Raw genomic sequence first — 57,671 nt, forward strand, 5'->3', positions numbered from 1 at the left:
CGAAAAGCAACTTAAGCTTGCCTTGATGCACATCAACCGCGACATCGAGCCAACTCTTGTAAGCGATGCCCATGCCCGCTAGCGCCCACTCTCTGATCACCGCGCCATCATTGCACTGCCTGCTTCCGCGCACTTCAATATCAAACTCCTCGCCTTTATTGCTAAAGCGCCACTTGTGCCAAGGCTCTCCGCCACGGTTAAGAATAAGGAGCTTATGCTGACCCAACTCATGGGGATGTGTTGGCGTTCCATAGCGAGCCAGATAGTCAGGAGATGCGACAGCAACTCTGGGGGTGATGGCCAGTTGTCGTCGCATTAAGCTGGAATCTTCTAAGTGACCATAACGCAGCGCTAAATCGACATTTTGATCGATAAGATCGGTCATCTGGTCGCCAAAGTAGAGGGTGAGCATTAATTGAGGATGCTCTGCTGCAAATTCATCAAGCCAAGGCCGAATTAAGCTTCTGCCGATATCAGAAGGCAGGGCTATCCGTATTTCACCTTTTAATTCCCCTCGGTTATCTGCCAGCGCATTGCTTGCACCTTCAAGTAGAGCCAGTGCCTGACGTCCAGTTTCAATGAAATGTCGTCCCTCTTCGGTCAACTTCATCCTACGGGTAGAGCGGGCAAAGAGTTGGCACTCGAGCTTTTTTTCCAGTCTTTGAAGGGCAGCACTTGCCGCAGCTGGAGTCATACCCAGTTCGCGTCCTGCTGCTGAGATGCTGGCAAGCTCTGCGATTCTAATCGCGAGTTGTAGATCATTAAGGTGATACATATCAAAATTTTTTTGAAAATGATTTTAATATTAGCCCAATTATCAAAATTAGTTAACGGATTTACACTAGACCACTCTTTTCAATAGGCGAGTTTGTTTATGACGATGACATTTAATCATCTTAATTTGTTGGCATCAGCTGATAGCCAAGAGCTTAAGGTATTTGTGGATATCTTAGGGCTTAAAGAGGGAGAACGACCCTGTTTCCCATTTAAGGGAAGTTGGCTATATCAAGTTCCCATTTTTACTCAACACGAGGAGTTACTATGAGCCTTTTTACCCCTTATCAAAAGTCACATTTATCATTGAACAATCGCATGGTCATGGCACCTATGACTCGTTCGCGCACCACACAACCGGGAAATATTCCTAATGAGATGATGGCTCAATATTATGCCCAGCGGGCATCTACTGGACTTATTATCACTGAAGCCACTCAGATTTCAGATGAGAGCCAAGGTTACTCGTTTACGCCGGGTGTTTATACACCAGAGCAGATAGCAGGGTGGCAAATGGTGACGTCTGCGGTTCATCATTCTGGTGGCAAAATCTTTAATCAACTCTGGCATGTTGGTCGGGTTTCTCATTCGGTATTTCAACAGGGACTTGCCCCGATAGCCCCTTCAGCGATCAAGCCTACAGAGACCAAAGTTTGGATTGTTGATGCCAATCATCCCGATGGCCAGATGGTTGATTGTCCCGTGCCCAGAGAGATGAGCCATAAGGATATTAAGCGTGTGGTTAATGACTTTGCAGATGCTGCAGAAAATGCGATTGAAGCTGGATTTGACGGGATCGAGATCCATGGCGGTAACGGTTACTTGATCGATCAGTTTTTGAGAACCAACTCCAATCAGAGAGTCGACAGTTATGGTGGGAGTCGTGAAAATCGAATTCGTTTCTTGATGGAGGTGGTGCTTGGTGTTAGCCAAAGGATTGGGGCGGATAAAGTGGGCGTCAGGCTAGCCCCATTCGTCACCTTTAAAGATATGGATTGCCCGGATATCGTCAATGCTATTTTACTGGCCGCAGAGGAACTGTCGAAACTCGATATCGCATATTTGCATCTTTCAGAAGCTGATTGGGATGATGCACCGCAGATCCCCGATAATTTTAGAGCTAAATTTAGGGAGGCGTTTAAAGGTACCATCATTGTAGCTGGCCGCTACGATGTTGAGCGAGCCAGTGACATTATCGACAGTGGTTATGCAGATTTGGTTGCGTTTGGTCGCTCATTTATTGCTAATCCAGATTTACCTTTTCGTTTACAGGCAGGTAAACCTTTAGCAGCCTTCGATAAAGGCCCGTTATTTGGTGGTGGGGCTGCGGGCTATATTGATTATCCTAGTTATCAAGCAAGTTAAGAGGGGGATGATGAGGATACAAGGAACAGTCATCTTGTTAGTTACTGAAACGTAAGCTTCTCAAAAAAAATCCCAGAGTGTTCCGGTTAGAAGGAAGCACTCGGGGTGGGGAAACGCAGTGAATCAATCCCAAAATAACGCGCTAAATTTACTGACTTAAATAGGATCCCGAAACCTGTTCAGGATCCCGTTTTATGCAGAGTTCAGGTTGATTAGAATCGGTATTCTCCGGTCACCCAAGCGCTCATTCCCATGCCTGGCCTGCGTTCGCCTGGGGCGATATCAGCCCCCATGACTCGGTTATATCCTGCTAAATGGTCCTCGTATTCGGTGTCGAACAGGTTATTGACTCCGGCCTTGACCAACCAGCTATCGGCGTCATAACCCACAGAGATATTCATTAGGGCGTAACCCGCAGTGGTCTGTTCCTGTTGAGTCTCAGAAACCTTGTTTTGGGCTGATACTGCCACGCCTTCAATGCGTCCTTGCCAGTGACCACTTTGGTAATTAAGTCCAAGGTTGACCTTAGGCGGCGCGATTCGATAGAGGTTATCTTGGATATCACGTCGCTCACCGCTTATATAGCTGGCATTCATATCTAGCTTCCAGTTGTCAGCCAGCTGATAGATGGCAGTGACATCCATTCCAAGCAGTTGAGCGTCGACATTGGCAAACTGCATCGGGTTACTATCCCCCATCATTTGTGCCGCCATGACCACCGCTGGGTCGGTCGCTTTAACCCCTTGAATATAATTATTGATACGGTTGAGGAAGATACGTGGACTGATAGACAAAGTGTCGGTGGCAAAGTCAGCACCGAGCTCTAACTGATAGGCGGTTTCAAGCTCAAGATCCACCTGACCCACATAGGTGCGGCCATCGGCGAGTCCGCCGGTAGATTGCATGGGGACCCACAAATATCTTTGCTGATAACTAGCGCTGTCCTGTTTGCGCGCCAAGCCTAAGATCCAACTGAGTTCGTCATTGACCTGATAACGACCATTGAGAACAAGATCTAAGCCTGTTTGTGATTGAGAGCGATCGGCGTCATTGAATCTGTCCATCAATATTTTTATAGCAGGCATGCTGCCAGACATAGAGTGCTCAACTTCATCGGCATCGGTTTGGTAATGCTTAACCCGTGCGCCCAGTTGCCAGTTCCACTGGTCGATATCTTGTTGCCATTGCGCAAAGGCACTGTAGGTATTGTCTGTCACACCATTGAAATTATCGACGTGAAACATAGGTTTGGTTGGATCGGATATCACAGAGTTATGCTCACTCAGCTGTGTATTCAAACCAAACAGCCACGCGTCTTTACCTATCGATAATGTGCCATCAAAACCTGTGCTGTCAGCATTGTTATATCGAGCATTCATACTGGGCATCTTCATGCGTTCGCTGAAGTTATCCATTCCATGTTTGGCATCGCTGTAGGCTAAGTGCCAATTCATATCCCAATCCTTGATGTCATGCTGACCTTCAATTTTGATGCGATCGCTGCGAATAAAATCAATATCCATTGGCAGGGCGGGGGTGCCCGCATCTTTGGTCTCTAGGTGCTGATAGCCGATAGCAATAGACTCATCTGCGCCGTTATCATCACTTAAATTAAAACGATATTGACCGCCCACCATGTTTTTATCATAGGTGGTAGGTTTAACCTCTTTGTTGTCACCTGTGGTGATATTGTCCTGACCTTTTAAGATGTCAGCGTAGACAAGAAGCGCATGGTCCTGCCCGCCTAAGTTGGCTTTAGCACCCAAATGACTACGCTGGCCATTATCTTGATATTGACCCGCAAGTTTTCCGCTGGTTTCATCAAAGCTGGCCTGTGACTCTATCACCTTGATACTGCCGCCGAGGGTGTCAGTGCCAGCGGATACTGGCGCGATACCCCGTGTAACCTCAAGACGTTCTGAATTCACTAAGCTGGCGTAGCTAAGAGGCGTGTCCATGGCGTTGGGGCCTGCGCCAGCAAGTGAGATCCCGTTGATCTGTGTATTGACGCGATCGCCAAACAAACCACGGTATTGTGCGATGCCAGTGAGGGGGCCATTACCATTGACTGCCGCGCCGGGGATACTGTCAAGTAGACCACTGATGTCTGTTTGGGGTGAGCTTGATTCTGTGTTTACGGCACTGTAACTGCCTTCATGATGGCCTGTGACTTCAATGATCTCAAAGCCACTGTCATCGGCAAGGGCTGATGATACTGGCAGTAGCGCTGCTAGTATTGAGAGTGAAACTATCGAAAGTGGAAAAAGGGATAAGGGCATTTTCATCATAATATAATCGACTGTCGTTATTTTAGTAGTGGCGCCGATGGTGACAGCGGAAGGTAAAAGTGACAAAGGCTAATGCACTAACTGCGACACCTTGTCGCAGCCAGTTTTACTTTCTACTAGAATCGCTTAGGTGATTATACCCAAACCACTTCAAGATGCAGGATTCAGCATGTCGAGAAGTGACGGAGTTCAAGGTAGTTAATTGCTCCTGCATTAACGACATTCCCGCCATCCATGGCGGTCTTCATGAAATAGTTGGACTAGTTATTCTAATTCACTTTTTCATAACGAAGAAACACGTTGCTTCACGCCGTGCCCTTCGGGAGTTCCCGTAGAATATCTGCACTGTGTTAGTGATATCAATAAGGGAATAACCATTATCCTCATCACTGCCTTGTTCAGCTATCCTACGGGAGCTCTGAAACGACCATCTTGAGGTAGCTTGGGTATATAATGGGAGGAGACTTGATAAAAGCTGAGATGCAAAGCAAAGGATGGTTAAATATTTTGAAACATCACCTCGACTCTAAAGGTGATGACGACTTGATCTAGCCTCTCTTCATCGACCTCTTTGGTCCAGCTGTATTCAGGGGTTATCTCGAAAAATAACCATTCACGAGCAATGTTCTGTCGATAGGTGACCGCTATTCTGGCATTTTCTACGTAATGATAAGGGGCATCGACACCATAAATACTGGCAATATAGTTGAGCGCCTGTTTACTACTGATGTAATGGTAGAGATTCACACTGCTACCAAACTCCCAACCATTATCACGGTTTTCATATTGAGCAACGGCGCTCCAGCGCAATAAAAAATCTTCATCGAAAGAGTGTTCAATATCAAATTCGGTCGACTCCCCAGTCACTTTTTTCTCTTGGTACACTTTCTGAGTCAATCGCGCGATAGTGCTTTGTGAAATCGGGTAAGCATAGCGCCACCTTGCTTCTAACTTAGGTTTGAAATTGGCTTTAATATTAAAACTGACCCGATCTTTAGCATACCAGTCATACCTGAGTCCGATATCCCGCTCCCCATCATTATTTGGGCCTTTGAGGAAAGCGAAGGGATCATCTTCACCTTGTGAATCAATGATGACTTTCACTTTTTTGTTTACACCTGGAAGGTTGAATCGAGCATTGAGGTTTATTTTATATTTGAAGCCTTCCTTTTGATAATTGGAAAAATCATTAGTCCAACGCACTAGCGTACCCGCCCGTGCATCATCTTGAGTTCGCTCATCAACAAAGAAGCTATCAAACCACAGCGCGGGCTGACAAAACTTAGTATTGAGATAATCAAAAGCGTTGTCGAAAGCGGTATCGTTAGCAGACTGAGTTAAGCAGGGATCTTCCTCCTCGCCAACTTGCTTGTCGAGATGGGCATCGAAGGCCGCTGGCTCTGTTTGTCCAGCAGACGTTGGCTCCGTTTTTATGACCTCAATAGGCTGCCCAACCTCTTTGGCTTGGACTGAGACAAGCGTCATAAAGAAGATAGAGGTCGAAAAAATAAGTGAGCTTATAACCTGCAACAGCTAACATCCAATGTCATTGCAATATTGAGAGCTAAGATAGTAACACTAGTAAGGTAATCTTGTTAACTATCAGAGTATTGAATCTAAATAGCATTGAAGGGATAACTTAGGTTTAGGGGAAAGGGGATCACTTTAAACCTTCAAATGAAGGCTGATTACATTTTCTTAGTGTTAGCTTCTGGCAGGATGGTATTGGGGGATGTGTTTGAAGGTCTCACCTTATTGCTGTTTAATGCTTGCCGCAGGCTTATGTGCAGCTACTTCTGCGAGACGCCTTAAACACATCCGTGTGGGCTCTACGATTTCCAATAACCTCCCTGTTAAACGGCCAGTTCGGTGTCCTTACCTCCCGCTCAAAGAGTTTCACTGTGTGAAACTTCGCCCTGAAGTCGAAGCCGCACCTACACCTGTTCAAAAGTCTCTTCGATTTAGCCTTACTTGGATTTCGAAACTCATTTCTGCCCCAAAATTGGCTAGCCTTCAAATGAAGGCTGATTACATTTGCTATCCATTAGCTGTCATCCTGAACTAGTTTCAGGATCCAGCTTGTTAGCCTTTGAATGAAGACTGATTACATTTTTTATTTTAGCTTCTGGCAGGATGGTATTGGGGGATGAGTTTGAAGGTCATCCTTCATGGCTGTTTATTGCCTCCAGCAGGGTATGTGCAGCTACTTCAGTGACACGACACGAGTATATCCCTATAGTCTCGGCCGTGACGTCCATGTCACGGACGGTCACTGCCGCATCTACACCTGATCATCTATCTCTTCGATTTAGCTTTACTTGTTGGGATTTGAAACTGATTTTTGCCCCAAAACGACCTAGAAGCCATTTTTAGCCATGCGCACACCCTATCCATTTCCCCTATTTTTTCTTATCCGTTACATCTCGATTTATCAGATGCTGAGTGTAAGTTAATCAAAATAAAATCACACTCAGCTTACCACCAGTATAGTTACCTGTATAATTGGCGCCGATAGGAGTTACATTTGCATTGAAGTATTGCGTATCTAAATGATTGTCAAAGGAGTATGAGGTAGTTATGCCAGAAATTACAGGTATGTTTGGGTGGAAACAATTCGACCGAAATCGTAAAGACATTCTTGCCGAATTTGACCGAGCAATCGAGCTAATTGAGGATCGCCCGGTAAAAACAGAACATGGTGATGCTCTTGAAGCTATTGTCCGAAAATGGCTTCAAGAGTTTCTTCCTGAAAAATATGCAGTTACTTCAGGGTTTGTTATTCCTAATATATACAATCCAGGAATGAAACTTTATCACTCAGACATCATTATTTATAATCGTTTAGAAGCTCCAGTACTTTGGACTCAAGATAATGCTGATCAAAGTGAACAAGGTAAATATCGAGCTATACCCGCTAAGCATATTGTTGCCCTGTATGAAGTTAAAGCACAAATTACGGAAAGATCTATAGGTGATGCGATAGATAAATTATGTGAAATAAATGATTTTTCTAGCGAATTTCCTAGCAATTTTCATAGTGGTATTATTTTCGGGTACTTGAAGTACGAAAACCGTTATAAGCATAAATTTCTAGAAAAACTAGCGGGTACCAATAATGCCTTCGGTTTTAAAAATGGCATGATTCTACGTTATGAAGGTGATGAAAGTATTTGTGGTCATATTTCTATTCGGCGAGACATTCCAGAAGATAGTCGTACCAACTATTCAACTAGACCTATTGTTTGCCCTATGAATGAGCTCGGTGAAATAATGCAAAATGAAGATGGTAGCGTAACTATTCAAAACACCGATGAGAACAAAATTGCATCAGCCAGTATTGTTAGCCTCGGCGATGGAGGTTATGGTGTCACGCGTAATTACTCTCGATTTTTTAATGTAGATGACTATGGATTAAATTTAACTTGGACGATTGATAATTTTTCAGAATTTGCTATTAAACTGCTTATTAATCTAGACGGCAATGATCAACCAGTACAGAACTTTTCTTTTGGAAAAATGTTTGAAAAAACTGTTTAGATTAGGTGAAAGGTAAGTGCTACCTTGATGGTGTTCTTACCTAGTTATCAGCCACCAACATAACAAGCTGCTAAATTCAGGTTTACCAAGGCTGTCATGCCATTTGCTGAGCAAATCGCCCGCCAGCACAGGTTCACTTATTAGCAGGGCGTTAGGCTACAAGGAGTATGCAGTGCCATTTGAGAAGCCTCAGAAAGGTAATCCCCACCAATTCGTAATCCAGCAACACTTTCATACAGCACACTGTATTGGTAAATTTAATGATGCTGATGAAAAAGTAGAAGTTAAATTTGTAGAAACTGGTGATATTGAAAAGAAAGGGAAAAGATCAAAAATATTTTGCGCTAAAAGAAACTGGGATGAAAAAGCAGAAAGAGGACTAATGGGCGACATTGAGGATGACTTCCACGAAGAAATTAATAATATGAAGTCCTTTGAAAATCGTAATCATAGTGCCATATCAGAGTATTTTTTACTATGGCGTATAAGACATCAATTTTATAAATCCCCTATGCAAGATATTACTCTAAATGGTATTTCTGGCTCTGGTGTAACGACAGAGGAAGAAGAAATATTAGAAAGCAAGGGGGCTATGTTCGTTAGAGATGGTGGTAAAGTGCCATCTCGCTTTATGACTGGAATGCAGGTTTTGATGCAATTAGATCAGCAAAGATCTGGAGTAAAGGATTTAAAATGGGGACTGCTAGAAGCAAAAGAAGGTGAGTTTATTGTTGCTGATTGCTATCAGGATTTAACACTTATGCCTATATCACCCAAACTAGCTTTTTGTGCAGATTATAAAGACTCAACCATTAGCAAGGCTGATGTTTCAGAAATAAACAAGCAAAGTATCAGTAAGGCAACAGACTACTATTTTGCTAAAAATATGGCTTTGTGCCCAGTAGCCTAATCGGGTAGCCGAGGGTATCTAACCCTCTGCCCCCACACCACCCTGCATGCGGCTCCGCACAGGGCGGTTCATTTAGAACGCCTAACCTAGACTTTCTGGTTAGTTTCTTTATTTTGAGAGAGAACTGCGATCCATCTCTTAGTGAACATAAACCCGCTTTCTTAAGATAATCATTACTAAAGTTAATGCGAGCCGCGCACTTTAAAGTTTTAGCTCTAAAACGTTTCTGTCCAAAAATGAGCTAGCTACTAGAAAAACCTAAATCGAAGAAATAAAGAATCAGGTGTGAATGCGGCTGAGGGCGTTGGTGGCAAGGCCGTTCTATGACATCCATGTCACCACGGCATTTCCTATATCCATATAGGTCAGATGCCACCGTCGAGCGTATAGGGACATATTTATAGCGTCCCGCAGAAGTATTTACACATTGGGTCGCTCCTTGGCATCCTGCCACTGCGACATTGGTGCATCCCTGCACGGCACATTCTGCAAGCAATAGACATCAATGAAGTCATGCTCACCTAAAAATAATTAAGCACCAAACCTGCCCAATGAACCAAACCCCAAAAAATATTTGAAACTTGTTATTCGACAAGTCAATCAAACTTGTTGTCCGACAAGTTCAATCCATTCTAGTGTCTCAAATGTGTGACCTGTTTCCACTGTCGACGGCCCATCTCTAATATCACCCCAACGGCTAATCCTGCTGCGGTGTTGACGATTAAGCAGATGGCGGCGGTTGAGAGAATGACGAAGATACAAAAAGGTTTGCCGTCGATAAAGCGCTTCGACCAAGCCAGTTGAGTCCCCGCGATGGCTAACAAGCTACCGAGCAGGGCAAGTGGTATCAGTGAGAGTATGCTGGCAATCCCGTCGCCCCAGAGTAATGCAATCAACAGACAAGCGGTGCCGAAGATGGTGGTGGCGACCCAGGTTCTGGCACCGAAGTGATATTGCACGGCGAGCCCGCCTGCTCCGTGACACATGGCGGTTGCGCCAAAAGGCGCTAACAGTAAGTTGGCTAATCCTGAGCTGGTGGCCAGACGTTTTGGAGTGAACTTTTCCTTATCTTCTGGGAATTTTTCAGAGGCCATGGCTGAAATGGCGATCACCGCGTTAGTTAAGGTGAGCGCGAGTTGAGGCAGTACCAGTAGGCCTGCCGCAGAGGTCCATTCATCGATGCTTGGCCAGCTTAGGTGCCAGCTGGTGTCACCACTGAGATCAAAACTTGGAGCCATGCCGCTGTTTATTTGCCAAACAATACCAAGGGCTAATACCAGTGGCATAGCCAGATACCTTAAGGGAAGAAAGTTGCTGGCAAAGAGGATAATGAAAGCACTTATGCCGATGAGCCACGTTTCACTCATCATCTGTCCACCCATCCAGATCAGCTGTAAACCAATAGCCAGCTGGATACCGATACTGACTGCGGGAGAGAGCTGTTTTGCCATCCAAGTAATGGCGCCACTATAGGCGAGGACGAGCAAGATAATGCCCATCATCATGCCGCTGGCCTGAAGCATCCCAGGTGTTAAACCTTGGGCGATAACCAGTGCCGCGATGACTTTCATGGGTTGAATAGGGATGGGTCTGCGATAATAAAAAGCAGTGAATAGCGCAAATAGACCGAAACCTAAAAAGATCCCTTGAGGGGAAAAATGGTTGAGCGCAATGAGGCCCAGTACTAAAGGCAAAAACGTACCAAGATCTGCGAATGCTCCACTGAGTTCGCCAGAGAGTTGATCACATCTGTTTAGAAATGTGCTTTTACATGTCATATAACTTGCCGTGGGAAATAACCATCAGGACTAATACAAGTTTAGTGCCAATTTGTAGGGTTATTTTTATTGGCTTGAGGGAGTAATTTACCGCTATTTTAACAAGTGAACAGACAAGTTGGCTAGATTACCGCGCAGTGTAAGGCAAAATGTAACTTATTAGAAATTCGAATATTAGCAGCTTGAATTTAAGGGGTGCGTATGAGCACCCCTTAATTATATATTAATTAAGGCTGTTGACGAGTTGCTGCAAGTACGATTTCACGTACACAAACGCTTTGTGGCTGTTCATAAGCAAACAGTGCCGCTTCAGCGATGGTTTCTGGTGCAACAACACCGCCCATGTGCTCTTTCCAGTCAGCATAACCCGCTTTTATTTCGTCACTGGTGGTATGGCTGAGCAGTTCTGTTTCTACTGCGCCTGGTGCGATAGTGACTAAGCGTACATCATCCATGGCAACTTCTTCACGGATGTTTTCAGTCAATGCATGCACGGCAAATTTAGTGGCACAGTAAGCAGCGTGATTTGGGAAAGTCTTACGACCAGCGACAGAGCTGACGTTGATGATCGTCCCTGTTTTACGTGCTTTCATGTCGGCAAGTACTGCATGAATACCGTTAAGAACACCCATCACATTGATATTGAGCATGCTTGCCCATTCAGCTGGATCTTGCACGTCAGCCTGACCCAGTAGCATGACACCTGCGTTATTGATGAGTCCGCCAACAGGACCAAACTGCTCTACAGCCACTGCGATAGCGCTCTTGATCGCTTCGCCATTTGTGACATCAACACTTATGCAGAGGCAATTTTCTAATGCTAATGCTTGCATCGGTTCTACACGACGAGCCAGTAACAATAGTGGGTGGCCTTTGGCGCTAAATGCTTTCGCCATTGCAGCGCCAATTCCTGAAGATGCACCTGTTATTACGATAAGTTCTTTCATGATTTTTCCTCTGTCATCAAGCTAACACTTAGCTGAATGAGATAATTAAATGAATCAATTCGTATCTGTTGCGGCCATTATAGTGGTGGGTTCATTGTTGATATATAATCTATAGAGAACATAATTGTTTACGTATGGCGTATAATATTGGCAGTGAACTAACACTCTACATACGTGATTGAAAGCGGGTAAAAAATGAATAAAGATCTAAATTTGGCTGATATCCGAGCCTTTACAGTGATTGCAGAACAGGGCAGTTTTACCTTGGCGGCTGAAGTGTTGGGTTGTTCCCGCTCACACCTTTCAAAACAGTTGCTACAACTCGAAGTTTTGCTTGGGGTGACCTTGATTGCCCGTACAACTCGAGCTCAAAGGTTAACTGAGCAAGGAGCGGCATTTTTTAACTCCTGTCAGAGTGCGCTTGAAAGCATAGATCAAGCGGTTGCTATGACGGTAGACAGTGCTCAGCGATTACAAGGCAATATCAACATCAACTGTGTCGGCGGCATTATAGGTGAAGAGATCGTCACTGCATTGGTGAATGATTTCATCACTGAATACCCGGATATCAGTGTTAATTTGGACTTTAGTAGTTCGAGAGTCGATCTTGTGGTCGATGAGTTTGATCTGGTGTTTCGCATGGGAGAGCTGGAAGATTCGAGCATTGTCGCGCGTAAGCTAATGAGTATTGAGAACATGACGATGGCCTCGCCAATTTATCTTGAACGACACGGTTACCCAGTGAACCCTAAAGAGCTTAAGGAACATTTGTGTATAACGGGTTCCATCGACCGTTGGTTATTTGAGAGCAAAGAGGATGCAAAGCATAAAGTCGAAGTTGATATTAAAGGCAGCTTTAAATGTAAAAATGGTCGAGTGATGAAGAGTGCGGCTATTGCAGGTAACGGAATCGTTAGGTTGCCTAAGCTATATTGCCCTAATGAGCTCGCCAGTGGTGAATTGGTTTCTGTTTTTGAACATTGGAGAGTGGCCGATACACCTTTTTATCTACTCTATTGTAAAGACAGATTCCAACCTGCAAGACTCAGAGCTTTTGTCTCATTTACCACTCAGAATTTTATGAAATATGTCACTGGAATAAGAATAATATAAATATCCCCATATACAAAAGAACTTATATTTAACATTTGCGGTACTGTTTGAATCATTTTTCGCTACATGTGGTCTGTTATCCGTCGTAGATAATATTCCCTCGTAGCTCTTATCATTGAGTGTGTTTTATTTTAAGTGGCTATCTTTGTTTGTGATACATCTTGTTAACTAATGATGTTTGTTATTAATTAATAGCATTCTAAAAGTATTGCCATTGATACAATATGACACAAATGTTTGGTTGTGTAGTTAATGTTTACGCAGTTATTCTTCGCGGCAATATAATATATGGGAATATGTTATTTGCGATTTGAGAATGTTCGTCTAATTCAGTCTAGACCTCATAAATACTCGGTTTTACGCTGACTTTATACATTTTTAAACAAAATCACTGGCATGGAAGTTAACAGTAACCCCACGACTTCAAAAAAAAAATTATTAGTCATGAAAATTCAACTCGAAAGCCTTAGCTCCTTTATTGCTGCAGCTGATACAGGCTCCTTTAGTGCAGCGGGTAGAAAGTTAAAAAAGTCTCAGGCCGCCATCAGTTTATCGATTCAAAATCTAGAGATAGATTTAGGTTTTTCATTATTTGACAGGGACGGTAAATATCCGCAGCTGACTCAACAAGGAGAGCTATTTTTGAAGGATACGAGGCAGCTTATGTCTCAATATACTGCCTTTATCGAACGTTCTAAATCGATCTCAAATGTGGAGCAAATTAAACTGTGCATTGGTATCGACCCTTTGGTGTGTTGCCATAAGATAAATAAAATTATCCTAGATTTTTCAATTGCTTTCCCGTTAGTTGAGTTGAAGATAGTTCAACAGAATAGCGAGTCATTAGCACAAAAACTTACTGATAAAACGTTAGATTTTGCACTCGGAGTATTCAGTCAAAATGTTAAGAAGCATTTTGAACATATCGCAGCATTTCATCTTATTGGAAGCTGGATTGTGTCGCCAAGCTATGTTGAAAGTAACAATTTGCATCTCGACAATGGAGTGGTAAAGATCGAAAAGTCACTGTTCAATCAATCGCGGATTTTACTGTCTTCAGAGATCCCTTTAACCGATATGGATGAGTCAACTCTGACTAAGCAGATTTGGTATGTTGAAGATATTCATACCCTGCTATCTTTTTGTCGTAATGGATTGGGCATTGCTTATCTGCCAAATTTTGTCGTTGCTCATGATCTGGAGAAAGGCAGTTTAAATAAATTGGTATTTGACTTAGAACAAGTTGAATCCAGTTCCAGTCGAGTGTCATTAATATATAACCTTGGTTATCAAAAATCCCCCGCTGTAGAGTGGTTAACGAACAATTTTTCAAACTTTAAGTTATGTGACCCCATGAGCGTGTAATGCTAATGTTGTGTTTTTGTTTTAAACTATACCGATTTAAGTGTTATTTGAGTTGTTTTTAAGCTTTATTTAATGACCTATAACATAACCTCATAGAACCTATTTTTATTTAATTTATTGTTGCGATTAGAATCCGCTCGCTGATTATTCAACTCTCTGGATTTTCTGTAATTTAAATAAAATAGGATTCTATTATGAATAAGTTCTACTGCAATACTATAGCCTTTCTAGCGACCTACAAAAAAGATGAGCGCGGTGTGACAGCGATTGAATATGGTTTGATCGGTGTTGCTATGGCCGTTGCTTTGACAGCAGCTTTCGCATCAGACGGTAGCTTGATGACAGCATTAAATTTAGCATTCACAAAAATCACAGATAGCTTAACTAAGATCACTACAGGCTAAGCGACTTTTAAGCACATCTTTTATGCTGGCGATCATCTCCCTATTACTCGTTTTAGTGACTATTTCTATTAGTGACATACGTAAACGACGCATCTCGAATGTAGGGTGTTTCGCCGCATTGATTATTTGTGTGTGGCTGGCCGCTAGTCAGCAACGGATCATTGAAGGTCTTATTAACGGATGTTCAATCTTCTTGCTTAGTCTAGTACTTTTCAGATTTAGGTGGCTTGGCGCCGGAGATGGAAAGTTAGCCAGTGCCCTAGCCGTTGCTTTGCCGTTATCGCAATTGCCTTTGGCATTAATGCTTACGTTAATGTGTGGTGGCGTGCTTGCTGTGGTTTACCTGATTAAATATAGAGTAATACAGAGGCTCTCCCGTGGTGAAGACGCAGGTTTACCCTATGGCATTGCTATCTCTCTGGGGTTTTACATCCCTATTCTTGCTTTTTATTTGGGTGAATTAGAGGGCGCGAGTAGCACCTCACTTTTCGCTATCGCAGCCGTCAATCGGCTCTAACAGAACAGTTGAATAATGCTTAATTCAAAATTGATTTTCATTATCGCATTTATTGCGGTATTGACCGGCTTGTATGGGGTGGCAGATAAACTGCTCTCTACTCCAGAGTCAGTGACTAAGCCTGTTAAAGATGATGGCATAGCTGAAACGTTTACTCTGTGGCAGGCCAAAGTGCCTCTGCTGCAAGGAAATCATCTGACCTTGGCGGATCTCAAAAGGGTTCAGCTAGGTAGAGACGCTTCTTTGGCATTGGGAATAAACGCAGATGTTGAGCTTAAGCTTGACCCACAAACTTTGCTTAATTCATCTGTAGAAGAGGGTCAGTATCTGTTTCCTGAACAGCTTTCTCATCCGGGAGAAGCGGGTTACCTGAATTTAATCACCCATGAGGGGATGACCCTTTATCCTCTGACGGTGGCTACGAACAATATGATCCAAGATTATATTCTTCCCGGCGATGAAATAGACATTATGACCGTCAGTTCACCGCAACATAATTTAGCGAATGATATCAGCCGCATTGACGATTTCATTGGCATACGGGCATCACTCTTGATGAAGAAAGTAAGAGTGATCTCTATAGCTGAACCTGATGCTGACAGTCAAACAGGCAAGATCACCCCAAGCGTAAAAAGTTCAGATAAAGCACTGACGCGCATTGTTATCGAGGTGCACCCCGAGGATCTTCCCCGTCTAACCTTGGCCCAGAGAACCATGCATATTGAGGTGTTTCACAGTCAAGACTATAACGCTAAATCCGAGGCTGATGTGAGTGATGTTATTAAGAATTACACCGGTGTGGTTGAGTTACGTGGCGCATCTGAAAATACTGTCGGTGGAATATTCTAATCATGAAAAGTCGAATTAATCTCTGGGTTATCGTGTTATTTGTGAACGTGTTTTTCTGTGGTGGTGTCATCGCAGACGATAGGTTTGTCACCCTCAATGATGCATCGAGTATTGAGCTAGCACAGGCGATAGGCACCGTTTTTATCAGCCAACCAGAGATCGTGGATTATAAAATCACCGGCAGTAATAAGTTGGTTATTTATGGGCGTCAATTAGGCCAGTCGAGATTGTTTGTTTATAACAAGGCTAATGAGGTGATTTTATCTCAGTTGCTTCATGTGGATATTAATCTATCTCAGATCCGCCGTCAGCTAACACTTTTCTATCCCGATCTTGAGCTTACGCTTACCTCTGTGGGCGATAAGGTGGCTGTTCGTGGGATCGTCTATAGCGAGGAGCAACGTAATGATATCTATCGCCTGGTGGCTAAGTTTTTAGGACGTGAAAAAGTAGAGCGCTTTGACGAATCGGAACTGGTGGAATTTAAGGACTCCTTTACTGAAGCAAACTGGCTGGCATATGAGCGTAATTTTAGCTGGCAAGGGATTATCGAAGGGCTGACCCTATCTCAAACTCAGCAGGTAAATGTCAAAATCTCTGTTGCTCAGGTCACTAAGGAGTTCAATGAAACCTTAGGGGTTAACTGGTCGACAATGGGTCGTAGTGTTGGAGAGTTCTCTTTTCTCGATTTTAAAGCCAATGATTTAACGACTGTTATTAATGCCTTGGGCAACGACAGTATTGCTGAAGTGTTGGCTGAACCAAATCTCTCTGTGATGTCTGGTGAGTCGGCAAGTTTTCTGGTTGGGGGGGAGATCCCAGTGATATTCACCAACAATAACACCACCAATATTACGTACAAAGAGTTTGGTATTCGATTAGATTTGTCTGCAAAAGTTCAGAATAACAACAAGATAAAATTGCAGATGATGCCAGAGGTGAGTGCGATTGAAGGTTTTGTTGAGGCTGCGGGGATTAAGATCCCTCAACTGACCACCAGAAGGGCGATGACCACCATAGAGTTGGGTGACGGTGAAAGCTTTTTGCTGGGTGGTTTGATGAGCAGTGATGAGCTTGAGAATGTAAGTAAGATCCCGCTATTAGGTGATATTCCGGTTTTTGGTGCGCTGTTTAGGCAAGCAGGAACGACCCGTAAAAAAACAGAGTTGGTGATTGTGGCAACGGTGAACTTGGTGAAGCCAATCTCCCCCACAGAGGTTCGCCTGCCTAAGATCACCCCAACTAAGTCACTGGCACGCTTCTTTAATGTTGTGCCTGAAGCGGGGGAAGATAAAAACGTCAATGTGTTACAGATGCTCAATCAGGGAGGGTTTATTCAGTGAGAATCTTAATCACCATTAGCCTATTCGTGTTGAGTTTAACGGGCTGCGCCGATAGGGCTCTCACGCAAATGGGCAGTGAGGCCATTGTTTATCAAGAGCTACATCATTTCGTTATCGAGCCTAAAAAGGCAGGAGATAAGGCGGAGATAGAGGCTCAGCTTGATCGCATTATTGACCGTTTTACTCATGGACTTGAGCAGACTCTTTGGACATTAAGTTATCGCACCGAAATCGATAAATCATGGGTTACTTTAACTAAGAGAAAGTTACTCAGTTTAGGGCTTAGCCCAGACAGAGTCAGTGTTGAACCCTTGCCATTAGGTCACAGTGTGATTGATATTCGTGTCGGGCAATACAAGCTTAAAACCCAAGAGTGTCAACGCGGTATCTATGGAAAGATGGGCAGTGATATCGGTTGTTATGTCGACTCTATGAGACTGAAACAGGTACGAGATCCGCAAACCTTAACCGTAAAGGGAGGCGTGTAAGATGTTTGATCTGGCCAAAGCGATCACTAAAAACAGTGAACAGACTAGAGAGCAAGCGGGACCTGCTAGCTGCTCTTTTTATTATCAAACTTCTGTATGCCTCGAATTAATAGAGCAAGTCTTTCGTTTCGAAGGCTGGAATATCCCTGATTGCGTTAAAAATACAAATCCTGGTGAGCTGCAGCTCAATGCGCTGAGAGATATCGTGATCTTAGAGCTTAATGAGTCTAAGAATGTGGTCAAAGATGCGCGGGAATTTGCGGCTAAGTTGCCTAATCAGAAGGGCGTTATTGTCATTGGGAAAGAGGATACCATCACGACTCTTCGCGAGCTTAAAGATATGGGGATTTACTATCTTTTCTGGCCGCTGAATCAGGAAGAGTTAAGTGAGTTTCTGCGTCATGTGCATAATAACTTGCAACAACTTTCAGGCGTCAATAAAAACCGAAAGGCGAAGCGAGTCGCGGTCGTGGGCACTAAAGGTGGGATTGGTAACACGATGATCACCTGTGAACTGGCGGCGACCTTGGCGTATCAGGGCGTTGAAACCATTCAGGTCGATCATCAGTATTTCAACAGCAACACAGATATCCTGTTAGGGCTTAAGAAATTTGAGCGTCAAGATACAGATAATCTGTCGCTGCAGCTTCGTGATATGGATGAGGTCAGTGCAAGTAACTACTTGAGTAAGGTTGATGAGCATTGGCGATTGCTGGCATTTGGTGGTTCGCAATCGGCAGACGCTCTTTATAACGACAGCCAGAATATTGCTGATTTACTCAGTCGTCAGGCTAACTTCATCATTGAAGATTTCTCCAGCTCTAACGATTTTGTGATGGATCCAGCGTTATTGTCAGATCGAGTGGATCTGTTTGTCGTCGTCCTCGATGCCACAGTCTCTTCGGTGCGTAACGCGTCTCAGATAATTGAAAAAATAGAGTTGCATAATCTGTCGGGAACGGCAGATATCCGTATCTTAACCTTCTTGAATATCCATCGTCCTGAAGGCGGTTTTCCACTTAAAAAAGATGAGGTTGAACGATATCTGGCTAGGCCAATTGATGTTCATCTGGGTTATGCCGTTAATTTTTCAGCTCTGATGTTGTCAGGTAAGCGTCTGCACCGTTTGGAGAAGCAAAATGGTGCCTTCAATAAACTCGCGCAGCTCATTCAGGGTAAACAGCCTGATGCTATTCATTCTCCTTTGAATCGAATTATGGCGTTGGTTAAGCGATGAATAATAAAGAGATCTACCTTAGTTTTCGCTCTCAAATCTTTGAAGCCCTTGATGCTCAGATGATTGCCAATATGCCGCGAGAGGAGCTGTTGAGACAGATCCAAAGTGCGGTTGAGGTATTGGCCAGTAACTTCAATCAACCTATCTCTACTGCTGTACGCAGCATGACGGTAAAGAATTTAGTTGATGAACTGCTGGGGTTAGGACCACTACAGCCCTTGCTAGAAGATGACAGTATTAATGACATTATGGTCAATGGACCCGATCAGATCTTCTATGAGCGTCATGGCAAAATTCACAGTTCAGAAGTAGTGTTTGTTAACGAAGCACAACTGCTTGAGATAGCACAGCGTATCGCGGCCAGAGTAGGACGTCGTGTGGATGAGTCCTCGCCAATGGTCGATGCGCGCCTCAATGACGGTAGCCGAGTGAATATTGTCATTAAACCTATCGCAATTGATGGCACAACGATCTCTATTCGTAAGTTCAGAGAGCAGAAGATTGGTTTGGAGGAGTTAGTTGGCTTTGGCTCCCTTTCGGCTGAGATGGCAAGGGTGTTAATGATTGCGGCCCGTTGTCGCTTGAATATTCTTATCTCTGGTGGCACAGGATCGGGTAAGACTACGTTGCTAAATGCACTCTCTAGTTATATTGCCGAAGATGAGCGGATCATCACCATTGAGGATGCGGCAGAGTTGAACTTGCAACAGCCTCATGTGGTTAGGCTTGAAACCCGTCCTGCCAGTATCGAAAACAGCGGTAAGGTGGATCAAAGGGATCTGATCATTAACTCTCTGCGTATGCGGCCGGATCGGATCATCCTTGGTGAGTGTCGTGGCGCCGAAGCATTTGAGATGTTGCAGGCAATGAACACTGGTCATGATGGCTCCATGTCAACGCTACACGCCAATACCCCAAGAGATGCGATTTCACGGGTTGAATCTATGGTGATGATGGCATCGCTTAATCAACCTTTAGACGCGATTCGCAGAACCATAGTGGGTGCGGTGCACCTTGTGGTTCAAGTAAATCGACAAAGAGATGGTTCCCGTAAGATAACCAGTATCTCAGAGGTGGTGGGTCTTGAGGGAGAAAATGTGGTGATGGAGGAGCTATTTAAGTTTCAACCTGCTGAGGGGCAGAGTATGGAGAAAGTGTTGGGTGAATATATCTCTCCTGGGATCATGCAACGCTCTATCTTGATGCAGCGAGCGGCCTATTTTGGTTTGCAGGATGAGTTGATGTTGGCTTTCAGAGGATTGAAATGATCTTGCCGATTTCCTTAATATTGCTCGGCATTGCAGCCCTATTGTGGGGAATGAGAAGCCAAGACATTAAGCGTCAGTTTTTGGTTGATAAAGTGGAGATGGCTGAAGCGGATGAGATCCGTTCGGCGGTGAAGCTGGACTCGCTACAACATAGAGTTTGGCTGGTTAAAATTAAGATGTTGCTTCGGCCCGCTTTTGTCGCTCTGGGTGATAAGGCTTGGTTAAAGTTAACGGTTTTTTTGGTGCTGCTGAGCAGTGCGGGCATCTATATCAATGGCTTTCTACAGCTTAATAGCATTTGGTTACCGATAATGTTGCCCATACTTGGCTTTTTTTGGGGCTGGAATTGGTTGATGCGAAAGCGGAAAAAAGTCTTTGATGAGACCTTCCCTGATGCCCTGAATATTATGATGAGTGCGGTCTCCTCCGGTGAAAGTATCATGCAAGCGATCTCCTATGTGGGTAAATCCTTGGATAATCAAATTGGATCAGAGTTCAGAGACATGGGGGATCGCCTCAAGTTAGGTGAGCCTCCAGAGCAAGTATTTAAACGTGCATGTAAACGTTTTCCCTACCCAACTTTTCTATTTTTTATTGTGACGATTCGCGCCAACATGGCCAGAGGTGGTCAGCTGAAATCAGTGATGGCTCGGTTAATCCGGGTATTGATGGACGCGAGGACGTTAGACAAGAAGAAAGCTGCGATGACATCTGAGGCGCGATTGTCGGCAAAAATCGTCGCGTCCCTGCCTTTCTTCTTTATGATTTTGCTGAGTTATCTCAGCCCCCAGAACCTAGATTTTGTCTTAACGGATGAATCTGGGAGGTACATTTTGTACTACGTAGTCGGAAGTGAAGCGCTGGGGATGTTTATTATTTGGTTACTTATCAGAGGGGTGCGTTAGTGGTTGTATTAGTTTTATTGGTCATCTCCTCAATAGCCCTGTTTATCTCGGGTTGTTTCCTCTGGTCATGTATTCGAGAGAACGGATGATGTTTGTTTTAATATCGGTACTTGTCGTGATCAGTGGATTAGTGGCGCTTGGCTTGGCTTTATGGCATCAGGAGAAGCAACGCCAATGGCATATTCAGCGTTATCTTGAGACCTCCCAAGAGTCGGGAATGGAGAAGTTAAGCAAGCTAGTTGTGCGTATTGGTCAGGAAAAACGAGAAGAGTTGGAGCAGCAATTTATTGAAGCAGGTTTCTATGACACTCGATTTGCCCGCTTCTATGTGCCGGCGAAAATAGCGTTAGCCTTGATGATTATTTTGCTGATTGTCATCTCAGATATGGCTCTGTCAAATAAGGTCATGATTGGGGCTATTGCTATGGTGATGACCTTGATATTGCCGGACGCTATTTTAGCTATGCGTAAAAAGATGCTAGTGAACAAAACATCACGTCAGCTTCCCTACATGCTCGATATGATGTCTGTCTGTGTGCAAACCGGAATGACCGTTGAAGCTGCACTGGCCTATCTTGCTGAGGAGCTAAAAGCGTTCGATAAGGATCTCTGTTTCCATATAAAAAAAACCGCAGACACTTCGCGAGTCACGGGCTTAGAGAAGGCATTGTTAGAGTTGAGTGAGCGGATCCCGACTCCTGAAGTTCGCAGTTTTTCGCTCACCCTGATCCAGAATATTCAGTACGGAACCTCGATTGCGAATGTACTGGCGGATTTGGCCGAAGATATGCGCCAGATGCAGGTACTGACCATGGAGGAAAGTATCGGTAAATTGGCTGCGAAAATGAGTGTTCCTCTGATCCTTTTTATCATGTTTCCCATCGTAGTGCTGATTTTAGCGCCCGGATTTATGCAACTCTCCATAGGGTAAACCATGCACAGATTTTACTTCGTTTTACCACTGCTATTGTGCTCATTAGCAGGTTGCAGCACTGCGCCGCTTTCTCAAGAGGTAACCGCAAAAGATCTATTAACTGTCGGCAATCATGCGGGATTGGTTGCCCACTATAAGCTTGAGCTTGCCAAGCAACCTGATTCAACTGAAGTGATGCTCAGTTTAGCCCAATCCTATTATGATTATGGTGATGTTGAGTCTGCTGATTTTTACGTTAAGCAGCTTAAGTCACTGGTGGCGAAGCAACCCGAACTTTACTTTCTTTCCGGCAATATTGCGTCGGACTCCGGCCTATTCGAACTGGCTGTGTCTGAGTATAAATCAGCGATATCAAAAGGCTATAAGGGTTCAGAGCTGTATATCAATTCAGGGATCGCTTTGACCAATGCTGGCCATTATCAAGCCGCATTAGAGGCTTTCAATCAAGCTCGCTTAATGGGTCATGATGATATTACGGTTAAGAATAATTTGGCGGTGTTGTATCTGGCTCAGGGAGAGTTCCTACAAGCGGTTGAGTTGCTGACTCCGGTTTATCGCCAACATCCTGATGAGAAAAGGTTGGGCTTTAATCTTGCGATTTCGTTATTCAAAGTGGGGGACTATCGCGAGGCTCACCGTTTATTAAGCGAAGACTATTCAGATGAGCAGATCTCTGCACTGTTTTATAGTTTACGTGAAGAAGAGGAGAGCTAGTGGCATTTAAAGGTCTTAAGCGGCGACAGCGAGGTGCTTTCTCTGTTGAGTTTGCGATCGGCGCCATCGTGATGTTCTTTGTTACATTCGGAATTGTTGAAGTCAGTCGGCTTATCTATGTGATTAATTTAGCTGAATCTTCACTGCGCGAATCATCCAGAGATACTCGGGTGTGGGAAGCTCAGAGAAATGGCGATCTGTATGATCAGAGGTTAACGCAAGTGTTTGAGAAAAAAGGAGAGATCTGGCACCTCTTAGTCGACCCTAAACGCTACCAGCTCTCAATCTCTTATTTTGAAAACCTGCCAAACCTCATTGGTAACAAGCCGAGCTTATCTCAAGCGAGACAACAGAGGTGTCCATTGGCTATCTATGAGATCTCCTATCGCTATACGCCGATGTTTTTCTTGGCTGGTGTGTTTGAAAAGAAAATAAGTAGACGGATTTTAGTGACCATGGAGCATGAGGGGTGGCCAATTGATGAAGAGTAAACAAGGTGGCGTGTTTACGATAGAGCTGGCTTTTGTACTCTTGTTTACGTCTGCTCTGCTGGTTTTTACGGGAGATATCGCTTTTCAGTTACTTAGTCGGGTGAGCCTGGACAGGGTGAGCTATTCGCTCGTGAATGTATTAAAAGAGCGTACTCGTTTCTATGATGATCATTTATCGATGACATCTGCAGAAGTCGATGAGCTGGATACATTAGCTGCCAGATTACTCGGTTATGCACAGACATCTGAAACCGCCCCCTATGGAATGCGTGTTGAGTGGATGGTGGATGAACGTTACTCATTTTTCGATAGAGGGATTGAGGGTGGTGCGCCCTGTATTCCCGATGACTCGCTTAAAAATAGGGCTCATTTAGCGCCGAAAACTTCATCAGATAAGCGATTTCCTCTCTATCAAGTGACCCTCTGTTTAAAGGCGGATTCCTGGTTTAATCAATTTTTGGGTAAAGGTGCTCAGCACTATATCCATTCAAGTTCAGTGATGCCGGGAAGGTAGCGATGATAAACAATGAGAGCGTGACGTTTATTCGTCAGCGAGGCGCGGCTGCCATCTATTTAGTTTTATTATTGATTCCGCTCTTTGGCATGGTGTTTTTGGCGTTAGAAGGAACGCGTTATATTCAGAAGAAAAACCGCCTTGGGGATGCCACTGAAGCGGCGAGTTTGGCAGTCTCAATGGCTAATCGGAATGACAAGGGATATGAAACTCAACTTGCCAAAGATTATATCTCCAGCTATTTGCGGAATATAAAAGAGATTAGTCAGGTAAGAATTGAGCGAAAAGAGGATATTGATCATTATCCTATGGCGGATGGTTCGTTTGAGGATAGGGAGTATACCCAGTATCGGGTGACGGCTAATACGGAGCATACCTCTTGGCTACATAGCGATTTGATCCCTAGTTTTAAAGCGACTGAAACCCTTGGAAACCGAGCCTTAGCCCGTGCTTATCCTGAATATTTGGGAGACCGTGATGTCGATATCGTGTTTGTCTCAGATTTTTCCGGTTCGATGGACGGCTACAGAATTAACAGCCTTAAAAATGCCATTACTCAAATATCGAATGAGATCCTCATTCCTAGGGAAGGAGAGACTGAGATCCGTAATCGTATCGCGTTAGTGCCTTACAACATGCGGGTGGTGGAGGGCGGTGATGATAGAAATACCTGCATGACTCAGCTGAAGTATCGAAATCCAAGTGGTAAAACCGGCAGCAACTATACCAATTATGAATCGATCAATTGGCGAGAGTGGGCCAACAAAAGCTATAACCAAGTTTCTAGTTGTGTGAGTAACAGCCGTAAATGCAATGGATTACCGGGACCAAGAGCGGATGCGCGCACGATTAAATCCGTAGTGAATGATAGCTCTCAAAGATGGCCGGATAGTAGTAACTGGATAGATTACAGCCGCAGTGTCGAACAGGTCTTTAGTGAGAGCCCCACTAATGTTCAACATCATCCCAGTTATCAAAGGCTTTATAATAGCTCAATGTGTAATGGCAGTTTCTGGACCATTCCTCTCACTAACCAAAAGTCTGAGATCATGAGGGTGAATCAAATGTCACCTAATGGGGGGACTTCTGTGTATCAAGGCCTGTTAAGAGGAGCACAGATCTTAGATAAAGGACGACCAACTAATCCCGATGAAGAGGAGACAAAAGAGTATAACAAGCGCCTTAAAATGATCTTAATCATCAGTGACGGTAAGGAAGACCCTTATCGAAATACCTTTTCGAATCTGGTTAATGCTGGGGTGTGTAACAAGATTAGGTCGGGGTTTAACGATGGCGATCTCCCCCTGCACATGGGAGTGATAGGTGTTCAGTTCAGTGCGTCAGGGCAAAATGCGTTTAAAAAGTGTGTTGGAGAAGAGAATATTATTGATGTGGGTAATTTAGATGATTTGATTGAGGATATTTTAGATTTGATTAAAAAGGGAGCCAAGAGTGATGGCATCTCTAAACTTTATTACCGGCATACTGAGAACTAAATAATGATAAAAAAAATATGTATTACCTTCGTCAGCATCCTAATCCTGAGCTGGTTTTTAAGCGGATGCGCACAAGATTTACCGTCAGCGCAAACGGAGCATCAAGTGGCAGAACAACGTCAATACGAATTAGAGTCATATTGCTCAACTAAGGGGTATAACATCAGTCAGCAGGTGACAATTTCTGATGTTACTGGAGTGGCAAATCATCGAGATGGTCAGTTGATGATTAGACAAGATTCAGAACAATCAGAGATGAGGGAAGCGTTATTAACGTTGGCGAACAACCGTGATGTTTCGTTAACTTGTATGGAGTATTTGTCTAGCAATGGATTGATTGAGTTTGATTCTGGAAAAGAGATGCTCGCGCGGATCTACTTTGATTTCGACAGTAACACCTTGACGCCAGAGTCTCGTTTAATTTTAGATAAAGTGGCAAAAAGGCTAATTCAAACTCCGGAGTTGATTAAGCTAGTTGGCCATACTGATGCGAAGGGGAGTGAAGCTTATAATGATCATCTGGGCTTGCGTCGAGCAGTGAATACCCAAACATATTTAAATGAGCAGGGGATGGCTGCTACTCAGATAAAGAGCCAAGGCGAAACAAGACCTATTGCCACTAATGAAACCTTTGATGGCAGAGCATTGAATCGAAGAGTTGAACTGCTACAAGTTATGCCTTATTAGCCACAAGCTGCTTATAAGTAACCGAGCAAGCTTAACTTGTTGAGAGGGGAGTCTTGCTCTCCTTATACTGGTTATTCTGTGGTCAGAAACTCTTCGACACCAGTGATCCCAAAGTATTGTACTGAGCATTTTATTGTTATTCTTTTGGCGATTAACCCTCCATCTTTAAAGATCTTAACCACTTTCTTCCCACCTCTGTCATTAGTGGAATATTCATGTTCATCGTTAAGCCTAAGGTTGTCGAATTGAGTTTTCATTATTAGGTGCATAAATTCTCCATCGATTGTTTGAATTCAGTCTCTATCTAACTATTCTCTATACCTATTTAACTTTAGCACCGACAATAATCTGGTGCCACATCAAATAAGAAAAGTTAATGGATCTTTAGATTTTCCCCCTTTATTTTTTCATCGATTATGCTCAAATTCTCACAGAAAACTAATAGCTACACTTGGCTTGGTTTAGAGATTTATTCTTAAAACCGACTACTATTTAATCTGAGAAGATAATTTGTGTCATTTCATCAAAGCGTTTTATGACGGGAGATCTAATCGCTTCAGTAGACGAGTGATGAGTTAACCTTTTAACGGTATTGAATATGAGCGATCTACCTATATTGTCCGAAGAGAAGTTTAAAGAGCAGTTTCCTGACATTCATCAGCAGGTATGTAAAGAGTTAGGAATGGGGTTTGTGCCCGCTATATTTCGCTGTGTGGTCGTTTTAAATCAAGATTTAGCAATGTCTTCTTGGAATATGGTACGCAAGAATCTGTGTTCAGGTGATCTACCAAGAATTACGAAGGAGTTAATGTTCTCCTATATTGCCAATAAAAAAGAGTGTAGTTACTGCATGATTGCACATCATGCATTAGCTTTACATCATGGATTTACTGGTGATGACATGAGCATTATTCTTAATGATATTGAACAGATTAAAAATCCCGCATTAAAATTGGTGATCAAGTTAGCTGATGCGTCAGTGGATAATAACTTTGAATTAGTGGCGAGTGTAGATAAAGAGTTATGTGAGCTAGGCTTTGCCAGAGATGAGATTACTGAGCTTATTGGTATGATCTGCTGCGCACTCTATATGGTCAATCTTGCCGATAGTATTGGTGTTGGTATTGATCAAGAGTTTATTAATACCATCGCTGAGGCCAGTTAGTTCTATGTCCAAAAACAATAATTTAAAGAGCAATAACATCAGTAAAGTAAGTGGAGAACAGAAGATTGAGACATCACTTTTCTATAGTGACTCAACATCGATTAAACAAACTCTTGAAGCCTCTTTAAGGTCGGCAAGCTTACTGGAGTTAAGTAGTACTATCAGTGTCGATTCCAATTTCATTCGAGATTTAAAAAGTATCTATCAGAAGACACGTTTCTCAGTCGATATTGATACTTGCGTGCTATTTCGTTTTGTTAATGGCTTATGGTGGGAGGTTATGCCCGTCATTGAAGCGCATAAGTTCATTGATGATTGTCGTTGGACGAAAGTGCCTAAAAACCAAGTTAACTCCATAGAACCCTTGTTCGAAATTCGTGATGAAGTGGTGAGTCATAGAGAGTCAATGGGGTCTAATTCCGATATTTATCACCTGCTTTCTCAGGGAAATGTTCACTTTGAACGCTTTAAAACAGAGCATGGCGGGGTGGCTTTTAAACCTTCTGATAGTAAGGTTTTCTCCCAGTATGACAGTGCTTTTTTAGCTTATATCGCAGCAATAATTTCTTTATGTGTCGATAAAGATGTTTCGAGCCACTATTTAAAAGATGTTTATGATTCCTTGCAAAATATTGCAGATAAACTGAATGATGATAACCAAGATGAAAATACCATTTCAGCCATACTTTTGGATCCTGTGACAGGTCTACATAATAAGCTAGGTTTTTTAAGGGTTATTCAGTTCCTTGTGGACAAAAAACAAAGTAACAGTTTTGTAATTGTTCTATCACTTGAGATGTCAGGTGGTTCAATAAACCTATTAGATGAAGAGGTCAAAAGTGTTTTCTTAAAAATGGCGATAGTGCGCCTAAAAGGAATTATTCCCGACAATAATACTCTTTCGATTTTAAACAGCAGTGAATTTGCGTTTATTATGATCGACTCTACTCAGGAGGAGGTGATTCAAACCCTCTCTGATGTTATGGACTCATTTCTTAACTATTTACTGGTCGACGGTCATCCCATGGCCTGTGAGTTAAGAGCGGGTTATAGCTGTTATCCCAGTTGTGAGTCGGAGCCAAATGAGCTGTTGAGAATGGCATATATCGCTCTTTATCAAGCTAAAAATACTCCCTCGAGAAGGGCGGTTGGCTATCAAGATGAAATCGTACAGGAGTTAAGGCTGCACTTGGAGTTGGCACATTGCCTGCCTAGAGCCATTGAGGATCAAGAGTTTATTCTCTATTTTCAACCTATCGTTAAAACAACAAAACTAGATGAAGAGATCCATCACTACGAAGCTTTGATCCGCTGGAAACATCCTATTAAAGGGATGATCCCGCCAGATCGCTTTATTGAAATTGCTGAAAAGAGTGGCGATATAATCGCAATCGGTTATTGGGTTATCCATGAGGTGTGTCGCTGCTTGTCTCTACCCACGGTATCTGATGATGTCGGTGTATCAATCAACTTATCTCCGGTTCAGTTTAAAGAGGAGCGATTGGTGCAAAATATTACCAGTATCGTCAATGAGTATGGTATTTCGCCGGAAAGAATCACCATTGAAATTACCGAAACTTCAGCGATGCAAGACAATGAGTTAACAAAAGAGAAGTTCTCTGAATTCCATGAAGAGGGCTTTAAATTATCCATGGATGATTTTGGTACTGGTTACTCATCCTTAAGTTACCTGCTGAACTTTCACTTTGATATTATCAAAATAGATAAAAGCTTTATCGACAATACGTTAGTGGATGTTCAATATGAGATTATTGCTCAGACTGTTGTGAAGCTTGCCCATGATTTATCGCTGGTTGTTGTTTGTGAAGGAATTGAAACGGATGAACAATTTAAAATGGTCAGTGAATGGAAAACGGATATGATTCAAGGTTACTTAATCAGTAAGCCAAAACCATGGAGTGAGTTTTACAGTAACTAGCCTAATACTGTTTAGGCCGTGCTATACAACAACGTCATGATAACCCTTATCTGCGTGGATTTTTTGTTAATGCATTCCCATTAAGTCATCGATATTCAGTATGGAATTGCTCCAGCCCTATTTTCACCTCTTTTCTTATTTAGCTTTTGACGAGTTAAATCACTATTTAGTCATGAACAAATTGAGCATGACGACTTGATGAGCTTTAAAAACAATAGCTAACCATGCGGGCAAAAATTTACTGCGACAATAACTAATTGTTAGGCTGTATTTTATCTATTTTTGAGAGGATATTGATCTAATAAATTACGTCATATTGACTGAATTTATCGTCCAAGTGTGTCTAGTTTGAACTATCTTTTAATCTCACGATAAGAAGTACAAAATAAGAATGATATAAAAGGGGCTGAATGGATGAAGTTGCTTAAAACAGCGTTATGCAGTGTTGTATTTCTCTCCTCCTCAGTATGTGCTGGGCAAGCGTATTACGAGGCGCGCAGTGATGCAATGGGCGGCGCTGGTGTGGCATCTTCTAACCGAGAGGGAGCCGCTTTTATTAATCCCGCTCTTCTGGCTTTACATGCGCCTAAATTCAATGATTTTGCTCTTTTGCTGCCTGTACTAGGTGCTGATGGATCTGATAAAGATCAGATGGCCGATAAGTTTGATGCGCTGGAAGGTTCATATGATGGCCTAGAGGCAGCAATCAATGCATCAGATGCAGTAGAAATCGAGCGCTTTCGTGTTGATCTGATTGCTGATCTCGAGTCCTTAAAAGGTAACACTGCCTATGTCAGTGCAGGTATTGGTTTCTCACTTGTGATCCCAAGCGACAAGATGGCAATGGCTGTGTTCTATAAGAGTTATATCGATGCTGTCGGCGTCACTGCGATTGAGCAATCTGACATCGATGATTTAACCGCTCTGAACCCGAATAGTCCTCCTGAAGTTTCAGATCTTGATTCGCAAGGTGCAGTTGTCGCTGGCGCAGTTTCTGATTTTGGAGTGGCAATAAGCTTGCCTTTATCAATCGTTAATATGCCCATTTCTGTGGGGATATCGCCTAAGTTTCAACGTATAGATACTTACAACTATGTGGTTAGCGCGAACAATTTTGATTCCAGTGATGCTAATGATGCCAAGTACCGTAATGATGAGGCGACATTTAATCTGGATGTCGGTGTGGCGATGGAGCCTATTGGTGGGCTTGTTGTGGGAGTTTCTGGTCGTAACTTAATCAGCAAAGATGTGGAGACGGTTGAAACTCAAGGGCGCAAGTTTACCTATCAAGTAGAGCCATTATATACCGCAGGTGTTGCCTATGATTGGGATAGTCTCACACTGACATCGGATATTGATCTTAACGCTCATCAGCGTTTCGATGAGATTGACGGCACTCAGTACTGGCGCTTAGGTGGTGAAGTGAGGGCGACAGATTGGTTGGCTCTGCGTCTGGGTTATCGACATGACATGAAAAATAGCACTTCTGATATCTATTCGTTAGGCACTGGCTTGGCATTTGGGCAAGCATTTTATCTGGATTTTACCGGTATGCTGGGCAGCGATGATGCCATCGGCGGTGTGCTGCAAACTTCCTATCATTTTTAATGACGTTTCGAGAGTGTTCGCGAACTCGCTTCGAGATAGGCTGACAGGTGCCTACGAGAGCACCTGACAACGTCTGCTGTTTAGGACGCCATTACATGGCTACGAGAACAAGCGATACTTCATCGGTCTGTGTCACTTCTCTTTCTCGAAGACCGAAGGTCGCTCTCGAAGCATCGTAGATGCGTACTCGCAGTGGCGAAGTCACGTTCTCGGAGCGAAGCACCTCGCTTTTACAATTCTATTAACGATTTAATCGTCAGTACCAGTGCACTGAATGAACATAAAATCAGTGTCATGCTTCTGGTTTTATTCTTATCAACTTTTCCCACTAGCCTACCAGCGACTATATACCCTAATAGTACCGATGGGAGTAACATCAGTGATAGCCACAGATGTTTAAGCTCTAATAATCCTGTTATGGCTAAAATGGCTAATGCGATGGTGGAGCTAAAGATAAAGAAGGCTGAAAGCGCCGCTCTAAACTGGCGTGCATCTTTACCCGATAACAAAATCGCCAGTGGTGGGCCACCTATGGCTGCTATGTTGCCAAAAACCCCTGATATCACGCCTGCTGCAAACAAACTCTTGCGATTAACTGCTAAATTGAATTTAAGTAAACTCAGGATCACTGCTGCAGCGACGATTCCAGCTATGGCCAATCCAAGAATGGGCTGAGGGGCAAATATTAACAGAGCAGCACCGAGAAACCCGCCGGGAATTCGACCGAGTAATGCATACTGCAGACCATTAAACTCCAGCGCTCCTCGTTCTCGATAGAGAGTCAGCAGAGAAATGAAGAAGCCCATAACAATGACGGGTGCCGGAACCAGATCAGGATCAACAAGGTAAAGAAGTGGAGAGGCAACCACCGCAAGACCGAAACCTATCAAGCTTTGAGTGATGGCACCAAAGAAGATAATAACGGATGCCAACAGTAAGGTGGTCGGTGCGATCAACTCAAACACATTCATGTCCATAAATAGTATACCCAAGTGAGCTGGATATATGCGGCAATAAAGAACAATAAAAACAAACAGGGATCGCATAGCGATCCCTGGAGCAGAGTAATTTCTATACCTAACGCCATTTGGGAATGCAGGATCCAGTGGCAATAGAATATGCCTAGAATGACACTCGCATGAAGCCGCTGAAACGAGCCTTTTTAGACCGTTTAGGTATTAAATAAGATTACTCGACGTCTTCCCACTCAATGCCCATCTCATCCATCAGGCGTTTTACTTCTACTGGAATACTGTCAGGTTTATCTTTCGACAGATCGCCATCATTAGGCAGTGGTTGGCCAGTATAGGCATGCAAAAAAGCTTCACAAAGCAGTTCGCTGTTGGTGGCGTGGCGTAGGTTATTTACCTGACGGCGTGTACGCTCGTCAGTCAGTACCTTAAGCACTTTTAAGGGAATAGAAACAGTAATTTTCTTTACTTGTTCATTCTTCTTGCCGTGTTCAGCATATGGGCTGATGTAATCGCCATTCCACTCAGTCATTGACTCACCTGTAAATTCAAAATTCGGGGCAGATTTTAACCCTTTAATTTGTACAGTCAAATTATTGCCTCTTATTTCCCTCAAATGCAAATAGATTTCTATATGTTCAGACGTCTAAACGTCTAATCGGTTGACTAGGGGGTAACTCTTAGGTACATTTAGACGTCCAGACATCTATTTGTTAGAAACGATATAAAGTATGATGTCAGTAATTGGTATGATGTTCAGTAGTGAATCTTAGGAGCTGTAGATGACCGAACGTAAGTTAGCCACGATTGCCGTGCGTCAGGGGATTGAGTCCGATACCCAACATGGTGCCGTTGTGCCGCCGATCTATCTTTCCACTAATTATTCCTTTGATGGACATAAAAATCCAAGAGATTTTGATTACAGCCGCTCGGGCAATCCTACGCGCTCTATTCTTGGTGATGCTATTGCAGGCCTTGAGAAAGGAGCCACTGGTGTGGTGACGTGTACGGGAATGGCTGCCATTACCTTAATCACGAGCTTGCTAGGCCCTGATGACCTTTTACTGGTTCCCCACGATTGCTATGGCGGCAGTTATCGCCTATTCACCAACTTGGCCAAAAAGGGTCAGTTTAAGTTGGTAGTAGTCGATCAAACCGACAGCCAAGCCTTAAGTGAGGCAATTGCATTAAAACCTAAGATGGTGTGGCTTGAAACCCCATCAAACCCATTGCTTAGAGTTGTCGATATTGCGGCTATTTCAGCTGCAAGCCATGACGTTGATGCGCTCGTGGTCGTCGACAATACCTTTTTGACCCCATTTTTACAGCAGCCACTTTTATTAGGCGCTGATATTGTGATGCATTCAACGACTAAGTACATCAACGGTCACAGTGATGTTGTTGGTGGTGCCGTGGTTGCGAAAGATCCTGAATTGGGTGAGTTACTGCATTGGTGGTCAAACACGTTAGGACTGACCGGATCTGCATTTGATAGTTATTTAGCGCTACGTGGCCTTCGAACTCTGCCTATTCGTATCAGGGAGCATCAAGCTAATGCTCAGCGAGTATTAGAAGTGCTGACTAATAGTAGCGCGGTAGATAAAGTTTATTACCCAGGGCTTAAAAATCATCCTGGACATGACATCGCCGCTAAACAGCAAAAAGGCTTCGGTGCGATGCTAAGTTTCGAGCTAAAGGGTGGCGAAGCGGAGTTAGTTGCCTTTTTAGCGAAACTTTCTGTGTTTTCTATCGCAGAAAGTTTAGGTGGGGTAGAGAGTTTAGTCGCCGTTCCTGCGACAATGACCCATAGAGCGATGGAACCTGAGGCGCGAGCCGAAGCTGGGGTTAAAGAGACCTTAATTCGCCTTTCTGTTGGTATTGAAGATGCTGAAGATTTAGTTGCTGATATTAAAGCCGGACTTGCAGCAGCATCTGCTATTAGCAGTTAACTGGTTTATAAGAGTTAAAAATGACGCGTGGTCATTTAGTCGTAGATAGTCAAGCTGGCCTCACTGCACCGTAGTACGTGCAGCCAGCTGTTAATTGGTTTATAGGAGTTAGAGATGGCGCGTGGTCATTTACATAAATTTGGTGGTTCTAGTCTAGCGGATGCAGATTGTTATCGCCGTGTGGCTCATATCCTTCTCACTCATGGCAATAGCGACGATCTTGTCGTTGTCTCTGCCGCAGGTAAGAGCACCAATTTTCTTTATAAGTTACTAGCGTTAAAAGATTCGTCTCAGCTGTGGCAAGAAGAACTACAAGTACTGATTAGTTTTCAGCAGAATTTGATTGAGCAATTGCTATCAAATGAGCAAGCCAGAAGCTTGCGCGAGCGGCTATCTATCGACAAGTATCAATTGATCAGTTTGTTTTCTCTTGATGAACTCAATGAATATAAGCGCAGCGAAGTCGTGAGCTTTGGTGAGCGTTGGTCTGCCCGTTTGCTGGCGGCTCTTTTAAGGGAGTCTGGCGTGGCGGCGAGTGATGTCGATGCCAGAAGCCTGCTGATTGCCGATGAGGGAGCGATTCCTCAGATCAGGCTTGATGAATCACGTACTCGTGTGCAGAAGCGTGTTGAAGATAGCCCTAATGAGCGTTTGATTATTACTGGTTTTATCTGCGCGAACAGCCAAGGTGAAACCCTATTGCTTGGGCGCAATGGCTCTGATTACAGCGCCACGCTAATTGCCAGCCTTGCAGATATCGGTCGTGTGACAATTTGGACCGATGTTGAGGGGGTGTTTAATGCCGACCCTAACAAAATTAACGATGCTAAGTTGCTCAAGAGCCTCTCTTTAGATGAAGCGAATCGTCTTGCTCATCTAGGTTCTCCAGTGCTGCATAATCGCTCGTTACAGCCACTGTTTGATACTGATGTGAGCTTGGCTGTGCGTTCAAGCTACGCCTCTCACACAGACTTTACCTTGATTGCGCCTAAGAGTTCATCAGCCAGTGCGCCGGTTGTGACTAACCTTGCTTCGGTTTCACTGTTTAATTTAAGGTTAACAGCAGGTTTGCATAGCGTCCTAGCACTGTTAGCTGAGTCTGGACTTATTCCGCTAGCTCATTGGAAATTAGCGCAAAACCGAGTTGAGTTAGCTTTTACCAATGAAAACAGTAAACAGGTTCATGCTCTGCTTGAACTTGAAGCTGAGTCATTGGGGATCGCTGATATTAAAGTGCGCGAAGATCTTGGTTTAGTCGCGCTAGTCAGTGCTGATTCAAGTCTTTATCGCCGTGGTTTCGCCCGCTTGTTAAGCCGCGACGCCAGACCCTTGTTTAACGACGGTTTAAGTTTAGTGACTTTGGTTCCCTATGGACAGGTCAACCTACTGACTCAAAAGGTGCATCGTCGATGTGCTGGACCTCGTAAACGTATTGGTGTGTTGCTACTTGGTGTTGGCAATATCGGTGAAGCTTGGATAGAGCTATTTACCCGAGCGCGTGCGTCATTGAATAAAGAGTTAGAAGCTAGTGTAGAGCTGGTGGGTCTGTTGAGTTCAAAGAAAGCCTTGCTAAAAGAGGAGGGCATTAGCCTCGCTTCATGGAAAGAGGAGTTTGAACAGCAAGCTACACCTTGGTTGTATGACCACCTGTTTGAGCAGCTTCAGGCGCTAGAATGTGATGAGATCATTGCCTTAGATATTAGTGCCAGTGCAGATTTGACCTTACAATACCCAGAGTTCTTTGCGCGTGGTATTCATGTCGTGAGTGCTAACAAACTAGCGGGTTCTGGTCCATTAGCTTTCTATAATGAGCTCAAGCAGCAGTTGGATAATCGCAGATTGTTTTGGCGATACAATGCCAGCTGTGGTGCTGGATTACCGGTACAACATGCACTGAACGATCTCCACAACAGTGGCGATATTATTGAAGCGGTAGGCGGCATTTTCTCCGGCACGCTGTGTTGGTTATTCGAGAACTATGATGCTGAAAAACCGTTTTCACAACTGGTACTAGAAGCGAGAGGCTTAGGGATCACAGAGCCCGATCCTCGTGACGATCTTTCCGGCCGTGATATGCAGCGTAAGCTGTTAATCCTAGCTCGTGAGATTGGTCATGATATTGAGCTAGAGGACATTACATTAAACTCGCTTGTTCCTGCGACGTTAGCGGATATATCACTTGAGCAATTTTTAGTGAGAATTGCAGAGCTTGATGATGGGATGTTGCAGCAATTTAGTGCGGCAGCAGAACAGAATAAGGTTTTGCGGTATGTCGCAGGCTTAGATTTAGTTGATGGCAGCTTGAAGGCTGAAGTGGGCATAGAGTGGGTCGACAGAGACCATGCTTATGCTAATTTAACTCCTGGTGACAATGTGTTTGTTATCCGTAGCTCGTTCTATCAAGACAACCCATTAATTATTCGTGGACCTGGTGCTGGCCGCGAAGTTACCGCCGCCGCTGTTCAATCAGATCTCGCACAGATTTGTCGAGATTTGGTTCAAGAATAAATATCGCAAAGAAGGGCGCTTCGCGTCGAGAGCGCCTTCGCTACGAGAACGGGAACAAGTTCCCTTCGAGTTCGCCAACAAGTTGGCTTCGAGTAAGAGCAAAAGCTTTTCATCTTCTGGCTTTTTTGTCTCGAAGGCGCTTTCTAGCCGCTCTCGCAGTGACGAAGTCACGTTCTCGTTGCACCCCGTTATATCTTATTTGAAATTACTCCTCTTTTAGCTATTGACTTCAATCTCAGCTTCTTTAATATGGATGTATAGACGTCCAAACGTCTAAATGAGTTCTGCAACTTAAACAGGTTATGAAAACAGGTTAAGAAAACAGATTATAGATAGTCGAGCAGTAGAGGGAATTGAAATGAGTTTTAATCATGCACAACATTCAACATCACTAAACCAGAGCTTAGCTGAGCTGAATGGCGATATTAACGTTTCTTTTGAATTTTTCCCTCCCGCATCACCAGAGATGGAACAGATCCTCTGGAATTCAATTCGTCGTCTAGAGCCATTGAATCCTAAATTTGTATCTGTGACCTATGGCGCTAACTCAGGTGTTCGTGACCGTACCCATGGTGTGATTGAGCGTATTCAAAAAGAGACTAACCTTGTTGCAGCACCGCACTTGACCTTAGTTGACGCCAGTGACGAAGAACTTAAAGAGTTGGCTAAGCACTACTGGAACTCAGGCATTAAAGACATTGTAGCCCTACGTGGTGATTTGCCAGATGGCAGTCCAAAGCCGACCCGTTTTGCTAACGACTTGGTTCGCTTACTTCGCTCTGTTGCAGACTTTGATATCTCAGTCGCTGCCTACCCTGAAGTTCACCCTGATGCACGTAATGCGCAGGCAGACCTTATTAATTTAAAGAAGAAGATCGATGCGGGTGCTAACCGTGCAATAACGCAGTTTTTCTTCGATGTTGAATCCTATCTTCGATTCCGCGATCGTTGTGTTGCAGCGGGAATTGATGTTGAAATCGTGCCGGGCATACTGCCAGTGACGAACTTTAAGCAACTAAAGCGTTTCGCTGGCATGACCAATGTCGGCATTCCAGGCTGGTTACATAAGCAGTTTGAAGGCTTAGATGATGATCCTGTTACTCGTCAGATGGTGGGTGCTAATGTGGCGATTGATATGGTTAAAGTCCTCTCTCGCGAAGGCGTGAAAGATTTCCATTTTTACACATTGAACCGAGCTGAATTGACTTACGCTATTTGTCATACGTTAGGTGTTCGACCAGGTAAGTAAGAGATACAAGCTACCGTTCACCGGACTTAGCTAGAGTTTGTTATGATGCTCTACCTTTAATGGGTGGAGCATTTTTGTTTCTAGCTTATATTTGTTATAAGGTACTAAAAAATATATTAAGGATAGCTAATGAAAACATGGAAAGTTGGTTTGATAATATCTTGCTTAGCATTACTGACTGCATGCAGTAATGTCTCGTTTAGAACTCATATGAGTCCCGATATTGCAGAAAATGTCGGTAGGTCTTTAGCGGCTTCTGATGTAAAAGAGTTTACGGTTGAAGAGATTTCACGTCGTGATAAGGAGATGCTTGGAGAGATAAGGGCATCATATTGCCAAAAAGACTTCAATAAACCAGCACCATCACGTTCTTTATTGGCAACAGATATGCGCTACAAAACGGCAAAGCTTGGTGGAAACGGGTATGCGGTTATGGAGTGCTTTGATTCACCTTTTGCAAATTGCCATGGGTACATGGAATGCCGTGCATTAGCGTATGTTGTCAAAGATGGCTCACTTTGAAGATTATTCTGGTAACCGATATATTTGGTCTAACCGAGCCTATTTTGTCGCTGCAAAACATGATTCAACAAACAAGCTTTGAATGTGTCGTTATCGACCCCTTTAATGGGGTAAATCGATATTTTAACCGTGAGCCGTTAGCGTATCAGGCCTTTATGGCTGAATGTGGTCATGAGCATTATTGTGATTTGGTTAAAAGCAAAGTTGAAGCTGCTAATAATCCGAGTGTAGTAATAGGCTTCAGCGCCGGAGCTTCTGCAACTTGGAAGGCGCTTGAGAAGCTTAATTCCGAGGCTGTATTACATTTCATTGGATTCTATCCAAGTCAAATTCGTCATCACTTGAGCATCACCCCATCTTGTCCTGTGAGCTTTGTTTTCCCAGTCCTTGAAACTCATTTTGACGTTAATGAGGTGATTGCTGGCTTGGCGAAGAAACCGTTTGTGATGGCTGTGCAGACTCGATATGCCCACGGTTTCATTAATTTTTATTCATCAGCTTATAATGAATTAGCTTCATCACAGTACATCAACCTTCTCTGTAGCGTAGAGCTGTTAAGCAATCCAGCATTAATGCAGGCAGAGCTTACTCAACTTTCTATTGCATAATAATCCATTAAATTAGTATTAAAACCTCCCCTTTTGAGCCTAAAATACACAACTTCTACAAGGGGAATATGATGAAACTTAAAATAATAACATTGGCGAGTTTAGTATTAAGCTTTTCAGTGCTTGCAGATGTTCCACCATCGGCAGCAGTGTGTGCGGGGTGTCACGGTCAACAAGGGCAAGGTGTTGAGCCGCTAGGCCCAAGGTTAGCAGGCCTACCAGCGAGTTATATTGAGAAGCAAATTAACTTGTTCCAGACTGGTCAACGTCAAAACCCAACCATGCAATCAATGTCTATGATGGTACAAGGTGATGCGATAAACCAAGTGGCAGAGTATTTTGCTGCGATGGATGTGCCGCTTGTTAAGCCCCATTTTAGAGGCGAAAAAGCAGATTACCCTGATGCCACAGAGCGCCTAGTATATCAAGGTGATTGGGACCGGGTGATCCCTGCATGTGTCACTTGTCACGGCCCTTCAGGATTAGGCGTTGGCGAATTTCCTCGTTTAGCAGGACAACAAGCTTCCTATATAAAAAGTCAGCTGTTAGCTTGGCAATCAGGCACGAGAAAAGGTGATCTAGATGGAGTCATGCATAATATTGCGACTAAATTGACCCCATCAGAGATTGATGCTCTATCTCAATATTTTGCCACGTTAAAGTAGGAACTCATTATGAAAAAAATACCCTTAATTTTACTTAGCTTAATAATGATCCCTGCAGTTCAGGCTGATGAACTACCCGACACACAAACTGAACTAGTATCTGTCCCTAAGTTGGCAAGTCAAACCTACCTTAAGCCAAGACCTTTAAACGCGATTCCTGACGGAGAGTTTGGCGATAAAGTTCGAAAAGGTTATGAGCTATTTGTTAACACTCAGCAGCTTAGAGGCAAATATGTGGGCAATGAGCTGAACTGTTCAAATTGCCACATGGACGCAGGGCGAAAAGCCAATGCATCGCCTTTGTGGGCTGCCTATTTCGCTTACCCAGCTTACCGCAAGAAAAATGATAAAGTGAATTCATTTGAAGAGCGTATCCAAGGCTGTTTTACCTACTCGATGAATGGCAAAGCACCCGCAAGTGGCAGCGCTGAATTAGTGGCTTTATCAGCATATTCTTATTGGTTGGGGATGGGAGGCGTAATGGATATGGCAAAGCTAGATTCGCCTGTGCCAGCTATTAGTGATGCACTGCTATTACAGGGCGGTAAGCTCGCTGATTTTCCGATACCAGAAAAAGTTAAGTCTATGATGACAATAGATGAACTAGCCAAGTTACCAGGTAAAGGTTTCCCATTAGTACCTAAACCACCGCTAGCTTATTCACCTGTCAGGGGTGAGAAGGTGTACCAAGCTCATTGCCAGTCATGCCACGGCGCAGACGGCTTAGGATATGAAACTGCTGGTGTGTATTCATTGCCACCTTTGTGGGGCCCTGATAGCTTTAACTGGGGAGCTGGAATGCACAGAGTGAATACCGCCGCCTCATTTATCTATGAGAACATGCCCTTTGGCAAAAGCATCCAGCTTACAGCACAAGAGGCTTGGGATGTTGCAGCATACGTGAACAGCCATGAACGCCCTCAAGATCCTCGTTATAAGGGAGATGTGAGCAAACTGATGACAAAATATCATAAACATCAGGGATATTACGGACAAGCTGTTGATGGAAGCCCGATACTCGGCTCCCATTCCTATGCGATAAATCCTAAGGGAGAGTAAGACTTTTCCCAAGATGATTTTTTGACTTTATTCTTAAACACAGAAAGGTGAGCTAATGACAGATACTAGTTATAAAGCCCAATGTCATTGTGGTGGGGTAGAACTATCACTCTTTTTGCCGGATGGATTGGTCGATCCACGTCGCTGTGATTGCTCTATGTGTCGGCGACGAGGTGCAATTGTGGCCTCTATCCCGCTAGCAGATCTTAAGGTGATGAAAGGCGCTGAGCTATTAAGTTTATATCAATTTAATATATACTCAAACTACCTGAAAATGCAGGATTCAGTGGGAATTTAATACATTTTAGGCAAGGCATTGTTTGTAGCTAATGGTTGTTCCCTTTGCAAAATCAATAACGCAGAATAAAATGTATTAAAAACCATCGTAGAAGGCTTTGTGCAAGCCCACTTCGTTGTTGCATTAACTTAAAAGGGAGTAGCCATTTCTACGCCAATGCGTCTAGAAGTGAACTCGCACAACGCCTCTGAAACGAACATTTTCAGGTAGTTTGGGTATAGTGCAAACACTTCTTCTGTTCAAAATGTGGGATCTATACTCACCATCAAAGGCGTTCTAATCCGCATTTTTATGGATTTAATGTCGCGTGCTTAGAAGGGGATCCTTTTGATATACGCACTTTACTCAAGGAGGGAGTCACTTTGTATGATGGAGTCAACCATCCGGCTGATGCAGGTTAAATATGAACCAAATAGATGTGAATAATTCAGGTGTAGAGAATGATGAGCAGCAGACGCAATCCATGCTTTGTCCGCTGTGCCAAACTTCAAATCAGTGTGCGTTAACCACTAAACAGGAGATTGAAAACTGTTGGTGTAAGACTGCTGAGTTTCCGCCTAAATCCGTACTTTTAGCAAACAAGTTGGATGGGAGTGCTTGTATCTGTCAAGACTGTCTCGAGAGAATTAAACAGGAGGTAGCGCTAGGCTTGAAAAGGATTGACTAACTCATTAACTAATAAATGTAAAAAAGAGCCATCCTTGGCAGATTGAATCGAGGTTGTTTTTATTATTTTTTTAGTTTTATTTTTTATCTATTCAATCACTTTAAACCTGTTCCACACTCTGCTAGCTCAATAGCCACGTCAGAACATGTTAAATCTACCCTTTTAGGATGCCTTGGGAGACTAATAATCTGCTGCTGATATCAGGTTGACGCCCCTTGAATCACCATGGCCATCTGCCCTTTGGTTACATATTGCCAATCTTCATTCATTACATTAGCGATTTGATTGTCATACAGATCAAAAATGATGGGGTCATCTCCTTCGACTCGACATTTTACTGTTTCGCCATAAGCTCTATTGTAATCTCGACCCTGTAAATTGTTAAAATAGATCATGAACGCCTCCCTATGAAGTTGTGTATATTACACTGGAAGGTAATCATGTGTATAGCGATTTGTTTTTTGAGTGTTTGAAATAGATTAGAATGCTTTTGAAAACTCTTCTGTTAATCTTTGCTGTTTAAGGTCCCAGCTGGCGTAGTTTTACTTTTTTACTCCTTGCTGTATTGCTATAAAAGCAAGTTTGATGACTCATTGGCTAAAGTTACTGCCATATTCTACAGGCATGTTTCCTACTCATTAGGCATTTGAAAATGTGTTGTCGAATCAATAAATGCCTAATAGCTGAAAATACTGTGTAGAATTGGATTGTTGGTTTGTATCACTGCCTGTTTTAAGTGTTTTAGACTGGTTAGGGCGGTGTTAGCTCGTAAGCTTAATCGTTTTAACTTATAGACGTTGTTATGTTTTAGGCGCAGAATACTTGACCTCTTCTCAGTGTTATTCATCTGCTCAAGTAGGTTCCTTTGCAACAGAACAATTTCAAAATCGGGTTACTTTTTATCTCAACGGCGGTGCTCTTTTGGGGGATACTGCCGATCGCGCTTAAACTCTCTTCAACCTTTATCGACCCTGTCTCGTTAACTTGGTTTAGGTTTTTAGTCGCTTTGTTGGTGAGTATTGTGATTCAGTATATTAGTGGCAATTTGAAACAGTTTGCTTGTCTAGATAAAGTGGCTTGGATAAAGCTGTTTTTTGCTTCTGTGTTTTTAATGCTTAACTATGTATCGTTTGTTTACTCGTTAGAGTACTTGGCGCCTGGCACTGCTCAGCTTAACTTTCAAACTTCGCCTTTCTTCTTAGCGTTCGGTGGCATGCTCTTCTTTAAAGAGAGGCTAAGTGCTATTCAGATGACCTGTTTTGCGACGTTGGCATTAGGCATGTTGATGTTCTTTCACCCTTTTTTAGAGTTCAATCAATCAGATAATTCTGCTGTCTGGACTGGGGTGATGATTATTCAATTTTCTGTCTGTTCATGGACCAGCTATGCCTTACTACAGAAATCACTGTTGAAACAGTTAGATCCTAGTAATGTTTTACTGTTTATTTATGGCATGGGGGTGTTAGTGATGGCGGGGTTTAGTGACTTCAGCCATTTTTCGGCAATGACAATGAATGATTGGTGGATTGCTATTTTCTGTGCGTTTAATACTCTGATAGCTTATGGCTGTTTTGGTGCTTCGATGAAGTATTGGCCTACGGCACAAGTGAGTGCCATGTTGGCTTTAACGCCTGTGCTCAGCTTTAGCGCTACAGGGCTTGTGGTGAGTTTAGGCCTATGGCCAGAGATGTTTTTCAGTGATGCTTTGGATGTTTTATCCTTAAGTGGTATCGCTGTCATTATCTTTTCTGTGATGGTATTGCAGCTATTGCCAACCATGAACGCACGAAGAGCAAAAAGATTAGCGACTAATACTTAGCGACCTACATCTGTGTAAGCCGGTACGATTAAGCTGTCTTACTCAGGATATCTTTAAGCCAATTGATCGCACTATTCTGGCCTAGCTTAGTGGCCGGAAAAATTTTAACATTGATGTTGTCTAGAGCAACGCGTTGGCTTAATAGAGGGGGGATGTGCTCATTTTGCAAGTCGTGATACAGGATCGCCAGTGCTCTTTGGTGTTCAAGAGATGCCAGACAAAGCTGGGCTTCATAAGTATAAGTATACTTATTTTTCTTATTTACCAGTAGGGCAAAGTCATGCGGATAAAAACCCTTTAGGTAGTTATCAAGCTCTTCGACCATCTCGATACTCAGCTCAACTCCGCTGTCGACAATGACTTCTGCTATGTTTGAATCTAAATGATTGATAGTGCAGCCAAAACTTAAGCTTACCATGCTTTCCTCTTTATTCTTTTTATTGAGAATTGCTATTTATAATATAATTGATTGCCAGGCAGGTTGCAATATTAGATTTTTGTGCTACCTATGTTGATTCATGCAGGTTTATGTTCTGCAGCGTGTTGAGCAAGGAATACTGAACAAGGAGTGGGTGCTGGATGGAAAAACTGGACGTTATTGTTGTCGGTGCTGGGGTTGTAGGGCTTGCTATTGCCGCTAAGTTAAGTGCTATGCGCCATAGCGTTGCGGTTATCGATAGGCGAGGGAGTTATGGTGAAGAGACGAGTAGCCGCAATAGTGAAGTTATCCATGCCGGGATCTATCACCCCCAGAATAGTTTAAAGGCGAAACTCTGTGTCTCAGGAAATCGGGCATTGTATGAATATTGCCAGCGAAGAGGCATTCCTGTTAATCCGATAGGTAAGCTGATTGTTGCGAGCACACCTGAGCAAGAGGTGTCATTGCAAAATGTTCTCCACCAAGCTGAAAATAACGGCGTCGACGATCTCTCTTGGCTTTCCAAGCGCAGTATCAAGCAGTTCTCTCCTGAGCTTTCGGCATTGACAGCCCTGTTATCACCCTCAACTGGCATCATTGATAGTCACAGTTACATGTCGAGTTTATTAGCTGAAGTAGAAGGGAACGGAGGCTTCTTTACTGGTCACTCTGAGCTAATAAGAGCGGAGCCAATTGCTGATGGTTTTATTGTGTGGTTGGATATTGGTGGTGAGGTGATGCAGATGCAGTGCCGCTACTTGATCAATAGTGCAGGCTTGAGCTGTGTAGATGTCGCGAAACGTATTCAGGGACTTGATACCACTACTCTGCCTGAACTTCATTGGTGTAAAGGACATTACTTTAGTTACAGTGGTGCAAACCCTTTCACTAAACTTATCTACCCTGCGCCAGTAGCAAATGCTGCAGGATTAGGTATCCATGCCACCATCGATATGGCTGGGCAGTTAAAGTTTGGCCCTGATGCGCACTACATTCCCTATGAAGCTACGCCTGAATACACGGTCGAATACAGTTTAAAACCGGCATTTTTGAGTGCGATAAAGCGTTATTATCCCAATATTGATGCTGAGAGATTACATCCTGGTTGTGCGGGGATTAGATCTAAATTACAGGGGCCTGAAGATGGGTTTAAAGATTTTCGTATCGATACTCATGATGAGCATAATGTTCAGGGACTCATTAACCTTTTCGGTATTGAATCGCCAGGATTAACCGCGAGCTTATCATTAGCAGCATATGTCGCGAGTTTTGTGGCTTAACACTATTGATATAATTCAGGCATTAAAAAAGGAGCCGTTAGGCTCCTTTTTTGTTTATTAGCTCACTCTATAAAAAGTAGGCTGATAAATTACTTACTCACTCACCAGCTGGACCTTTACGGTGCGGCTTTCTGTCACCTGCTGGACGACGATCGCCAGATGGCTTACGTGGACGACGTGGTGGGCGGCTATCGCCACCTGCTGGTAATTCAGCACCATCGGCTTCACGAATGTTTAGTGGCTTACCACAAACACGAACCTTTCTAAGATGTTCAAGCACATCTTTTGGCATTCCATCAGGAAGATCGATAGCTGTCATGTTATCGAATAACTGGATTTGGCCAATGTAACGGCTGTCGATGTTTGCTTCGTTAGCAACGGCACCAACAATGTTACCTACTCCAACGCCATGTTCACGACCCACGTCGATGATGTAACGACACATCTTAACGTCTGGATTGTCTTTTAGTGCATCGGCTTTACCCAAGTTAGTTGGGGTTGGACGAGCATCACGACGAGGACGGTCAGCGCGATCACGTGGAGCACGATCACCGCGTTCACGAGTGTTACGATCGTTAGAGTTACGGTCATCACGGCTGTCACGTTGACGTTCGTTGATTGATGGTAACTGTAGAGGACGATCTTTCTGAACTTGCTGTAGCAATGCAGCTGCAAGGATATCAGTGTCGACTTCTAGTTGCTGACAAAGTTGTGCAACAGCACCCTTCATGAAATCTAAAGAGTCTTTAGCGATGATTTCAGAAACTTGCTCACCTAAACGAGATAGACGACGCTCAGTTACTGTCTCAGGACTTGGTACGTCCATTGGCGAGATACGGCTGTTAGTCGCACGTTCGATAGTGCGTAGCATACGCATTTCTCTATGAGTGACGAACAAAATTGCCATACCTGTACGACCAGCACGGCCTGTACGGCCAATACGGTGTACATAAGCTTCAGTATCATATGGAATATCGTAGTTAACTACGTGTCCGATACGCTCAACGTCTAGACCACGGGCCGCAACGTCAGTAGCGATGATGATATCTAACTTGCCACGCTTAAGCTGATCAACCGCACGCTCACGAGCCTGTTGGTTCATGTCACCGTGTAGTGGTGATGAAGCATAACCGCGTGCTTCTAGCTTTTCAGCTAGCTCAACACAGCTATTACGAGTACGTACGAAGATAATGATACCTTCAGTCTTCTCAACTTCTAGTACACGTACTAGTGCTTCAAGTTTGTTATGTTGTGATACTTGAACGAAACGCTGTTCAATTGTCTCAACAGTTGTGGTTGTTGTTGCTATTTTAACGTGAACAGGTTCAGTCAAATATTTGTTAGCAACACGCTTAATTTGCTCAGGCATAGTGGCTGAGAAAAGCGCAAGTTGACGCTCTTTAGGCGTGTGCTCAAGGATCCATTCGATATCATCGATGAAGCCCATTTTTAGCATCTCATCAGCTTCGTCTAGTACCATCGCTTTAAGCGTATCTAGCTTAAGAGTGCCACGACGCATATGGTCCATAACACGGCCAGGAGTACCAACGATGATCTGTGGACCACGTCTAAGAGCATTAAGCTGTTGTTGCATGCTCTGACCACCATAAATAGGTAGTACGTGCATGCCCTTCATAAATTTAGCGTAGCTAGCAAATGCTTCAGCAACCTGAACGGCAAGTTCACGTGTTGGCGCTAGTACTAAAATTTGTGGAGAGTTAGTATTAGGATCAATCTTATTCAAAAGTGGCAGAGCGAAAGCACCGGTTTTACCAGTACCTGTTTGCGCTTGTCCTAATATGTCCTTGTTGGCCATAAGAGGAGCGATACTCGCAGCTTGAATAGGGGTAGGCTTCTCGTAGCCAAGCTCGTCAAGAGCACGCAGCAAAGGCTCGGAAAGACCGAGTTCGCGGAAAGTTTTTTCTTCGGATGACATGGGTTGTAGCCTTGTGGAATAACAGAGCGCAAATAAATGCACTTAGGTTTATAGACAGAAAATCAACCCCGTGTCGACTTCCCGCAACAAAAATTGCTTTAATAAGCCGATTATTATAGCAGGGTGCAATTGGTATTACCAATTAAATATGGGGTCGCAATGGATTTATTCGACTATTTCGAAGTAAATTGTAGGAAAATTAATAAGTTATCGCAGAAAATAATAATTTCTTAGTCGATTTTATGGAATGTTTCTTAGTTGTAAACTGTTTATTATTAGCAGTTGGTGCGCAGATGTGGTTACAGCTGCCAGAAATTCAAGATCTATTTTTTCTAAGGTGTCGCTAGGTGCATGATAATCCTGGTGAGGAGGGACACCAAAGTAGAGCCAGGGGATCCCTGCTTTATGCAGCGGGTAGTGGTCTGAAGCTCTTAACCAGTCGATATTCCCTGTCATCGTTCCCAGCTTTCTGGGATGGTGAGCTCTGATACACAGTCCGGTCTCTTCTATTAGTTTTTGCTGAATTAATGCGAACTGGCTAAAGCCTTTTCTGCCCTCTAAATAGATCACTGTGGGTCGACCGGGTCGCCCCACCATGTCTAAGTTAATCGCGAGCTCTATCTGCTCGGCATTTGGGGCTGAATGTGGCAATTGCAACTTTTCAGCTAACGCATAGCCGCCATAGAGGCCGGGCTCTTCTGCATCCGTTGCCACAAACATCAAATTGGTGTCTTGGTAGAGCGATCTATTCGCCGCTGCATACGTGGCCAGTTGTAACATGGCGGCGATACCTGATGCGTTGTCATCGGCGCCAGGATGTATTTTTCCTGTTTTTATGCCGAGATGATCATAGTGGGCGACAACCAACCGCCAACGTGGAGAGGGGCGTGATGCTGTGAGCACCCCTACAACGTTGCTGCCTTGGCGTTCGCTGAAACCTTGGGAATAGGCAAAAGGGAGATCAAAGGCATCATTTTTGGCTTGAGTGTGGTTTTTGTTTGCAAGTGCTTGTGGGTTTGTAGAGGAAAGCCAGGGAGTGAGTCCTATCTGACTGAAACGTTGATTAAGGTAGACGCGGGTTAAAGCAGCGCCTTGAGTGCCGGTTTTTCTGCCCTCTAATTCATCTGAGGTCAGTTTGGCTATGTCAGTTTGCAGGCTCTGAGTATCAACCCAATTGGGTTGGTACTCAGTTTTACAATTAGGCCCGAAAGTGGAACATGCACCGAGTAATAAGACAGAGATCAGCACCAAAAGGGGCTGGCTGTGTGATAGAAAAGTGAGCTTAACTCCTGTAGAACTCATCTCTTATCCTCTGCTTATCTGTTCAATGGCTTAGTTTATGTCCAGTAAGGGCTTAAGAAAGCGCGCTGTATGAGACTCTGTATTCTCAGCAACTTGTTCGGGTGTTCCTGCGACTAGAATCATGCCTCCACCATCACCGCCTTCGGGTCCTAAATCGATGATCCAATCAGCGGTTTTTATCACATCTAAGTTGTGTTCAATCACGACAATGGTGTTGCCGTGAGTCTTTAGTCTATGCAATACATCCAGTAAGAGCTGAATATCAGCAAAGTGTAGACCTGTAGTTGGCTCATCGAGAATATACAGGGTTTGGCCAGTGTCGCGTTTAGAGAGCTCTTTTGCCAGCTTAACACGTTGCGCTTCACCACCGGATAATGTGGTGGCACTTTGTCCTAAGCTGATATAAGACAGACCGACTTCTATCAAGGTTTGCAGCTTTCTGGCGATGGCTGGTACGGCTTCAAAGAAAGGTCTCGCTTCTTCGACGGTCATGTTCAGCACTTCATGAATGCTTTTGCCCTTGTATTTAACTTCTAAGGTCTCGCGGTTGTAACGCTTACCTTTACAGTCATCACAAGGTACATACACATCGGGAAGGAAGTGCATTTCAACTTTGATCAGTCCATCACCCTGGCAAGATTCACAGCGTCCACCTTTGACGTTAAAAGAGAAACGTCCAGGCTTGTAACCACGGGTTCGTGATTCCTGAGTGGCAGAAAACAGCTCTCTGATCGGCGTGAAAATCCCCGTATACGTGGCTGGATTTGAACGCGGAGTACGGCCAATCGGGCTTTGATCGATATCGACGACCTTGTCGCAGTGATCCATGCCTTTGATTTCACGATAGGGCGCTGGTTCATCGACAGTGGCACCATTAAGTAATCGATGGGCTATTTTGTAAAAAGTATCATTGATTAGGGTCGATTTACCTGAGCCAGATACACCGGTTACACAAGTAAAGAGTCCCACTGGGATGGCCAAATCAACATCTTTTAGATTGTTACCGCTGGCACCAAATAGCTCAATAAGTTTATCGCCATTATAGGCAACTCGCTCTTCGCTAATGTGGATCTGCTTTTTACCTGACAAGTATTGGCCAGTGACGGATTCCTCACAGTTAAGAATATCCTCCAAGGTGCCGTCGCAGATCACTTCGCCCCCGTGTACACCTGCGCCAGGACCGATGTCGATAACGTGATCAGCCATTTTTATCGCATCTTCATCGTGTTCGACAACGATAACCGTGTTACCAATGTCGCGTAGATGGATAAGGGTTTGCAGCAGACGTTCATTGTCTCGTTGATGCAGGCCAATAGAAGGCTCATCAAGTACATACATCACGCCGACTAAGCCTGCGCCAATTTGACTGGCAAGTCTGATCCGCTGTGCTTCACCGCCTGATAGTGTATCGGCAGAGCGAGATAGGCTTAAATAGTTAAGGCCTACATTGACCAAGAAGCCAAGGCGATCAGAAATCTCTTTCATGATTTTTTCGGCGATCTGAGCTTTTTGCCCCGTCAACTTGAGCGTAGAGAAGTACTCTTTAGCATCACCGATAGACCACTGAGTTAGCTGCGGCATATTGAGGTCGTTAATGAAGACGTTACGCGCTTCTTCACGCAGTCGTGAGCCGTTACAACTTTGGCAGCACTGGGTACTAATAAATTTGGCTAGCTCTTCACGAACAGCATTAGACTCTGTCTCGCGATAGCGTCTGTCCATGTTGTTGATGATGCCTTCAAACGGGTGGTTACGCACCACAACATCACCACGATCATTGATGTATTTAAAGGCGATGCTCTGAGTGCCTGAGCCATAAAGAACACGCTTTTTAATATCATCACTGAGCTGCATAAGCGGCTTCTCAACATCAAATTTGTAGTGTTCGGCAAGCGAAGTCAGCATTTGGAAATAGTAGAAGTTACGTCTGTCCCAACCTCGAATAGCACCACCTGCCAGCGATAATTCATCATTGACGATGACGCGTTCGGGATCGAAATATTGCTGCACACCAAGGCCGTCACAGGTGCCACAGGCGCCAGCTGGATTGTTAAATGAGAATATTCTTGGCTCTAATTCCGCCATTGAATAGCCACATTGTGGGCAGGCAAAGTTTGCAGAGAAGAGCAACTCTTCATCTTTATTCTTGGTGTCGCTGTCCATGTCAGCCACAGTCGCAATACCGCCAGAAAGCTCAAGCGCGGTTTCGAATGATTCGGCCAATCGTTGCTGAATATCATCACGGACTTTAAAGCGATCAACGACCACTTCGATGGTGTGCTTCACATGAAGTTCAAGCTCTGGTGGATCGGTAAGATCGCAGACTTCGCCATCGATACGAGCGCGAATGAAACCTTGTGCCGATAGACCTTCAAGCAGTTTGACATGCTCACCCTTACGGTTATTCACCACTGGGGCAAGCAGCATCTGTCTACTGCCTTCAGGGAGTTCAAGTACTTTGTCTACCATCTGACTAATGGTCTGGGCTGCTAATGGTTGGCCATGGGTTGGACAACGTGGCTCACCGACGCGAGCAAACAGTAAGCGCAGGTAATCATAGATCTCTGTAATGGTTCCCACGGTAGATCTAGGATTGTGTGACGTCGACTTTTGTTCGATAGAGATAGCGGGACTTAGGCCTTCGATATGATCCACATCGGGCTTTTCCATCAAACTCAAAAATTGGCGGGCATAGGTTGAAAGTGATTCAACGTATCGTCTCTGGCCTTCGGCGTAAAGAGTGTCGAATGCCAGAGACGATTTCCCCGATCCCGAGAGTCCAGTTATCACGATTAATTTATTTCTGGGAATTGTCAGGTTGATGTTTTTTAGATTGTGGGTGCGGGCGCCACGTACTTCAATCTTGTCCATCTGTCTCTCTATGCCGAATAAAAAAGAGATCGATTATCGCACAAAAATTAACAAAAGAAGAGAGGATAAAAGAGTTAGGAATTGAGTGGGGGGCAGGTTGTTTTCTCAGCTTTGGGTTTTATTGTTGCTAGAGTGCGGTGAGCTCGCAGTTTTTTGATTTTCCTTTTGAGCTAATTAAGAGCTTCGTGATACCATATCTGACTTATTTATGTATTCAGATCAGGGCGGAACATGTCCAATAACGGACTCTCAAAGACTGAGACAAAAGTCGCGTTTTCTTTAGCCAGTGTATTTGGTTTGCGCATGATGGGCTTGTTTATGATCATGCCTGTCTTTGCACTCTACGGGCAACATCTTGAAGGTTTTTCGCCTCTGTGGGTAGGTATCGCCATTGGTGCTTACGGTCTGACTCAAGCTGTTTTACAGATCCCAATGGGGATTTTATCGGATAAATTTGGTCGTAAGCCGATTATTCTCATCGGCTTAGTGATGTTTGCTTTTGGTAGTCTGGTTGCCGCCAATGCAGACACGATTTATGGTGTTGTGGCGGGTCGTGCTATACAGGGAATGGGTGCAATTGCGGCGGCTGTTCTGGCGCTGGCTGCAGACTTAACCCGCGATGAACAAAGAACCAAAGTGATGGCGATAATCGGTATGTGTATCGGTTTCTCTTTTGCGCTATCCCTGCTTGTTGGCCCGATTGTGGCTCAATACTTGGGGTTGTCGGGTTTGTTTGCCATGACAGCTTGCTTAGCGGTGTTGGGGATGATCATCGTACAGTTTCTTGTCCCAAATCCCATTTCCCAAGCGCCGAAAGGCGATACGTTAGCCATACCAGCTAAGTTGAAGGCGATGGTAACTGACCCGCAACTGTTTCGCTTGGATGCTGGGATCTTTATTCTGCACTTAGTGCTCACCGCTGTCTTTGTTGCTTTGCCGTTGGATCTGGTGGATGCAGGCCTAGCGAAAGAGAAGCACTGGATGCTTTATTTTCCCGCTTTTATGGGCGCTTTTTTCCTTATGGTGCCGCTCATTATCATTGGCGTGAAGAAGAAAAATACTAAAGCGACCTTTCAGGTTGCGCTGCTTATCATGATGTTGGCATTGGCCTCAATGGCCTTATTTGCCAATAACCTTGTTGTGTTGAGTATTGCTGTTGTGCTGTTTTTTACCGGCTTTAATTATCTGGAAGCATCATTGCCAAGTTTGATTGCCAAGTTCTGTCCTGTTGGCGACAAAGGATCTGCCATGGGCGTTTATTCGACTAGTCAGTTTTTAGGTGCTTTTTGTGGTGGTATATTAGGCGGTGGCGCATATCAGTTAGTTGGCGCTGAAGGGGTGTTTGTTGTCGCACTGGGTTTGATGACGCTGTGGTTATTATTAACCTTGGGCATGAAGAACCCTGTGTTGTTAAAGAGCTATACCCTTGAAGCAACTGTTGAAGGTAAAGAGCAAGCGAGAGTCATGGCAACCAAGTTGTCTCAACTCGCAGGCGTTGCCGAAGCAATCGTCGTACTTGAGGAGAAAGTCGCTTATTTAAAAGTTGATGAGCATTTCGATTTAAGAGAAGCGCGAGCTGTGTTAGGCTCTGTCAGTTAAGTCGTAATTTCGTGTCAATTGACGGGAATTCGGTGTAGAATTTATCGTAATTTGTAAGTATATCTCAGGAGATTTCAATGGCCAGTCGTGGTGTCAATAAGGTAATTTTGGTCGGTAATTTGGGTAAAGACCCTGAAGTGCGTTATATGCCGAATGGCAATGCCGTCGCCAACTTTACAGTGGCGACGAGTGAGTCTTGGAAAGACCAACAAGGTCAACCACAAGAACGTACTGAATGGCACAACATCGTTATGTATCGTCGTCTGGCTGAAATAGCTGGCGAGTACCTTAAAAAAGGTTCTAAGATTTATATCGAAGGTAAATTGCAAACCAGTAAGTGGCAAGATCAGGCTACCGGTCAAGACCGTTATAAGACTGAGATTAATGCGAGTGAGATGCAGATGCTAGATAGCCGCGGTCAAGGCGGTGGACAGCAAGGTGGTGGTGATTACGGTCAGCAGCAAAACCAATACAATGCACCTCAGCAGCAAGCTCCACAGCAGGGTTATGCGCCTAAGCCTCAATCTGCTCCACAGCAGCCAGCTTATGCTCCTAAGCCTCAGTCTGCTCCTCAGCAGCCAGCACAACAGCAAGGTGGCTATCAGTCACAGGGTCAACAGCCACAAGCCCCTGCTTACGCACCTAAGCCACAAGCAGCACCGCAGCAACGTCCTGCTCCTGCGCCTCAACAGGCTGCACCACAGCAGAATTTCACCCCAGATCTTGATGATGGTTGGGATGACGATATCCCGTTCTAGGGAGCAATATCTACGCTGTCAAAACTATGCTAAAGCCTCTTAATTAAGAGGCTTTTTTATTGCCTCACACTCGCCCCTTCATAATATCATCTAGCCCAAAAGTACTACTTCTTTCTTCTCGCTTTTACGTATTTCGATTTTTTAAGCATTTTTGTGGGTCAAAAAATACGTATTGCTGATAGTGTAGAGAATCGCTACAAGTCCCAGTATAACTGGGCTTCAGGAAATTTAACTTAGCCGCGTATAGCGTATCGTGTTCGGTATTATGAGCCTTTGTATTCGTTGAGATTGATAGCTTATGAAAAAATTGATCTGCTTATTATCGTTTCTTTTATTTTTTCCTACCGCCACGGTTGCGGTGGAAGATGACATTGAAATAAGTGGTTTGGTGATCGACAGAACCCTAACTCGTTTTGGTAAAGACTTTGGTTTTTACTATTCAGGTTATTGGCGTGATCTGACCTTCACTCAAGGATTCAACGTGACGCTATACGAGACAGTGTTTCCGCAAGCTGGCACTCAGCTAACACTTGAGGTTAATGGGAAAGCCATTTACATCACTCACTTTGGACGTAGGGCAAATCCGATAAAAGAGCGGGCTGAGCAAGCTATTTTGCTTACTATCGATTACATCGCCCAAATCAAGGCAAATGCCGCTACCAGTGAATTTACTCGCGTTGATGACGGCTATTAGCTTCAGATATTAGGATAATAATTATGAACTACAGGATGTTAATTTTGGCTGCAAGCATAACGATTAGCAGCGCCCAGGCTACAGAATTAGTCTACACCCCGATTAATCCAAGTTTCGGTGGTTCAGCCCTCAATGGCTCATATTTGCTTAATAAGGCAAATGCACAAAATGATCATGAGGCTGATAGCTCTGATAAAGACTTTGTTACCCGCTTTAAAGAGTCATTGGAACGTAACATTCTCAATGAGATCACTCGAGAAATCGCCAAAGGTAATATCACTGATGGTACCTATGACACAGGTGACTTTCGTATCGAAGTGGCAACGGTCGGCGATGGTGTGATGTTAACCATCACCAACTTGCTAACGGGTGAGGTCACTGTGATCGAGATGCCAGTCTATGGCGGGGGAGGATAAGTGATGAAAAATTTACTGACTATGCTTGTATTGCTCTCTTTATCAGCCTGTGGCCTGATAGCTAAACCTGATATTAATATTACTGAGGCTGAGATTAACCCTGTGAGTAGTACGATGAAGGTACTGCAAGCAAAAACGCCGCCTAAATATCCTATTCCCGTGGCTGTTTATTCCTTTAGGGATCAAACCGGGCAGTACAAGCCCCAACAAAATGTAAGTTCATTCTCGACTGCGGTGACTCAAGGTGCAACCTCAATGTTAATTCAAACCTTACTTGAATCTCGTTGGTTTACACCAGTGGAGCGAGAAGGGTTACAAAATCTGTTAACTGAGCGAAAAATAACGAAGAAGCAGCCGGTTAAGAAAAATGAGTCTGAAGTTCCCCAGTTGACCAATGCAAGGCTGTTACTCGAAGGTGGAATCATTAGCTATGAGACGAATGTAAGTACTGGCGGCATCGGACTTGAATATTATGGTATCGGTGCTTCTGAACTTTATCGTGAAGACCAAGTCACTATCTATTTGCGAGCTGTTGATGTTCATAGCGGAAAAGTGATGATGTCAGTGTCGACAACTAAGCGCGTATTCTCGCAACAGATGAGGGCTGGCTTGTTCCGTTTTACCAGTTTGAATCGCCTAGCCGAAGCTGAAATGGGGTTTACGACTAACGAGCCTGTACAGTTTTGTGTACTGCAAGCGATTGAGTTGGCCGTCGCGGAGATGGTGGATAAAGGAATCGCATTAGGTTATTGGAAGTCAGGGTCTGATGTATAGCGCCTGTAAGGGCTTTTGAGCCCTTTTTTTTATTAAATCAATCTGTATAATGTATTCGTTTTGGTGATAAATCTGGTTTATATGCTTTAATTGGTTTTAACTTGTGTTTATAGTTTATTTTCTGGTAAATTATATCGTTTTGTTATAAAAATGCCTACCAAAGGTAAATGAATTGTATTAGCTCTTATGGACCAGAGAGTGTTTTATGTTTTCTTCAGGGTGAGAACATAATGATATTGACAAGGAGAATTCGTATGAACCAAATCGATGAACTTGTCTTTTTTCACCAAATTGAGGCGCCATGCCACTTAGCTATTTTGGCAGACTCTATTGGATTAAAGACTCGTATTATCAGCAAGTCTTCTGAACTATTTAACGGCTTACTGTCGAATAGTTTTTGTTTTATTGCCCAAAAAGGGGAGGCTCTAGACAACAAAGGCATCCCTTTAATCGCGTCTAGGCTAGCGTCACAGTTTCCCGTCGCGCTTCACCAGGTTGAACCTAATACATTGCAGGCTGAGTCGGCATTGTTATTGGGAATAAAAGGTGTTCTCTACTCAAACCAAGGTATGGATTCATTAATGTCGGGCATTACTAATATGGTCGAAGGTGAACTTTATTTTGATCGGCAATTAATCAGCCAAGTTTTTAGTCGTCTCGTGCGTAAGTTGGACAGTGCAAATGATACATTGCAAGACAGTGCAGTGATGATGCAGATGCTAACCAGCAGAGAGAGAACGATTATTAGTTTAGTGTCTAGCGGAGCTAGGAATAAGGAGATAGCTCATCGATTATGCATTAGTGAGCATACTGTTAAGGCACATATCTCCTCTATTTTCAGAAAGACTCAGTCGCGTAATAGAGTTGAGTTGTTAAGGTGGGCACAGAGCTATCAGAGTCAGTTAGAGTTATGTTCTTAATTAACTCAACTCGAATAGTTGAAAAGGGAGCCGATTAGGCTTCTTTTTTTATGTCCCTCTTTAATTAAACTAGTACTGACTGACTGACTGACTGATGTAAGTGAGTGCTGAAATCGCTGTGAACCACCCTAGGTAATAAAGTTGAATTGAACAGCTAAGAAAGCAGCTGCGTTATCTGAGTTGCTATCGATATTAAGGTAATAAAAAAGGGAGCCGGTTAGGCTCCCTTTTATGTATCGTTATTTAAAACTAGTTTTGAATGACTGTTGCCGTGTTGAAATCACCGGTTTGAGTCACTGATATAGTATTGTCCATACCCGTTTGTGAGCCCATCACTAGGTTATCATTACCAGTTTGAGCAATCGTTAGACTGTTGTTATCACCCGTAACAGCAAACGCTCCATTACCTTCACTACCAACCCAGTTACCATCACCTGTTTGCGTGATTAAGGCTGTGTTCTCATCGCCTGTAATGATAAGGTCAATCAGGTTAAGATCACCGTCTTGAGTCATCTCTACATCGGTATTGTCCATACCAACGACAGTAACTAAAGCTTCGTTTTCATTGCCATCTTGTTCAATATCAACGTCATTGTCGTCACCAGTAACATCGGCATACCCGTCGTTGCTGTCACCCTCTTGGCTAATATCAATGTTGTTGTCATCACCTGTAGCGAAAGCGGTCACTTTACCATCGTTGCCATCACTTCTTAGGTCAAAATCATTGTTATCCCCATAGGCACCAAACGACGCGAAGTTTGTATTACCTTCTTGATCTAACGTGACATCATTATCGTTGCCGAATACTTGGAACTCTGCACCGTTGTTGTCGCCTTCTTGATCAACATTGATGTCGTTATCATCACCTTCAATTTCGGCTATAAGCGTGTCGCCAATCGTGTTGCTCATTCCGATTTGAACGATCTCAACGTAGTTGTCATCGCCTTGGGTGAAAGCGAGATAAGATGTATTGTCGTCGCCTTCTTGATCTATTTCGATTTCATTATCAGAACCAGTAAGGCCGTAGACAAAACCTGTGTTGTCATCACCTATTTGGCTAACAACGAAGTTGTTGTCGTCACCAGCAACGCCTTTAACAGCGCCTAGGTTGCCATTTCCTTCTTGGTAAACATCAACATCGTTGTTGTTGCCTACGTTTGGTGTGATATCAAGAGAGACCATACCTGCAGTGTTATTGTTACCCGCTTGAGTAACTTTACCGTCATTATCATTGCCTTCTACTCGGTAGACACCAAAGTTATCATCACCATCTTGGTTGATGACTGCGGTATTGTTATCACCGATTAACTCAACGACAGCTTCACTTGCTGAACCATCCTGTGCCACATCGACGCTGTTGTTGTTGCCTGTAACATCAATATTGGTGATATTGGCGGTGTCGAATTGAGCAACATAAGTTTCGTTATCGTTACCTGTTACGTCGACATTCGTTTTGTGTGACTCATCAGCCTGATCAACTTCAGTATTGTTACCTAAACCAGTTGAGTTAACATAAGCTTCTACAGACGTACCTTCTTGCACGACAGTAGTAGATTGATTATCACCTTCCTGATTAACAACAGCCACACTAAGGGTGCCAGTCTGTTCGACATAGGCTTCTTGCCCTTGAACTGAGTCAGCTGTGTTAGTGGTTTGTGTAATGGTTGCAGAGTTATCTGATCCAGCAAATGCTGAGCTACTCATGCCAAATCCTGCTGTGATCGCTAGCGCTAGTATTGTTTTTTTAGTCTG

General features: G+C 43.8%; 54 protein-coding genes (2 of these 54 cut by a window edge). 40 read left to right on the forward strand and 14 right to left on the reverse strand.

Going from position 1 to position 57,671, the window contains the following annotated elements; all coding sequences use genetic code 11:
* Positions 1 to 775, reverse strand: partial view of a LysR family transcriptional regulator gene (locus FN961_RS00425; RefSeq protein ID WP_143562578.1) — the 5' portion only. Its footprint begins 158 nt before the window's first position; the window shows 775 of its 933 coding nt (coding positions 1-775); it begins with the start codon at positions 773 to 775; the stop codon falls past the left edge of the window.
* 99 nt (positions 776 to 874) lie between these two features.
* Between FN961_RS00425 and FN961_RS25710 the strand changes: the two genes are divergently transcribed.
* Positions 875 to 1,045, forward strand: a complete 171-nt coding sequence (locus FN961_RS25710; protein ID WP_185972674.1) for a VOC family protein — start codon at positions 875 to 877, stop codon at positions 1,043 to 1,045.
* Positions 1,042 to 2,139 carry an alkene reductase gene (locus FN961_RS00430; RefSeq protein ID WP_143562579.1) on the forward strand — a complete coding sequence of 366 codons (1,098 nt, stop codon included), beginning with the start codon at positions 1,042 to 1,044 and terminating at the stop codon, positions 2,137 to 2,139. The genes FN961_RS25710 and FN961_RS00430 overlap by 4 nt, the downstream gene beginning before the upstream one ends.
* Positions 2,140 to 2,351: 212 nt before the next feature.
* On the opposite strand, the gene FN961_RS00435 is transcribed toward FN961_RS00430, so the two are convergent.
* Together FN961_RS00435 and FN961_RS00440 are read right to left on the reverse strand one after the other, a co-directional pair.
* Complete coding sequence (locus FN961_RS00435) at positions 2,352 to 4,427, reverse strand: TonB-dependent receptor (RefSeq protein WP_229814583.1); 2,076 nt, start codon at positions 4,425 to 4,427, stop codon at positions 2,352 to 2,354.
* 498 nt (positions 4,428 to 4,925) lie between these two features.
* The gene (locus FN961_RS00440) at positions 4,926 to 5,957 is read right to left on the reverse strand and encodes a hypothetical protein (protein WP_229814584.1); all 1,032 of its coding nucleotides are present in this window, start codon (positions 5,955 to 5,957) and stop codon (positions 4,926 to 4,928) included.
* 1,047 nt (positions 5,958 to 7,004) lie between these two features.
* On the opposite strand from FN961_RS00440, the gene FN961_RS00445 reads away from it, so the two are divergent.
* A complete protein-coding gene (locus FN961_RS00445) occupies positions 7,005 to 7,964 on the forward strand; it encodes a DUF6602 domain-containing protein (RefSeq protein WP_143562580.1) in 960 nt (319 codons plus the stop codon).
* A gap of 172 nt (positions 7,965 to 8,136) precedes the next feature.
* Positions 8,137 to 8,874: a hypothetical protein gene (locus FN961_RS00450; RefSeq protein WP_143562581.1), complete on the forward strand. Its 738-nt coding sequence runs from the start codon at positions 8,137 to 8,139 to the stop codon at positions 8,872 to 8,874.
* 632 nt (positions 8,875 to 9,506) lie between these two features.
* Here FN961_RS00450 and FN961_RS00455 read toward each other — a convergent pair.
* On the reverse strand, positions 9,507 to 10,652 hold the full coding sequence (locus FN961_RS00455; protein WP_143562582.1) for a putative sulfate/molybdate transporter: 1,146 nt from the start codon (positions 10,650 to 10,652) through the stop codon (positions 9,507 to 9,509).
* A gap of 227 nt (positions 10,653 to 10,879) precedes the next feature.
* Positions 10,880 to 11,599, reverse strand: a complete 720-nt coding sequence (locus tag FN961_RS00460; protein ID WP_143562583.1) for an SDR family oxidoreductase — start codon at positions 11,597 to 11,599, stop codon at positions 10,880 to 10,882.
* 195 nt (positions 11,600 to 11,794) lie between these two features.
* On the opposite strand from FN961_RS00460, the gene FN961_RS00465 reads away from it, so the two are divergent.
* The 16 genes from FN961_RS00465 to FN961_RS00540 all read left to right on the forward strand — a co-directional run bounded on the left by FN961_RS00465 (position 11,795) and on the right by FN961_RS00540 (position 25,924).
* On the forward strand, positions 11,795 to 12,712 hold the full coding sequence (locus FN961_RS00465) for a LysR family transcriptional regulator (protein WP_143562584.1): 918 nt from the start codon (positions 11,795 to 11,797) through the stop codon (positions 12,710 to 12,712).
* 444 nt (positions 12,713 to 13,156) lie between these two features.
* Positions 13,157 to 14,077, forward strand: coding sequence for a LysR family transcriptional regulator (locus FN961_RS00470; RefSeq protein ID WP_185972675.1), 921 nt, complete (start codon positions 13,157 to 13,159; stop codon positions 14,075 to 14,077).
* A 194-nt stretch (positions 14,078 to 14,271) separates the two neighbouring features.
* Positions 14,272 to 14,481 (forward strand): Flp family type IVb pilin, encoded by a 210-nt coding sequence (locus tag FN961_RS00475; RefSeq protein WP_143562586.1) that lies wholly within the window; start codon positions 14,272 to 14,274, stop codon positions 14,479 to 14,481.
* 22 nt (positions 14,482 to 14,503) lie between these two features.
* Entirely contained in the window at positions 14,504 to 14,998 is a 495-nt protein-coding gene (locus FN961_RS00480) for an A24 family peptidase (RefSeq protein WP_143562587.1), read from the forward strand.
* A gap of 15 nt (positions 14,999 to 15,013) precedes the next feature.
* Positions 15,014 to 15,847 (forward strand): RcpC/CpaB family pilus assembly protein, encoded by an 834-nt coding sequence (locus FN961_RS00485; protein ID WP_143562588.1) that lies wholly within the window; start codon positions 15,014 to 15,016, stop codon positions 15,845 to 15,847.
* Positions 15,848 to 15,849: 2 nt separating this feature from the next.
* Positions 15,850 to 17,190 (forward strand): type II and III secretion system protein family protein, encoded by a 1,341-nt coding sequence (locus FN961_RS00490; protein WP_143562589.1) that lies wholly within the window; start codon positions 15,850 to 15,852, stop codon positions 17,188 to 17,190.
* Complete coding sequence (locus FN961_RS00495) at positions 17,187 to 17,678, forward strand: hypothetical protein (protein WP_143562590.1); 492 nt, start codon at positions 17,187 to 17,189, stop codon at positions 17,676 to 17,678. Before FN961_RS00490 ends, FN961_RS00495 begins: the two co-directional genes overlap by 4 nt.
* Before the next feature lies 1 nt (position 17,679).
* The gene (locus FN961_RS00500) at positions 17,680 to 18,915 is read left to right on the forward strand and encodes a CpaE/TadZ family protein (protein WP_143562591.1); all 1,236 of its coding nucleotides are present in this window, start codon (positions 17,680 to 17,682) and stop codon (positions 18,913 to 18,915) included.
* On the forward strand, positions 18,912 to 20,183 hold the full coding sequence (locus FN961_RS00505; protein ID WP_143562592.1) for a TadA family conjugal transfer-associated ATPase: 1,272 nt from the start codon (positions 18,912 to 18,914) through the stop codon (positions 20,181 to 20,183). The genes FN961_RS00500 and FN961_RS00505 overlap by 4 nt, the downstream gene beginning before the upstream one ends.
* Positions 20,180 to 21,088, forward strand: a complete 909-nt coding sequence (locus FN961_RS00510) for a type II secretion system F family protein (RefSeq protein ID WP_143562593.1) — start codon at positions 20,180 to 20,182, stop codon at positions 21,086 to 21,088. Before FN961_RS00505 ends, FN961_RS00510 begins: the two co-directional genes overlap by 4 nt.
* Before the next feature lie 85 nt (positions 21,089 to 21,173).
* Positions 21,174 to 22,019 (forward strand): type II secretion system F family protein, encoded by an 846-nt coding sequence (locus FN961_RS00515; RefSeq protein ID WP_143562594.1) that lies wholly within the window; start codon positions 21,174 to 21,176, stop codon positions 22,017 to 22,019.
* A 3-nt stretch (positions 22,020 to 22,022) separates the two neighbouring features.
* Positions 22,023 to 22,736: a tetratricopeptide repeat protein gene (locus FN961_RS00520; protein WP_143562595.1), complete on the forward strand. Its 714-nt coding sequence runs from the start codon at positions 22,023 to 22,025 to the stop codon at positions 22,734 to 22,736.
* The gene (locus FN961_RS00525) at positions 22,736 to 23,227 is read left to right on the forward strand and encodes a TadE/TadG family type IV pilus assembly protein (RefSeq protein WP_143562596.1); all 492 of its coding nucleotides are present in this window, start codon (positions 22,736 to 22,738) and stop codon (positions 23,225 to 23,227) included. Before FN961_RS00520 ends, FN961_RS00525 begins: the two co-directional genes overlap by 1 nt.
* Complete coding sequence (gene tadF / locus FN961_RS00530) at positions 23,217 to 23,741, forward strand: tight adherence pilus pseudopilin TadF (protein ID WP_143562597.1); 525 nt, start codon at positions 23,217 to 23,219, stop codon at positions 23,739 to 23,741. The genes FN961_RS00525 and tadF overlap by 11 nt, the downstream gene beginning before the upstream one ends.
* A 2-nt stretch (positions 23,742 to 23,743) precedes the next feature.
* A complete protein-coding gene (locus tag FN961_RS00535; RefSeq protein WP_143562598.1) occupies positions 23,744 to 25,237 on the forward strand; it encodes a TadE/TadG family type IV pilus assembly protein in 1,494 nt (497 codons plus the stop codon).
* A gap of 3 nt (positions 25,238 to 25,240) precedes the next feature.
* Positions 25,241 to 25,924 (forward strand): OmpA family protein, encoded by a 684-nt coding sequence (locus FN961_RS00540; RefSeq protein WP_143562599.1) that lies wholly within the window; start codon positions 25,241 to 25,243, stop codon positions 25,922 to 25,924.
* A 71-nt stretch (positions 25,925 to 25,995) separates the two neighbouring features.
* Here the strand turns inward: FN961_RS00540 and FN961_RS00545 are convergent, their stop codons facing one another.
* Positions 25,996 to 26,193, reverse strand: coding sequence for a hypothetical protein (locus FN961_RS00545; RefSeq protein WP_143562600.1), 198 nt, complete (start codon positions 26,191 to 26,193; stop codon positions 25,996 to 25,998).
* Positions 26,194 to 26,522: 329 nt separating this feature from the next.
* Between FN961_RS00545 and FN961_RS00550 the strand changes: the two genes are divergently transcribed.
* The 3 genes from FN961_RS00550 to FN961_RS00560 all read left to right on the forward strand — a co-directional run bounded on the left by FN961_RS00550 (position 26,523) and on the right by FN961_RS00560 (position 30,636).
* Entirely contained in the window at positions 26,523 to 27,089 is a 567-nt protein-coding gene (locus FN961_RS00550; RefSeq protein ID WP_143562601.1) for a hypothetical protein, read from the forward strand.
* 4 nt (positions 27,090 to 27,093) lie between these two features.
* On the forward strand, positions 27,094 to 29,028 hold the full coding sequence (locus FN961_RS00555) for a putative bifunctional diguanylate cyclase/phosphodiesterase (RefSeq protein WP_143562602.1): 1,935 nt from the start codon (positions 27,094 to 27,096) through the stop codon (positions 29,026 to 29,028).
* A gap of 414 nt (positions 29,029 to 29,442) precedes the next feature.
* Entirely contained in the window at positions 29,443 to 30,636 is a 1,194-nt protein-coding gene (locus FN961_RS00560) for a conjugal transfer protein TraF (RefSeq protein WP_143562603.1), read from the forward strand.
* Positions 30,637 to 30,866: 230 nt separating this feature from the next.
* Here the strand turns inward: FN961_RS00560 and FN961_RS00565 are convergent, their stop codons facing one another.
* Together FN961_RS00565 and metJ are read right to left on the reverse strand one after the other, a co-directional pair.
* On the reverse strand, positions 30,867 to 31,601 hold the full coding sequence (locus FN961_RS00565; protein WP_143562838.1) for a sulfite exporter TauE/SafE family protein: 735 nt from the start codon (positions 31,599 to 31,601) through the stop codon (positions 30,867 to 30,869).
* Between the two features lie 223 nt (positions 31,602 to 31,824).
* Complete coding sequence (gene metJ / locus FN961_RS00570; RefSeq protein WP_143562604.1) at positions 31,825 to 32,139, reverse strand: met regulon transcriptional regulator MetJ; 315 nt, start codon at positions 32,137 to 32,139, stop codon at positions 31,825 to 31,827.
* 250 nt (positions 32,140 to 32,389) lie between these two features.
* Between metJ and metB the strand changes: the two genes are divergently transcribed.
* The 9 genes from metB (at position 32,390) to FN961_RS00620 (ending at position 41,132) form a co-directional block, all read left to right on the forward strand.
* Positions 32,390 to 33,556 (forward strand): cystathionine gamma-synthase, encoded by a 1,167-nt coding sequence (metB, locus tag FN961_RS00575; RefSeq protein WP_143562605.1) that lies wholly within the window; start codon positions 32,390 to 32,392, stop codon positions 33,554 to 33,556.
* Positions 33,557 to 33,670: 114 nt separating this feature from the next.
* Positions 33,671 to 36,064, forward strand: a complete 2,394-nt coding sequence (locus FN961_RS00580; RefSeq protein WP_143562606.1) for a bifunctional aspartate kinase/homoserine dehydrogenase II — start codon at positions 33,671 to 33,673, stop codon at positions 36,062 to 36,064.
* A 358-nt stretch (positions 36,065 to 36,422) separates the two neighbouring features.
* Complete coding sequence (gene metF, locus FN961_RS00585; protein WP_143562607.1) at positions 36,423 to 37,313, forward strand: methylenetetrahydrofolate reductase; 891 nt, start codon at positions 36,423 to 36,425, stop codon at positions 37,311 to 37,313.
* 129 nt (positions 37,314 to 37,442) lie between these two features.
* Entirely contained in the window at positions 37,443 to 37,835 is a 393-nt protein-coding gene (locus FN961_RS00590; RefSeq protein ID WP_143562608.1) for a hypothetical protein, read from the forward strand.
* Complete coding sequence (locus tag FN961_RS00595) at positions 37,832 to 38,443, forward strand: dienelactone hydrolase family protein (protein WP_143562609.1); 612 nt, start codon at positions 37,832 to 37,834, stop codon at positions 38,441 to 38,443. The genes FN961_RS00590 and FN961_RS00595 overlap by 4 nt, the downstream gene beginning before the upstream one ends.
* Before the next feature lie 71 nt (positions 38,444 to 38,514).
* Positions 38,515 to 39,108: a c-type cytochrome gene (locus FN961_RS00600; protein WP_143562610.1), complete on the forward strand. Its 594-nt coding sequence runs from the start codon at positions 38,515 to 38,517 to the stop codon at positions 39,106 to 39,108.
* A 9-nt stretch (positions 39,109 to 39,117) separates the two neighbouring features.
* Positions 39,118 to 40,167, forward strand: a complete 1,050-nt coding sequence (locus FN961_RS00605) for a c-type cytochrome (RefSeq protein ID WP_143562611.1) — start codon at positions 39,118 to 39,120, stop codon at positions 40,165 to 40,167.
* A 55-nt stretch (positions 40,168 to 40,222) separates the two neighbouring features.
* On the forward strand, positions 40,223 to 40,465 hold the full coding sequence (locus tag FN961_RS00610; RefSeq protein ID WP_185972676.1) for a GFA family protein: 243 nt from the start codon (positions 40,223 to 40,225) through the stop codon (positions 40,463 to 40,465).
* A 403-nt stretch (positions 40,466 to 40,868) separates the two neighbouring features.
* Positions 40,869 to 41,132, forward strand: a complete 264-nt coding sequence (locus FN961_RS00620) for a cysteine-rich CWC family protein (protein WP_143562612.1) — start codon at positions 40,869 to 40,871, stop codon at positions 41,130 to 41,132.
* Between the two features lie 200 nt (positions 41,133 to 41,332).
* Here the strand turns inward: FN961_RS00620 and FN961_RS00625 are convergent, their stop codons facing one another.
* Positions 41,333 to 41,527 carry a hypothetical protein gene (locus tag FN961_RS00625; protein ID WP_143562613.1) on the reverse strand — a complete coding sequence of 65 codons (195 nt, stop codon included), beginning with the start codon at positions 41,525 to 41,527 and terminating at the stop codon, positions 41,333 to 41,335.
* 470 nt (positions 41,528 to 41,997) lie between these two features.
* On the opposite strand from FN961_RS00625, the gene FN961_RS00630 reads away from it, so the two are divergent.
* Positions 41,998 to 42,951 carry a DMT family transporter gene (locus FN961_RS00630; RefSeq protein WP_143562614.1) on the forward strand — a complete coding sequence of 318 codons (954 nt, stop codon included), beginning with the start codon at positions 41,998 to 42,000 and terminating at the stop codon, positions 42,949 to 42,951.
* A gap of 28 nt (positions 42,952 to 42,979) precedes the next feature.
* Here the strand turns inward: FN961_RS00630 and FN961_RS00635 are convergent, their stop codons facing one another.
* Entirely contained in the window at positions 42,980 to 43,369 is a 390-nt protein-coding gene (locus FN961_RS00635; RefSeq protein ID WP_143562615.1) for a hypothetical protein, read from the reverse strand.
* Positions 43,370 to 43,530: 161 nt separating this feature from the next.
* Here FN961_RS00635 and FN961_RS00640 point away from each other — a divergent pair, with 161 nt between their 5' ends.
* On the forward strand, positions 43,531 to 44,649 hold the full coding sequence (locus FN961_RS00640) for an NAD(P)/FAD-dependent oxidoreductase (protein WP_143562616.1): 1,119 nt from the start codon (positions 43,531 to 43,533) through the stop codon (positions 44,647 to 44,649).
* 97 nt (positions 44,650 to 44,746) lie between these two features.
* Here the strand turns inward: FN961_RS00640 and FN961_RS00645 are convergent, their stop codons facing one another.
* The 3 genes from FN961_RS00645 to uvrA form a co-directional block, all read right to left on the reverse strand.
* On the reverse strand, positions 44,747 to 46,585 hold the full coding sequence (locus tag FN961_RS00645) for a DEAD/DEAH box helicase (protein WP_143562617.1): 1,839 nt from the start codon (positions 46,583 to 46,585) through the stop codon (positions 44,747 to 44,749).
* Positions 46,586 to 46,825: 240 nt separating this feature from the next.
* The gene (locus FN961_RS00650; RefSeq protein WP_143562618.1) at positions 46,826 to 47,887 is read right to left on the reverse strand and encodes a M28 family peptidase; all 1,062 of its coding nucleotides are present in this window, start codon (positions 47,885 to 47,887) and stop codon (positions 46,826 to 46,828) included.
* A 30-nt stretch (positions 47,888 to 47,917) separates the two neighbouring features.
* A complete protein-coding gene (gene uvrA, locus FN961_RS00655) occupies positions 47,918 to 50,758 on the reverse strand; it encodes an excinuclease ABC subunit UvrA (protein ID WP_143562619.1) in 2,841 nt (946 codons plus the stop codon).
* A 231-nt stretch (positions 50,759 to 50,989) separates the two neighbouring features.
* On the opposite strand from uvrA, the gene FN961_RS00660 reads away from it, so the two are divergent.
* The 6 genes from FN961_RS00660 (at position 50,990) to FN961_RS00685 (ending at position 55,919) form a co-directional block, all read left to right on the forward strand.
* Positions 50,990 to 52,357 carry an MFS transporter gene (locus FN961_RS00660; protein WP_143562620.1) on the forward strand — a complete coding sequence of 456 codons (1,368 nt, stop codon included), beginning with the start codon at positions 50,990 to 50,992 and terminating at the stop codon, positions 52,355 to 52,357.
* Between the two features lie 77 nt (positions 52,358 to 52,434).
* A complete protein-coding gene (locus FN961_RS00665; protein WP_143562621.1) occupies positions 52,435 to 53,115 on the forward strand; it encodes a single-stranded DNA-binding protein in 681 nt (226 codons plus the stop codon).
* A gap of 298 nt (positions 53,116 to 53,413) precedes the next feature.
* Positions 53,414 to 53,809, forward strand: coding sequence for a curli production assembly/transport protein CsgE (locus tag FN961_RS00670; RefSeq protein ID WP_143562622.1), 396 nt, complete (start codon positions 53,414 to 53,416; stop codon positions 53,807 to 53,809).
* A gap of 23 nt (positions 53,810 to 53,832) precedes the next feature.
* Positions 53,833 to 54,225 (forward strand): curli assembly protein CsgF, encoded by a 393-nt coding sequence (locus tag FN961_RS00675; protein ID WP_143562623.1) that lies wholly within the window; start codon positions 53,833 to 53,835, stop codon positions 54,223 to 54,225.
* Positions 54,226 to 54,228: 3 nt separating this feature from the next.
* Positions 54,229 to 54,999: a CsgG/HfaB family protein gene (locus FN961_RS00680; RefSeq protein WP_185972677.1), complete on the forward strand. Its 771-nt coding sequence runs from the start codon at positions 54,229 to 54,231 to the stop codon at positions 54,997 to 54,999.
* Positions 55,000 to 55,253: 254 nt separating this feature from the next.
* Positions 55,254 to 55,919: a response regulator transcription factor gene (locus tag FN961_RS00685; RefSeq protein WP_143562625.1), complete on the forward strand. Its 666-nt coding sequence runs from the start codon at positions 55,254 to 55,256 to the stop codon at positions 55,917 to 55,919.
* Positions 55,920 to 56,168: 249 nt separating this feature from the next.
* Here FN961_RS00685 and FN961_RS00690 read toward each other — a convergent pair whose 3' ends face one another.
* Positions 56,169 to 57,671: the 3' portion of a curlin gene (locus FN961_RS00690; protein WP_143562626.1), read on the reverse strand. Its footprint extends 9 nt past the window's final position; 1,503 of the gene's 1,512 nt are visible here — the last part of the coding sequence; its start codon lies beyond the right edge, outside the window; the stop codon is at positions 56,169 to 56,171.

The sequence above is a fragment of the Shewanella hanedai genome (assembly GCF_007197645.1).
Lineage (GTDB): Bacteria > Pseudomonadota > Gammaproteobacteria > Enterobacterales > Shewanellaceae > Shewanella > Shewanella hanedai.

Excerpts from the sequence above, each read along its gene's own strand:
- FN961_RS25710 (WP_185972674.1), top strand. The coding sequence starts at position 875 with ATGACGATGACATTTAATCATCTTAATTTGTTGGCATCAGCTGATAGC.
- FN961_RS00430 (WP_143562579.1), top strand. The coding sequence starts at position 1,042 with ATGAGCCTTTTTACCCCTTATCAAAAGTCACATTTATCATTGAACAAT.
- FN961_RS00435 (WP_229814583.1), bottom strand. The coding sequence starts at position 4,427 with ATGATGAAAATGCCCTTATCCCTTTTTCCACTTTCGATAGTTTCACTC.
- FN961_RS00445 (WP_143562580.1), top strand. The coding sequence starts at position 7,005 with ATGCCAGAAATTACAGGTATGTTTGGGTGGAAACAATTCGACCGAAAT.
- FN961_RS00455 (WP_143562582.1), bottom strand. The coding sequence starts at position 10,652 with ATGACATGTAAAAGCACATTTCTAAACAGATGTGATCAACTCTCTGGC.
- FN961_RS00460 (WP_143562583.1), bottom strand. The coding sequence starts at position 11,599 with ATGAAAGAACTTATCGTAATAACAGGTGCATCTTCAGGAATTGGCGCT.
- FN961_RS00465 (WP_143562584.1), top strand. The coding sequence starts at position 11,795 with ATGAATAAAGATCTAAATTTGGCTGATATCCGAGCCTTTACAGTGATT.
- FN961_RS00470 (WP_185972675.1), top strand. The coding sequence starts at position 13,157 with ATGAAAATTCAACTCGAAAGCCTTAGCTCCTTTATTGCTGCAGCTGAT.
- FN961_RS00475 (WP_143562586.1), top strand. The coding sequence starts at position 14,272 with ATGAATAAGTTCTACTGCAATACTATAGCCTTTCTAGCGACCTACAAA.
- FN961_RS00480 (WP_143562587.1), top strand. The coding sequence starts at position 14,504 with ATGCTGGCGATCATCTCCCTATTACTCGTTTTAGTGACTATTTCTATT.
- FN961_RS00485 (WP_143562588.1), top strand. The coding sequence starts at position 15,014 with ATGCTTAATTCAAAATTGATTTTCATTATCGCATTTATTGCGGTATTG.
- FN961_RS00490 (WP_143562589.1), top strand. The coding sequence starts at position 15,850 with ATGAAAAGTCGAATTAATCTCTGGGTTATCGTGTTATTTGTGAACGTG.
- FN961_RS00500 (WP_143562591.1), top strand. The coding sequence starts at position 17,680 with ATGTTTGATCTGGCCAAAGCGATCACTAAAAACAGTGAACAGACTAGA.
- FN961_RS00505 (WP_143562592.1), top strand. The coding sequence starts at position 18,912 with ATGAATAATAAAGAGATCTACCTTAGTTTTCGCTCTCAAATCTTTGAA.
- FN961_RS00510 (WP_143562593.1), top strand. The coding sequence starts at position 20,180 with ATGATCTTGCCGATTTCCTTAATATTGCTCGGCATTGCAGCCCTATTG.
- FN961_RS00515 (WP_143562594.1), top strand. The coding sequence starts at position 21,174 with ATGATGTTTGTTTTAATATCGGTACTTGTCGTGATCAGTGGATTAGTG.
- FN961_RS00520 (WP_143562595.1), top strand. The coding sequence starts at position 22,023 with ATGCACAGATTTTACTTCGTTTTACCACTGCTATTGTGCTCATTAGCA.
- tadF (WP_143562597.1), top strand. The coding sequence starts at position 23,217 with ATGAAGAGTAAACAAGGTGGCGTGTTTACGATAGAGCTGGCTTTTGTA.
- FN961_RS00535 (WP_143562598.1), top strand. The coding sequence starts at position 23,744 with ATGATAAACAATGAGAGCGTGACGTTTATTCGTCAGCGAGGCGCGGCT.
- FN961_RS00540 (WP_143562599.1), top strand. The coding sequence starts at position 25,241 with ATGATAAAAAAAATATGTATTACCTTCGTCAGCATCCTAATCCTGAGC.
- FN961_RS00545 (WP_143562600.1), bottom strand. The coding sequence starts at position 26,193 with ATGCACCTAATAATGAAAACTCAATTCGACAACCTTAGGCTTAACGAT.
- FN961_RS00550 (WP_143562601.1), top strand. The coding sequence starts at position 26,523 with ATGAGCGATCTACCTATATTGTCCGAAGAGAAGTTTAAAGAGCAGTTT.
- FN961_RS00555 (WP_143562602.1), top strand. The coding sequence starts at position 27,094 with ATGTCCAAAAACAATAATTTAAAGAGCAATAACATCAGTAAAGTAAGT.
- FN961_RS00560 (WP_143562603.1), top strand. The coding sequence starts at position 29,443 with ATGAAGTTGCTTAAAACAGCGTTATGCAGTGTTGTATTTCTCTCCTCC.
- metJ (WP_143562604.1), bottom strand. The coding sequence starts at position 32,139 with ATGACTGAGTGGAATGGCGATTACATCAGCCCATATGCTGAACACGGC.
- metB (WP_143562605.1), top strand. The coding sequence starts at position 32,390 with ATGACCGAACGTAAGTTAGCCACGATTGCCGTGCGTCAGGGGATTGAG.
- FN961_RS00580 (WP_143562606.1), top strand. The coding sequence starts at position 33,671 with ATGGCGCGTGGTCATTTACATAAATTTGGTGGTTCTAGTCTAGCGGAT.
- metF (WP_143562607.1), top strand. The coding sequence starts at position 36,423 with ATGAGTTTTAATCATGCACAACATTCAACATCACTAAACCAGAGCTTA.
- FN961_RS00590 (WP_143562608.1), top strand. The coding sequence starts at position 37,443 with ATGAAAACATGGAAAGTTGGTTTGATAATATCTTGCTTAGCATTACTG.
- FN961_RS00600 (WP_143562610.1), top strand. The coding sequence starts at position 38,515 with ATGAAACTTAAAATAATAACATTGGCGAGTTTAGTATTAAGCTTTTCA.
- FN961_RS00605 (WP_143562611.1), top strand. The coding sequence starts at position 39,118 with ATGAAAAAAATACCCTTAATTTTACTTAGCTTAATAATGATCCCTGCA.
- FN961_RS00610 (WP_185972676.1), top strand. The coding sequence starts at position 40,223 with ATGACAGATACTAGTTATAAAGCCCAATGTCATTGTGGTGGGGTAGAA.
- FN961_RS00620 (WP_143562612.1), top strand. The coding sequence starts at position 40,869 with ATGAACCAAATAGATGTGAATAATTCAGGTGTAGAGAATGATGAGCAG.
- FN961_RS00625 (WP_143562613.1), bottom strand. The coding sequence starts at position 41,527 with ATGATCTATTTTAACAATTTACAGGGTCGAGATTACAATAGAGCTTAT.
- FN961_RS00635 (WP_143562615.1), bottom strand. The coding sequence starts at position 43,369 with ATGGTAAGCTTAAGTTTTGGCTGCACTATCAATCATTTAGATTCAAAC.
- FN961_RS00640 (WP_143562616.1), top strand. The coding sequence starts at position 43,531 with ATGGAAAAACTGGACGTTATTGTTGTCGGTGCTGGGGTTGTAGGGCTT.
- FN961_RS00645 (WP_143562617.1), bottom strand. The coding sequence starts at position 46,585 with ATGTCATCCGAAGAAAAAACTTTCCGCGAACTCGGTCTTTCCGAGCCT.
- FN961_RS00650 (WP_143562618.1), bottom strand. The coding sequence starts at position 47,887 with ATGAGTTCTACAGGAGTTAAGCTCACTTTTCTATCACACAGCCAGCCC.
- uvrA (WP_143562619.1), bottom strand. The coding sequence starts at position 50,758 with ATGGACAAGATTGAAGTACGTGGCGCCCGCACCCACAATCTAAAAAAC.
- FN961_RS00660 (WP_143562620.1), top strand. The coding sequence starts at position 50,990 with ATGTCCAATAACGGACTCTCAAAGACTGAGACAAAAGTCGCGTTTTCT.
- FN961_RS00665 (WP_143562621.1), top strand. The coding sequence starts at position 52,435 with ATGGCCAGTCGTGGTGTCAATAAGGTAATTTTGGTCGGTAATTTGGGT.
- FN961_RS00670 (WP_143562622.1), top strand. The coding sequence starts at position 53,414 with ATGAAAAAATTGATCTGCTTATTATCGTTTCTTTTATTTTTTCCTACC.
- FN961_RS00675 (WP_143562623.1), top strand. The coding sequence starts at position 53,833 with ATGAACTACAGGATGTTAATTTTGGCTGCAAGCATAACGATTAGCAGC.
- FN961_RS00680 (WP_185972677.1), top strand. The coding sequence starts at position 54,229 with ATGAAAAATTTACTGACTATGCTTGTATTGCTCTCTTTATCAGCCTGT.
- FN961_RS00685 (WP_143562625.1), top strand. The coding sequence starts at position 55,254 with ATGAACCAAATCGATGAACTTGTCTTTTTTCACCAAATTGAGGCGCCA.